Genomic DNA, 57,671 nt, shown 5'->3' on the forward strand with positions numbered 1-57,671 from the left:
GCGGGATATTCATGGTGATCGCGCTCTCTTCACCCTTCTTGTACTTGACCAGAGGGGTTCTCAGGGTGACGTTAGCGGGTACGCACTCCGAAGAGGAGTAACCCGGGATGAGCAGATATTCATTAAAAGTATGGGCAGGTTCATTGATAAAAGTTGCCATCTTTAATACTTCCTTTCAGCTTTGGTTTCGCAGTAGATACAGCGGTAGATCTTATTCTCTTTATCCGTCAGGCGGAATACATGATCGAGCTCCTGTTCCGTCGTGGTGATACAACGCGGATTCATACAGCGGATGACGTTGGTCAGCTCGAGCGGCATCTCGATACAGCGCTTGCGTACCAGCTCGCCGTCACGAATGATGTTGACGGTCGCCTGCGGATCGACGAAGCCGATCACGTCCATGTTGATATGGGCTCTGGAATCGATCTTGATGATATCCTTCTTCGCCATCTTCTTTGAGGTGACGTTTTTGATGATCGCGACGGAGCAGTCCAGATCATCGAGGTGCAGCAGCTCATACAGCCGCATACCGCGTCCGGCGGTGATGTGGTCGATGACGACGCCGTCACGGATGGAATCGATATTCATATCGTGCCCGCCTCCTTGAGTAGTTTCAAAATCAGCGCCATGCGCATGTACTTGCCGTTCAAAACCTGCTTGAAGTAGCAGGCGCGGGGATCGTCGTCGATGGCGACGCTGATCTCATTGACACGGGGCAACGGGTGCATGATCGCCAGATCCTTTTTCGCGGTCATCAGCTTTTGCGGTGTGAGGATGTAGCTGTCCTTGAGCCGTAAATAATCCTCTTCATTGAAGAAACGCTCACGCTGAACGCGCGTCATATACAGGATATCGAGCTGCGGCATAACATCCTCAAGATTTGTAGTCTGTAAATACGGGATCCGCTTGCGCTGGAGAACGTCCTTTTTGACGTAGCTCGGTACTTTTAATTCTTCAGGAGAAATAAGCACAAACCGTGAGCCTTCGTAACGCGACATCGCGTTGATCAGAGAATGGACGGTCCTGCCGAATTTCAAGTCGCCGCACAGACCGATGGTCAGATTCTCCATCTTTCCCTTTTCACGATAGATAGTCAAGAGATCGGCGAGCGTCTGGGTCGGATGATTATGACCGCCGTCACCGGCGTTGATGACCGGGATGGACGCGGCTGCGGCGGCTACCATCGCCGCGCCCTCCTTCGGATGGCGCATCGCGATGATGTCCGCGTAGCAGGACACGGTCTTGGCGGTATCGGCGACGGATTCACCCTTAGCCGCGGAGCTGTTGTTGGCGGAAGATACCGAGATCACGTTGCCGCCCAGCTCGTACATCGCCGCCTCAAAGCTCAGTCGGGTACGGGTGGAGGGTTCAAAGAACAGGGTCGCGAGCTTCTTGTGCCGGCAGACCTCCTGATACTTTTCGGGATTGTCGATGATGTCGCAGGCTGTCTGCATGAGCTCCTGCAGCTCGTCGACAGACAGATCGACGATATCGAGAACAGATCTCATGCTTGTCCTCCGATCCAGCTCTCGTCGGAGGGATTGTTGCGGAATTTGATGAGTCTTTCAACGTCCTCGGGCTTGATGTAACCGTCCTCGGCGGCGACCTTCGCGATCACATCGAAGTTGGTCAGCGAGATGTTCCTGACGTCAGCGGCAGCCAGACGGTCAAGACCCTTCTGCATACCGTAGGTAAAGATGGACACGATGCCCAGCACCTCGGCGCCCGCCTCACGGAGCACGTCGACGACCTCGAGTACGGAACCGCCGGTGGAGATCAGATCCTCGACGACGACGACCTTCTGACCCTTTTCGAGTCTGCCCTCGATCTGGTTCTGTCTGCCGTGATCCTTGTGACCGGAGCGGACATAGCCCATCGGCAGTCCCATCAGGTGAGCAGTAATCGCCGCGTGAGCGATACCGGCGGTGGAGGTACCCATCAGCACCTCGACCTCGGGATAATTCTCTTTGATCAGGGTCGCGAGCCCGGTCTCAACGTCGGTACGAACCTCCGTATCCGACAGGGTCAGGCGGTTGTCGCAGTAGACAGGGCTTTTGATGCCGCTCGCCCATGTGAACGGCTCTTCGGGGCGGAAAAATACCGCCTTTATCTTTAATAGAGCCTTAGCGATTTTGATATTCAGTTCCATAAAATTCTCCTTTCAAAGCCTCCCTTTCCTAAGGGAGGTGGGCTCGCCGCAAGGCGAGGTCGGAGGGTTGAGTCCGATCATTTTATCAATCCAAGTCATTGAACTGCCACGTTTTTTCAACCCTCAGTCACTGACACAAGTGTCTGTGACAGCTCCCTTAGGAAAGGGAGCCCTTCACATTCATCAGCGTCAGCCGATGAATTCTTCCACACATCTTCTGTACGCCGCGACGGGATCCTTTGCCGCGGTGATCGGTCTGCCGACAACGATATAATCGGAGCCGATCTCTTTAGCCGCCTTGGGGGTCATCACGCGCTTTTGGTCGCCGATATCGCCGTCCGCGAAACGCACGCCCGGTGTGATGGTCAAAAAGCTGTGGCCGCAGGTCTCATGCACCTTGCCCGCTTCGAGCGGGGAGCATACCACGCCGTCAAGACCGCTTTCCATCGCGTTCTTCGCGTAGTGCATGACCACCTGATCGATCGGTTCTTTGATCAGCAGGTCATTTTCCATCGCCTGCTGATCGGTGGAGGTCAGCTGGGTCACCGCGATCAGCAGAGGACGACTGCCGTCGGGACGGGTCAGTCCCTCCAAAGCCGCCTGCATCATTGCCTTGGTACCGGCGGCGTGCAGATTGGTGATATCCACATCGAGCCCGCTCAATACCCGCATCGCTTTCATGACGGTGTTAGGGATGTCGTGGAGCTTTAAATCGAGGAAGATCTTGTGTCCTCTGCGCTTGATCTCACGCACGATGGACGGGCCCTCCGCGTAAAACAGCTCCATGCCGATCTTGACGAACGGCTTACGCACCTCGTTCTCGAACTTGTCGAGAAAGTTGAAGGTAGCTTCCGCGCTTGAAAAATCGCAGGCTACGATTACGTCCTTACCCATTCTTAACGCCTCCTATGATTTCATTTAAACTATTGATATGATATTGATCCATCACGGCGGGGAGATCCTCGATGATCTCCTTACACGCCGTGGGGTTGACTAAATTCTGTGCGCCGACCTCGACAGCCGTCGCGCCCGCTAACATCATTTCGATGACGTCCTCCGCAGTGCTTACGCCGCCCATACCGACGACGGGAATCTTTACCGCGTGAGCGACCTGATACACCATCCTCAGCGCCACGGGGAAGATCGCGGGACCCGAAAAGCCGCCCATCGTATTCTTGATGATCGGTTTCTTTGTCCGCAGGTCGATCCGCATACCGAGCAGAGTATTGATCAGGCTGATACCGTCCGCACCGGCATTCTCACACGCCTTGGCGATGCTGACGATATCGGTGACGTTCGGGCTGAGTTTGATGATGACGGGCTTTTGCGTCACCTTTTTGACCGCCCTTGTCACCTCGGCAGCCGCCTCGGGGGATGTGCCGAAGCTCATGCCGCCGCCGTGGACGTTCGGACAGCTGACGTTGACCTCCAGCCAGCCGACCTGCTCCTCTTTGTCGAGGCGCTCGCAGGTGTAGGCGTAGTCCTCGACCGAAAAGCCGCTGACATTCGCCATCACGGGTTTATGAAAACACGCTTTCAGCTTGGGCAGTTCCTCCGCGATGACCTTGTCCACGCCGGGATTTTGCAGTCCGACGGCGTTGATCATGCCCGCAGTGCACTCCGCGATACGCGGGGTGGGATTGCCGAAGCGGGGATCCTTTGTCGTTCCCTTGAACGAGAACGTTCCCAAGCAGTTGATATCGTAGATCTCGGCAAACTCATAGCCGTATCCGAAGGTGCCCGAGGCGGGGATCACGGGATTATCGAGCTTGATCCCGCACAGGTTGACGCTCAGTCTGTCCATATGATCTCCTCCTTTTTCAGCACCGGGCCATCCTTACAGATGCGCTTGTTGCCGGTGAGAGTCTTGCAGGAACAGCCCATGCAGGCGCCGAAGCCGCACCCCATGCGCTCCTCAAAGCTGAACTGACCCGAGGTTTTGACCGCCTTGTTCAAAGCCCTGAACATCGGCATCGGGCCGCAGGTGTAGAAGTAGGTATACCGCTCGGGCAGCGCGTCGGTGACAAAGCCCTTCACACCGTGTGAGCCGTCGACGGTCGTGACCTGTACGTCACAGCCGAGTGCCTTGAACTCATCCTCATAAAAGACCTCGTCCGCGGTGTTGAAGCCCAGCACGATGCGCACATCTTTTCCTTGTGCTAACAAACGTTTAGCAAGAAGGAACATCGGCGGTACGCCGACGCCGCCGCCGACCAGCAGCGGATGATCACCCGCGGGCGTCAGATCATAACCGTTGCCGAGCCCCGTCAGAATCCGCAGCACGGTACCCTCGGGCATTTCGCTCATCGCCAGAGTACCCTTGCCGACGACCTTGTAGATCAGGGTGAGCACATCGCCATCCACATCACAGACGGAGATCGGACGGCGCAGATAGAAGCCGTCAAGCTGTATATTGACGAATTCCCCGGCGTTGATGATCGCCGAGGTATCGCCGCGCAGGAGCATTTTGTATACATCCTTCGCAATTTTGGTGTTTTCTATGATGGTAAAATTCGAATCTTGCATTGGTTCACCTTCCTAAAACAGGAGCAGTGCGTTTATTTGGCTCCCTCTGACGAGGGAGCTGTCACCATTAAGGTGACTGAGGGAGAGATAACGCGGCGTAATAATGGATCGATAACATCTGACTCAATACCATGTGCAATGGTGATTTTGCGCAATATTGAGTCAATCAAAAATCTCTGCTGTTACGCTTCGTTATCTCTCCCCCAACCCCCTCGTCAGAGGGGGCGGAGGATAAGCCGGATTTACTCTGACGTGCGCGTCAGGCGTCGATCGTCGAGATCGTCAGCGTGGTCTCCTCGAGTACATCGAGCAGAACACGAACGGTATCTAATGATGTAAAGATGGTCACGCCGTTCTCGACCGCCGTCTGACGGATGGCGGTACCGTCCTCATAGTGGACGCCGGACATGATGGCACGGGTGTTGATGACGTAGCTGACATAGCCCGCGCGGATCGCGTCGAGGATCTCGGTGCTGCCCTCGCTGATCTTGCCCAGCTTACGGGTCTTGATACCGTTCTCACGCATGACCTTTGCGGTCAGGTCGGTCGCCTCGATGTTGAAGCCGAGGTTGTAGAAGCGGCGTACCAGCGGAACAGCTTCTTCCTTATCCTCATCGGCAAGGGTCACGATGACGGTGCCGTAGTTCTGCACCTTGGTGCCTGCCGCAACGAGTGCCTTATACATGGCTCTCGACAGCTTTTTATCATAACCGATGGCTTCACCGGTCGACTTCATCTCGGGAGAGAGATAAGCGTCCAGACCCTTGATCTTCTGGAAGGAGAATACCGGAACCTTGACGTAGTATCGCTTCTTCTCTTCGGGATAGAGCTGGAAGATACCCTGCTCTTTCAGGCTCTTGCCGAGGATGACCTCGGTCGCGATATCCGCGAGGCTGTAGCCGGTGGACTTAGACAGGAATGGAACGGTTCTCGAAGAACGCGGGTTGACCTCGATGATGTAGACGTCATCGTTTTCATCAACGATGAACTGGATATTGTACAGACCGATGATGCCGATGGCTTTACCTAATTTCTTAGCATACTGTAAAATGATACCCTTGACCTTGTCGCTGATGGAGAAAGAGGGGTAAACGGAGATGGAGTCGCCGGAGTGAACGCCGGTACGCTCGACCAGCTCCATGATACCGGGTACGAATACATCGATACCGTCGCAGATCGCGTCGACCTCGACCTCCTTACCCATGATGTATTTATCGACCAAAACAGGTTTATCCTCGTCGATCTCAACCGCGGTTTTCAGATAATGTCTGAGGTCTTCCTCTTTGCTGACGATCTGCATCGCGCGGCCGCCGAGCACGAAGGACGGACGGACGAGCACGGGATAACCGATCTCGGCGGCGGCTTTGACGCCCTCCTCGATCGAGGTGACCGCCTGACCCGCGGGCTGCGGGATGCCGAGCTCCTTGATGATCGCGTTGAAGGAATCACGATTCTCCGCTCTTTCAATGGCGGCGCAGTCGGTACCGATGATCTTCACACCGCGATCCATGAGCGGCTGTGCGAGGTTGATGGCGGTCTGACCGCCCAGAGAAGCGATAACGCCCTCGGGCTGTTCAAAGTCGATGATCGCCATGACGTCCTCGGGAGTGAGGGGCTCAAAGTAGAGCTTATCGGCGGTGGTGTAGTCGGTGGAAACGGTCTCGGGGTTGTTGTTGATGATGATCGCCTCATAACCCGCGCGACGGATGGTCTGTACCGCGTGAACGGTACTGTAGTCGAACTCTACGCCCTGACCGATACGGATGGGACCCGCGCCGAGCACGATGATCTTCTTTTTGTCGCTCAGTCTGGATGCGTTCTCACCCGTGTAGGACGAGTAGAGATACGCGATATATTTGCCGGTGTGCAGGGTATCGACCATCTTGAAGATCGGGGTGATACCGTTTGCTTTTCTGGTATTGTAGATCTCAACCTCGGGAGTGTCCCAAAGCGAGGAAATGTATTCATCGGAAAAGCCCATGATCTTGGCGGCCTTGAGGGTCTCGATATCGCCCTTGTTTGCCTTTAAGGTGCCCTCCATATCGACGATCTTCTTGAAGCTCTCAAGGAACAGTTCGGTGATCATGGTGATCTCGTGGAGCTTCTCGATCGAAGTACCGCGGCGGAGCAGCTCGAACACGGCGTAAACGTTGTCGTCCTTGAACTCCTTGATATAGTCAAACAGCTCGTCGTCGGAGAAAGAGTCGAACTTCGCGAGGTGGAAGTGGCACACGCCTGTCTCCAGCGAACGAACGGATTTCAGACAGCACTCCTCGAGTGTGGAGCCGATGCCCATGACCTCACCGGTCGCCTTCATCTGGGTGCCGAGGGTATTGGGCGCGTCGGCGAATTTATCAAACGGAAAACGCGGGAACTTCGCGACGATGTAATCGAGGCTCGGCTCGATCGCCGCCGTACCGCCCGCTACGGGGATCTCCTCGAGCGCCATACCCATGGCGATCTTCGCGGTCACGCGGGCGATCGGATAACCCGACGCCTTGGAAGCGAGCGCGGAGGAACGTGAAACTCTGGGGTTGACCTCGATCAGGTAATATTCGCTGGAATTCGGATTCAGCGCGAACTGGACGTTACAGCCGCCCTCGATCTTCAGTTCACGGATAATCTTGATCGCGGAATCGTTCAGCATTTTGAGGTCTTTATCATTGAGTGAAAGGATCGGCGCGACAACGATGCTGTCACCGGTGTGGACGCCGACGGGGTCGACGTTCTCCATGCCGCAAATGGTGATCGCGGTGTCGTTGGAGTCACGCATGACCTCGAACTCGATCTCTTTATAGCCCTTGACGGACTTCTCAATCAGCACCTGATGGACGGGACTGAGGGCAAAAGCCTGTTTTCCGATCTCCAAGAGTTCAGCTTCATTGTCCGCAAAGCCGCCGCCGGTACCGCCGAGGGTGAACGCGGGACGCAAGACGACAGGATAACCTACGGCCTTGGCTGCTTCCTTTGCTTCATCAAGATTGTAGGTGATCTGCGACGGGATGACCGGCTCGCCGATCGATTCGCACATCTCCTTGAACAGCTCTCTGTCCTCAGCGCGCTCGATACTCTCGGAGGATGTGCCGAGCAGCTGTACGCCGCATTCCTTGAGGATACCCTTGCGCTCGAGCTGCATCGCGAGGTTCAGACCCGTCTGTCCGCCGATACCGGGGACGATCGCGTCGGGACGCTCGAATCTCAGGATCTTCGCGATATACTCGAGGGTGAGCGGCTCCATATAGACCTTGTCCGCGATCTGGGTATCCGTCATGATGGTCGCGGGGTTTGAGTTACACAGGATGACCTCGTAGCCCTCTTCTTTCAGCGCCAAACACGCTTGAGTGCCGGCGTAGTCGAACTCGGCAGCCTGACCGATGACGATAGGTCCCGAGCCGATGATGAGTACCTTTTTCACATCTGTTCTTTTTGCCATTTTTCATACCTCCAAATTTTCATCTATATCAATCTATCAGACAAATTTGTAGGACGAGCATTGCTCGTCCGCGGACGGTCAATGACCGTCCCTACGATTTATATGCTGTACACTTTCACGCCGTCCTTGACGGTCATCAGGCATACGCCGTTGAGCTTCCAGCCCTCAAAGGGCGTCGCCCTGCCCATCGACCGGAAGACGGCGGGATCTACGGTGAATTCTTTATCCAGATCCCATATCGTATAATCATTTTTCTTTAACGGAATATTGAAACGCTCGCGCGCGTTGAACACCAACAGCTCCATCAGCCTGTCCATCGTGATGAACCCGGTCTTGACGAGCTTCGTATACAGCACCGGGAACGCGGTCTCGATACCGACGATACCAAAGGCGGATTTCTCCAGCCCTCTCGCCTTTTCCTCCGCGCTGTGCGGTGCGTGATCGGTGGAGATCATGTCGATCGTGCCGTCCTTGATCCCTTGCAGCAGCGCCTCGCGGTCGGCTTTATCTCTCAGCGGCGGATTCATCTTGAAGCGTCCGTCCTCTTTTAGATCGCTGTCGTCCATCACGAGGTAATGCGGCGCGGTCTCACAGGTGATATCCACGCCCTCAGCTTTCGCCTGACGGATCAGCTCCACGCTCTCTTTGGTCGAGATATGGCACACATGATAGCCGCAGCCGGTCTCACGGCACAGCTCGATATCACGCTTGATCGGACCCCACTCGCTCTGTGAGCAGATCCCGCGGTGACCGTGCGCCTTGGCGTAGTCGCCGTCATGGATATAGCCGCCGTGCAACAGGCTGTTGTCCTCGCAGTGCGCGACGATCAATTTGCCGAGCGCCTTTGCTCTTGTCATCGCCTCGCGCATCATCGCTGCATCCTGCACGCCTCTGCCGTCATCGGAGAAGGCGACAACATCCTTTGCCATCCCTTCGAGGTCGGCGAGCTGTTCTCCCCTCTCTCCCACGGTGATCGCGCCGTAGGGCAGGACTTCGATCACCGCGTCACGCTCGATGATCTCGAGCTGACGGCGCAGATTATCGACGCTGTCGGGCACAGGGTTCAGGTTCGGCATCGTGCAGACGGCAGTGTATCCGCCGCGTGCCGCGGCAGCCGATCCGGTAGCGATTTTTTCTTTATAAGAAAATCCCGGCTCGCGAAAATGCACATGCACATCACAAAAGCCGGGAAAGACAACAATATTATCGGAGCACTGCGAAAAGTCCTCAGGGCAGAAAAGCGCACTGTCGACCGAGGGCAAAACGTCAGTTTTTTCGATTCTCTTACAAGCATATACCTTCATACCGCTCATATCGGAACGCTCCTTTCGTTATATCAAAATATCGGTTGAGATTGCCGTGTCATCGGTACGGTTGCCGACTCCTCGCAATGACAATCGTTTACGGGAAAGTCATCCCGAATACTAATCAAAAAGCCCCACCCAAGGCGAGGCAACACACGCAAAATCCCGGGTCCTTCGACCCGTATCAAAATTATCAGATCTTGTCGATATCACAGTATCGCCTTAAAGATTTGTTGTCTGTATTTTACCATACGAGGGTAGGTCTGTCAAATAGGTTTATTCTTCTAATAGCGCATAAATTCTGGTGAATATGACCAAAATCTTTCGTCATTATTCTCTTGTGAAAAAATCCGGGAATCCGCACCGTCAGAACCGCCCCCAAAAAGCCGTTTTCGGGCTTACAACGAAAAAAAGCGGAAAGATCCCTCTCCGCTTTCACTCAAATACTATCCTTTTCTCAATTCAACGATCTCGTCCGCGATCTTCAAAAACCGCTCCTGTACCTTTTCACCGGTACAGATGATCTCCAGACTGTCGGGCGCGTTGGACAAAAACTCATCCACCTCAGAGATACTGAGCTGCTGCTTTTCCACGCTGTCAAAAACGCCGTCCAGAATCAGCACACTGTAGCGAAACGTCATCGCGATACGCGCCGCGTGATCAAAGTATTCGCGCACACCGGCATTCGCGGGCAGCATCAGCCGCGTGATATGCGGCGCGATCTCAAACAGCCCGCTGTAGTCGTCATAATCCTCGCCGAAGCTCACCATCAAAACGTTCTTCTTTTTCAGCGCCGCTCTGATCGCCGTACCGGTACACAGTCTGGTTTTTCCGTTTGCTTCACCGTAATAGATCTCTACCATACCGAACGCCTCTTTCTCCAAAAGCTCTCGCATCATCCGTGATCGTTCTACTGTTTTTATTATACACCACGCGGAGCACGAATACAATACGGTTGACAAAGATTTCTGCTCAGTGTAAAGTATTATTGAAAAGTATTTTTGAGGTGATAGCATGAAAGTGATCGTTGACAGGATCGAAGAAAACATCGTGATCGTAGAAGCGGATGACGAGAATACATACAAGCTGTCATCAGCGCTTTGCCCCGACGCCCGCGAGGGCGATACCCTCGAGATCAACGTGATCGGAAAACAGCTCTCAAAAGAAGAGCCCCACACGATTTTCGAGCGCCTGCGCAAAAACAGCAATCGCAAAAAGGACATGAAAAAGGCAGTGAAAAGCGGCTCCTCTCCCGAGGATGACACTGTAGAAAAGAACGCTGAAACGCCCGATTAATACGCCGTTTTTCCGTCAATGACAATGCCAAATTTCGTGTTGACAAACGAGGGATAACTTGCTATAATGATTGGGCTGTAAAGCGATCATTACGGCGCCTGACATGACGCCGCTGCACAAGGGCCATTAGCTCAGTTGGTTAGAGCAACCGGCTCATAACCGGTCGGTCCGGGGTTCGAGTCCCTGATGGCCCACCATCCCAATATAAATCAAACCCATATTATTATGTCGGCGGGTTCGCCGTCACGGTTTGGTTTTAACGAAGAATAGCAGTTAGTTTTACGCTTAATCGAGCGTGAAGCTAACTGCTATTTTTTATTTAATAATTGGTAATCGCCTAAAATCAATAGTATTATTGTTTATGGCATTTTGCATTAAATCCTCAAAACTGATTTCTGGATTAAACCCATTGATCCTTTTTGTGTATTCATTTACTGCTTCATTTATCGATTCTGGTCTGTAACTATTTGCTTTATAGAAATCCATAAAATCATCAAATGTTTTCTCTACGAACTGATAGTTATATGTATCAGGTTTCCGCATTAAAGAAATTCCCATTTTTTTAATTCTTTTGTCTAAATGATCTATCTCGATTCTTATTCTTTTAATTGGAAACGAGAGCTGTAAAGTGCTATTCTCTTCAACAGAGTTACATACAAAATCGGTAAAAGATTCTTTATTATCATAAGGATAAACAGACATTTTTATTCTTTGAACTTTTTTATTGACTATTTCAACAGCTAAATACACAAAATCTTCAAAATCTACATTTTTATCATTTCTTGCGTAACGGTACTTTCTTTTTTCTTGGTCAGTGGGTTTACGCTTTCCGCTTATCTCGACAAGCCCTTTTAGTTTTCTAGTATTGAAATCATCGCAAACCATTGCAGACTTCAGTTTTTTATTTACTGACTTTGCTGCTCTTAATCCTATATCTATTAATTCTTTTATTTCTTCCGCAGTAGCTTTACTATTTATATTTGTTAAGTACCATGCCGCCCTAAACCATTTTGTCAACGGCAAATGTGTGTGATGAAATAGAGTTCCCGCCGTAACTGTGCACTGATATTCACAGTTACGGCATTTATTTTTATATGGACTGATTTCCCAAGAGTCGTTGCAACCACAACGCGGACAGCAAAAACCATTAGACCACCTTAATGCATACAAGTAATCTAAACAATGCTTTTCGTCGAAAAACAAATCATAAAAGTCATCAAAGCTATATAAGTCTGTCAATATAAGAACACTCCTTTTGGTTCGTAAAGGGAACTTTTTAACCCAACTAGCTATTAAGACTAACATCAACAGCAAACCATACTGATTTTTGCGAGCAGGGGGTCTTCAACTATGGATCGCGTCGCGCTTCAAATCATTTTGAGCAAGGAACAAACTAAAGAAATCGCGCGGTCTATCTATGGAGATATTGCCGATTACATTCAAGCACATCAGCAGGAATATGAGGATTTCTTAAATATCGAATATCCTTGTTTACAAAAGAAATATCAAACCAAAAAATAACTCTGATATTTAATCAGCTATGCTGTATTAGATATAAAAAAACAAAAAAAAGGAGATGGTGCCTATGATTGATTGATAATCATTTCAGGCAAAATATAAGCTTTTTATACTTGTGTGCGCGAGTGCTCTTTATGCTTGAGTATCTGAGTGTAAAATGCTTCAGGAAAGTGAGATGATAATTCTGCAAAAAGCACACAATGCGCCCGGGCAGAACTTTCTAAACAAGGGTAGCGAACAGAACGGGAGACCGTACGCCTCTTGTGACGCGGAGCAACGCTGGCTTGGATTTGATTTCAAGTCAGCGGAGCGCCTCGTTCGAAAGCTGCAAGGACGCATTGACAAGGCTCTGCTCACAGGAGAATTTGATAAGGTTTCGTATTTGCAAAACCTAATAGTCCATTCTTATTCTGCTAAAATGTTAGCTGTAAAAATAGTTACAACTAATAATGGTAAATATACCTCTGGTATAGATAATGTATTATGGTTGTCCCATGAGGACAAGTATAATGCTACTTTATCTTTGAACCGGCGGGGATATGTTCCTCGACCGTTAAGGAGAATCTATATCCCGAAGCGGAATGGGAAGGTTAGACCTTTGAGTATTCCAACGATGAAAGACAGGGCTATGCAGACTCTTTATAAGTTTGCATTGGAACCTATATCTGAATTGTTGGCGGACGAGCATTCCTATGGATTTCGTCCGAAGCGGTCTACTCGTGATGCTTTGATTAGATGTCATAATATCCTGTATAATCAAGAAGATTGTAGATGGGTATTGAAAGCAGATGTCCAATCATGCTTCGACAATCTCAGTCATGAGTGGATCATGGAGAATATCCCAATTGATAAGGAGATCCTTTGGAAATTCTTAAAATGCGGGGTCGTCCACCATGGTAGAAAGTATACCACAAAGTGCGGTGTTCCGCAAGGTGGGGCTATATCTCCGATGATTTGCAACATGGCGCTTGACGGGTTAGAACAGAGATTGACAGATTCCTTGCAAGACACCGAGTTTATTCGCTACGCTGATGACATTCTTGTTCTCAGTCCGTATGCAGGTAAGTTAGGCAAAGCAATCGGAATCATCAACGAATTTCTGTCAGTCAGAGGTCTAAGTCTATCCAAGGAAAAGACTATCATAACCGAAGCAAACAAAGGGTTCAGCTTCTTAGGCTGGTCGATAAAGACGGGGGAAGAACTCCCGCTGATAGTCGCTGATAGAAGTAATATTGAATCCCTGTTTGAAAAGGCTAGAGATATAATCTTTGGGTATGACGAATTATCAGATGTACTCAATAAACTAGAGCCTATAACAAAAGGATGGGCAGGATACCATAAGGGTGTTGTCCCTGAGGAGTTCTTAAAGGATGTTGCCAGAGCACTTCAAGATATTATCGGAAGTGTTAATGATGGCATTTATCCAAACCTATCTCAATTTTTTTAACTCGTCCCTGTAATCGTCCTCTACGCGCACGGAGGGCGAGCACATACGAGCCCGACACAAATTGAAAAATATTATTTAACAGGAGGATTTTATGTTAGAAAAATATGATTTGAATTATTTTGAAGAAAAAACTGAAATGTTAGCTGATGAAACAACAGAGCTTCTCGTGAAAGGTATTCCTATGTTTGATAGTATTATTTCTGTATTAGATATTACAGGAAGACTGCTACCAAATGATTCAAAAGAACAGTTGTTCTCTGTTTATAAACTTAATATTCAATTATATAAATATGCCAATGAACTTTTGCAAGATAATCGTAAGTCCAAATACTTTTATCACCAGGGGATTGTTCGATTCAGGAAAGAGGTGCTTTCATGCTTACAAACTCTCAGAAAAGTAATAGAATTCATAAAAATATCTGGAAACATACTTTCTGAGAATTATGTTGTAGAAATAGCTCAGTGTAAAAACCAATGGCAAAACATACTCGATTTTGATTTTTTCGAAACTTATGACAAAGAGCAAAACAATATTGAAGAAGTCGAGCAATCAACAGATGACGATGACGATTGGTCATATACAAAATACTATGGGGAGATTGAATTCGAAGATGAATTCACTCAGCCTATAGTTTGAGAAGTCGTAGATAGCGGTGGACGGACAAATAGTACTTCAAAATAAAGTATTCAGATTAATAAGCATTTAATGAATTATGTGTAAGCGTAATTAAAACACCATACACTGTTTTCAAAACACAGATACCCTGTGGATTCTTCGGGATTTTTTTAAACTACATATCAATCAGCCTTTCTGGTCACATCATAAACAAAAACCATTGGGACAAATCAACGTCTCAATGGTTCTTGCTCGTTATTAATCACTTAGTAGGTATAAACTATAATTAAATCAAGCCTGTGTCAATTCGATAGACATTGTCGCCAACCAAGAATTCCCACAGACCGTCACCGCAGTTTACGGCTTGGACTAACATATCTTTCAGTTCGTCTACAGCGGTCATCAAAGATATAATGTCATCCGCAGTAAAATAATCCAGCGAATCCGTCGAGGCAGTGATCGGCTGCTTTTCTTCTTTCTTGCTCAATCGGGGTTTATGCACCTTTTTGCCTTGCTCAGTACCTGAACCTTCTCGGTAAACCCTTATCATACTCAAATATATCCTTTCATGCATGAAGTACAGAGGTTTTTCTCTGTTCATAGATATATAAGGTATTTTTTTATTTGAGGCAATTGCGGATTATATCGATTCGATACCGAGCAGTATATCGACTGCTTTCTGTAAGTCTGTTTTCTCTCGGTATGAAATAATGATTTTTCGTTCTTTATCGTTCAATTCATCGGAAGCAAGACGGACGTTGAGCAATTCACTCGGAGATACATTTAAAGCAATGCAGATGTCAGCCAGAATATCGGCGTCGGGACGATTGACCCCTTGTTCCCAGTTAGATACTCGGCTGTTGCTGACGCCGATCATTTCACCGAATTCACGTTGACTATAGCCCCTGTCCTCACGGTATTTCTTAATTCTTGCACCGATTTCATACTTAGAATTGCTCACGATAACTCACCTCAATAAGTATTATACTTATTTGGTGAAAAAATGCAATGAAAAATCAAGGATTTCTGTAATAATATATTGACTTTACAGAATAACGGTTTTATAATGATAATAAATACAGATAATCTGTAAAAGGAGTGATGAAAAGTGAGAGTTTATGAAAAGGTTCGAGCTTATATTGACGAACAGGGCTTGAAGCAAAAGACCGTCGCAGAGAAAGCAGGGATTTCAAATGTGACTTTCAATGCGATTATGAACGGAAAGAGAACACTGTATGCGGACGATCTCAAGGCGATCTGCATAGCCTTGCAGGTCAGTCCAGAGTTATTCATTGAGGTGAATTCCATAAGTTAGTACTGCTAACATCTGACATATCGAAAGGATGGTTTTGATGAAGAAACTGATATGTATATTATTGACAGCGGCATTGTTGACATCTGTAATGATGTCGGTGATGGTATTCTCGGCTTCGGCTGATATTTTACAAACAGGATATTATGATGATCCATATGTGGGAACTGAACCGCCTATTCCTTCTCCCGAATGGTGTTTTAGACAGCTATCCGACAACACGGTAGAAACATATCTGTATATTCCGTCTGATTCATATGGATATTTTCCTAATTATTATAGTTTCTCATCATCATACTACAGTGATATTCCGTCATCATACTACGGTAAACCCATTACCCGAATCGGTAATATATTATATGACGGTTATCGTTACCATGACTGCATAATAACTGTGGATTCAATAAAAATCCCTGAGAGTATAACCCATATTGAAGCGGGAGCATTCTCAGCATTTCAAAATGTGAAGACGATTAATTTCAATGCCGTGGATTGTAAACAAATTGGCTCATTCGTTAATGAAAACAATAATAATACTATAAAAACCGCGTTTGACGGGTTTACGTCACTTGAAAAGATAGTGTTCGGTGAAAATGTGAAAACAATACCTGATTTTGCTTTCTATGGATTAAACTATCTTAATGATATAACAATCCCTGATAGCATAACATCTATCGGACAGTATTCCTTTAATGGATTAACTCAGTTTGAAAGTATTACTATCCCAAATACTGTTCAGTCTATCGGAAATTGTGCATTTGCCGATTGTACAAGTTTAGAGACGATCACCTTGTCTGAAAGATTGACCACTATCGGCTCTGGTGCTTTTTCAAACTGTGAAAAGCTGAAAGAAATAACTATTCCTAAAAATGTGTCCTATATAGGTGACTGCGCATTTGCAAATTGTTTATGTCTTAAAAAAATAAATTATAAGGCAACAGATTGTGATCACATGGGGTATCTGGTATATTACGGCGAAGATTATGATGATGAACTTAAATCACACGTATTCCAAAACTGTCCATCTGTTGATAGCATTACTATTGGAGATAATGTTACAAAAATACCAAACGCAGCATTTAGGGGGATTAAACATTTGGATTCTTTTACTGTACCTGAAAACATCATCTCAATGGGAAATTACGTTTTTGACGAAGATGCTTCAATTAACACACTGTATTTCAATGCTTCAAATTGTGATTATCAATCATATTCATATCATGATGATGGTTCAGAATCATATATTATTGAATCCTCTTTTCCGCATACAATGTACATTGATTCTATTTGTATTGGAGATTCTGTCAATTCTATTCCCGATGGACTGTTTTGCAATATGCAGCATATATCATTCATTGAAATCAAGTGTAAAATAACCGAATTAGGAAATATTCAAAATTGTTACAACCTAAAAGAAATCGTGTTACCTGATAGTATTACTGTATTCAATTCTCAGGCATTCAAAGGTTGCACTCAACTTGAACAATTCAATATCCCCGAAAGTCTTGAAAGAGTTAGTCGGGGTGCCCTTGATGATACTGCTTGGTATGCGAATCAACCTGACGGTGTTGTTTATGTAGGCACAGTATTATATTCATATAAAAACACAGAACATCCCGAAACTGTTACTATAAAGGACGGAACAAAAGCCATAACTTCATATGCTTTTGAAAGAAGTAATATTGAAAGCATTTCCGTTCCGGACAGTGTTACAGTAATCGGAGAGGGAGCATTCAAAAATTGCTCGGAATTAAAACAAGTGCACCTCGGCAATGGATTAACCGAGATAAAGGGAAGTACATTTTATAACTGCAATAACCTTGAAACGATCAACATACCTATGGGAGTAACAAGTATTAACAGTACTCGTACCAGTTATCTTTGGGGTCCAACCGTTTATGATGGAGCTTTTGAAAACTGTTCAAGTCTGCAACATGTTTATATTCCTGACAGCGTAGAGACAATAGGTATTGAAGCATTTGAAAACTGTTCAAGTCTGCAACATGTTTATATTTCTGATAGCGTAGAAAACATAGGAATAGCATCATTTCAAAACTGTACAAGTCTTTGTTCTGTCAGGATGAGTCGTAACATTTCTAAAATAGGTGAATATGCATTTAAAGATACAGCATTAAAGGATATAACTATCAGAAACTCTGAAGTTACAATATCAGATGAAGCGTTTGGTTATGTTACAGGAGAGTATAACTATAATACAGGGAAATATGACTTAGAACGAACTGATGATTTTAAAATGTATGGGTACAAGAGAAGCACTACCGAAGTTTATGCTTTCCTAAACAGATTTATTTTTGAAGAAATAAGCGACAAAGAATATCTCGGTGATATTGACGGCGATGGTGAGGTCAGCATTATAGACGCAACCCTTATCCAGCGGCACCTTGCGGAGATACCTGTCTATGAGTATATTGAACAAGCAGCAGACACAGACGGCGACGGCTCCGTAACAATCATCGACGCAACTTGTATTCAGCGGTACTTGGTAAACCTTACTTGTCCCGCAGGTATCGGCGACCTGATTCCATAGCTTAAAACACAATCAAATACGTCTTGCCACGCAGGAGCGACCGATCTCTTGCGTGGTTTTTTCTATATAAAAACAAACATCTCATTTCCTTTATAGTTTTTGAGGTCAAGAATCTAATAAAAAACTTTTAAAAAACCGTAAATAATATAAAAGAAACACTTTATTTCTTTTCGTTTATATACTATAATATCATTATCATATTTCTCGAAAGGAATTATAATTATGATTTACGGATATGCAAGATGTTCTACAAATGATCAGTTACAAGACGTTCACAGGCAAGTTAGAGAGCTAAAACATAAAGGAGCTAAAGACGAAACGATCTATTATGAATATGAAAGCGGTATGAAATCTGATCGTCCCGAATTAAACAAATTGCTAAAGGCTGTTAATTTAGGCGATACGATTATTGCAACGGAACCAAGTAGAATGACCCGTAGCACCAAACAACTATGTGAGATCATAGAATTCGCTAAAGAGAAGCATATAAGACTGGTATTAGGTACATTTGTTGTTGATTGTACCAAAGAGCTTGACCCGATGACCGAAGGAATGTTAAAAATGATGGGCGTGTTCAGCGAGCTTGAACGGAATATGATTAGTCAAAGGGTCAAGAGCGGAATGAATAATGCTCGAGCAAAGGGGAAGTCAATCGGACGACCGAAAACAACAGCCGACGACATCCCGAACATTTTCTACAGACATTACCCGAAATACAAAAACGGAGAAATCAACAAAAAGGAGTTTTCCCGACTTTGTGATCTTTCGTACCCGACGATTTATAAATACTTGAAAATGGTTGAGGGTTGATTTTAGTTTCACTTTTCTATATACTTTAAGCAAAGCAGATTAAGGGAGCAGAATTCATATGAAAGCTGTTATTTATGCAAGATATAGTTCATCAGCACAAAGAGAGGCAAGCATAGAGCAACAGGTTGAAGTGTGCGAAAACTACGCACGCAATAATGATTATCAAGTTGTTAAGGTCTATTCTGATAAAGCAAAGACAGGGCGAACAGATGATAGACCGGGGTTAAAGAAACTACTCTCAGACTGCTCAAAAAATATATTTGATGTAGTATTGATCTATGCTATGGATAGATTCAGCAGAGATACAAGACTTGCTCTTGAAAACTTATACAAAATAGAATTTGAAAACAATAAAAAAGTCATTTCGGTGACACAGCCCCTTGATGATTCTCCTTGGGGACGTTTTTATCGAGTTGTGCAAATGGCAGACGCACAAAAGTATAGCGAGGAGTTGGCGGAGAAAGTTAAACGAGGCATGAAATATAATGCTGATAAGTGCTTATATAACGGCGGTAGCGTACCACTGGGATTTAAAATTGTGGATAAAAGATACGAAATAAATCCCGATACTGCCCCGATTGTAAAAATGATATTTGAATGGTACGCCGACGGTGTAACCGTTGCCGATATAGCTAAAAAGCTAAATGCACAAGGAGCGAAAACCTCTTTCGGGCGACCTTTCAACAAGAATTCCCTGCATACCCTATTGAAAAACAAAAAGTATTTAGGGTACTATACATTTGATGGATTGGAAATTCCTGACGCAATACCGCAGATTATATCAGATGAACTGTTTGATAAAGTTGCAAAAAGAATGGCTACAAACAAGCAAGCCCCTGCGAGAGCAAAGGCTAAGGTCGAATACATACTTACAACTAAACTTTTTTGCGGACACTGCAAGGGTATGATGACAGGCTTTTCCGCTACAGGACACTTAAAGAAAACCTATAGATACTATGTCTGTAACAAGACTAAAGAAGTTCCAAAAAACTGCAATAAAAAAGCGGTTCATAAAGAGTATATTGAAGATTTGGTTATAGAACGGTGCCGTAAACTGTTGACGACCAAAAACATACAACGGATAACTAAAGAATTAGTTGCTACCGCCGAGAGAGAAAAGGACACTACAAATCTAAAGGCTTTACGAAAAGCACTAAAGGATAACGAAAGAAAGCACGAAAACACCATAAACGCAATCATGGAAAGTGATATTGAAAGTGTACGCAAGGCGTTGGGTACTAAGATACCTGTCTTAGAAGCTGAACACGAGGAAATCGAAAAACAGATTGAAGCAGAGGAGCGGTTATTTGCTTCTATCTCCGAATCAAGTATACTATTCTTCTTAACGAGTTTGAAGAAAGGCAATATCAATGATATTAAGTACCGCAAATTGCTGGTGAATGTGTTTGTCAATAAAATCTATTTATACGATGATAAAGTAACAATAACATTTAATTCAGGCGACGAGCCTGTAACTATATCAGACACACTCCTTTCAGAATTAGATGAACACAGTAAGCCCTCCAAGGGTTTGAGTTCAAAAAAAGATGGACCACCACAGCAGAGCAAATCCGAAATCGTCATCGTCGGTGACTGTTTCGGATTTCTCATTTTCCGTGGTTTTGTCTGAATGTGAGCTATATCCGTATAATCGAATCAGGCAGGGAGTTTTGACGCTCCCTGCCTGTTTTTTACTCTCGCAGCGATATTTACATCTGTTCGATCACCGGCCCACATTCGCTCTGTTCTTCGTCCTGTTGCTTCAAAAGCTCTTGCGCCTGTCTCCATTCTTCAAACTCTTTTTGTCCTTCCTCGGTCTCAAAGAAGGCAATGATGTCGGGGAGAACCATTCGTGCAATGGATTCCAATACATGTTCCGGGATTCCGCACTCGGTGTTAGGATCGGGCGGTAATCCCATTAAGTCGGCTTCAGTGATTGTCTTGCGTGTTGTTGCCATAAGACAACGCTTCTATCTTTGTTGGTCATTCCTCCTTCTTATATCAGATTGATTGTGCCCATCGGGCGGTGGATTTGTAATTCATTTTTCCTCCGACATTTGTTTTTGCTATTTGGAAAGAGTAACTGAAAATGAAATAGCCTCATGTGTCAAGCAGGTTGACACACAAGACTATGAATCGGCTGTATTCAGTTATCTTTCTGTTTGTTATTATATCAAATTCGAACATATTTGTCAAGACTTTGGTTTCGAACTATCATTAGTAGAGCCTTTACATATGCCGAACTGTTCTTCAGAGCCGTTCGGCGTTTTCTTTGTATTGCGCCACAATATTTGACAACGGATTTGTATCACACCGGACAAATATTTACTGAAAACTTTTACTTGTAAAACCTCCCGATCTAAGCTAAAATACACCAAACCGTGAAGGAGGTTTCTGTTATGAAAATCAAATCTGTATTATCTTTATCACTCTGTATTGCTATGATGATGACCGTTTCCGTTCATGCTCAGAGCCGAATATTAGGCGATGTCGACGGTGACGGTGAGATCGGTATCACCGATGCTACCGTCATTCAGCGATATACGGTCGGTATCAAGACGCCTGTCGCCGTTACTTCTTCTGTTGCGGATATCGACGGCGACCATGCTGTGACCGTGATGGATGCTTCACATATCCAACGCTGGATGGTGAATGTATCAGATAGCTATCCGATCTCGAAGCCTGTCTATGAACCGTCACCGACCGATCGGTATGTTACGGTCGAGGGCGTCACCTTCGATTTGAAGAAGGTTCCGTCGGAGATCATGCTTACCGATAAAAGCATTACCTTGATGCTCTTGCCAAAGAGCGAAATCGATCCGCACGATATCACGACGATAGTCAACAACGGTCACTACCGAAACGAGATCGACTACACCGACAGCCGTTTCAAGGAGAGTTACCTGATTGAAAAGGAGAACGGAATTCTCTACGGCTACGACTGTGAAGTGACCGACAGAGTGGATAATCCTCTCGCTTACGTCTATGCTCATTACAAAAGCGGACTGTACTTTCCTTTCCAGACAACGGTCAGCTGTATCGGAAAAGCGCACGGAAGCTTCCCGATCGAGCTGTATTACAAGGGCGAACTGATCCGCCGAGTGAACGTCAAGGTCGACGTCAACCGTGCTCCCGATGATATTGAAAAGACGTTGAATGTTGTTCGCTCGGCAGAGAAAGTGTGCTGGACTTCGTCCATGAACGACAGAGAAAAGATGAAAGCCTTCGCCGAATACATACGGGATCACTACACATATGATCAGATCATGTGCGTTGAAGGAGCGGTTCTGACCGCCTTTGCTGCGCGCGATCTGGGACTTGAATCCATGCTTCTATACCCCGGTGGTGAAGCAACCCAGCACTGTGATCGCCATATCGTTACATATAATCTGTACGCCAATACAGCCGTTCCGGGCGGTCACTGCGCATGCCTGGTCGAGTACGATGATTGCATCCTACGCTATGATGTGCAGGGTGAGCTGTGTATTATCAAGGAATATACATGCTGATAACTCAACAAGAATCGCCGTCCTTCGGGACGGCTTTTTCTTTATTACACCCAGTAAAACCGGACAACTTTTTCTTTGTCTAAGCGGAGAAATAATTTCTCTTTTGTGCACTTTTTTGCCCGAAATCTAGTGCAACCCACTTTAAGCACTGATTTTTGGCTTGATTTCGTAATCAGAAAATCTCAGCAACCCACAAAATCAAAAATGTTTCAGTAGCAACCCACCTAAAAACCAGCCCAATAAAGGTCTCAAAAATGGCTTAACGGTCGGCGTTGCCGTCCGTTGTGATGCCCGATAACTTGAAACAGCAACCCACTTCCTTTTCACCTGCTTCAAAATCGAACTTACACCGTATTCGTCATAATGAACAATTCACTTCATAGAATAAGCCTTCAGCGTTAATTCATTTTGGGGACGGTATTATGCAGGGACGACAACGCATTGTACTAAAATGGCGCTTATCTAAGCGCTTTTCGATGTTTTGGTGGTGTGTAGAAAAAATATCGTCCCCACCGTCCCCGAGTAATAAACGAGGATATAAGAAGGTCAATCACCTTATAATTCTTCTCCAAGAACACATCTCAAAACCAGATGTTTAAGAACCATAATTTTACGATTCAAATAGCGAAAATCATTCCAAATTTGCTCATCAGAAACGAGAACAGCGGTGAGATTATCTGTCTCACCGCTGCTATGATTCTGTATAAATCTCTGTTGCGATCTTCACGCCGAGCTTGAAGCCTTCGATATAAGCATCCTTCTCAGACAGAGCGATCAGCGAAAGCTGACAGCTTTCTATCTGTTCCAGCTTTTCTTTTTGCTGCTCCGAAGTGATTATTGATCGAAACTCATCGAGTAATTTCGCCATCTCTGAGAGCTTTTTCTTGGTGTCCCTGCCCTGATTATACTCGCTTGGATTCACATTTCCGAAGTAGAAATCTTCTAACGTGGTCATGGTATCACGCTCCTTACAAGCACAATACAATACCACAGAAAACGAAAAAGTCAAGCAGAATTAATCACTTTCTAAATTGATAATCAAGCGACTTCTCCTATCCAGCCATAGCCCTGTACCGCCATATCGACAAAGTGATTCATTAGCAAGTTGATTTTGGAATCGAATGAGACCTTGTCATAGCTATCGGGCAAATCTTCGTTGAGCGATACCGCTACAGCTGATCTCACCGTTTCTCTAGTCTGGTCATCTTTGTACCAATCCACTACCAGCAATTCGTTACGACTTTCTGTCAGTTTCTTGAATAGATTCTTAGCGGACAGTTTAACCTTTTGCTCTTCCTTTTGAGAGAGCTTTTTTCCGGCTGCTAATAGATCATAGATTTCCAGTTCTTCTTCGGTAAGTCCTTCAGTATTAGCTCGCTCATTCTCCTGCTGTAATTCCTCGATGAGTTTAATCAATTGCTCATAGTAATCCTCGTTCTCAGAACCGCCTGCATTATACCGATCAATGATATTTTTATAACGCTGAGAGAACTTACTACGGGTACAGTTTTTGTTAAGCATCTGCTGCAGTGCTTTCTTTATATAATCCTTGAGATCATCGATCTCAATTGCCTTATACTGGGCAACCTTGATTTCTTTTCTCAGTTCGTCTACATCGATTTTTGATAGATCAATTACCTTTGTACGGTGGATCACATACTCTGCATCGTCCTCAAGAGATGAATTAGCAGATACGCTGCCATCCAGCACTTTTGCCATTCTGACTCTGGCGCGGGCGACTTTTTCATCGTCTATCGTATGCCGGAACAAACCGTGCAGATAAACCAGCGCGGCGAATTTGTCATTCTCCCAGTTCTTTTCAAATACTTCGGGCTTTGATGCGTCATAAAGATTAACCAGTGTATTCAAAATGACCTTAAACTTTTCTTTGTCATCATCGTTAGCTATAATGGTATCATAAGCAGAGCGCAACATATCCAAACGGTCAAGCACGTTGTTATTCTCAACGATTGTGCTGATATCAATCCCGAGTGACAGCAAAAACTCATCCGCTTCTGCAATTGTTGCGTCAATATATCCGATCAGCTTGTCGATATCTTTTGCAGGAAACTCTGTGCCATCATTACCGGTGGCATACTGAGATAAAGCCTTCTGCATATACTTAAAGACGTTCACATAGTCTACGATGATACCGCACGCCTTGCCGGGATAGACGCGGTTAGTACGAGCGATCGCCTGCATCAGCGTATGCCCTTTCATCGGCTTGTCCAGATAAAGGGTAGACAGATTCTTGACGTCAAATCCTGTCAACCACATCGCGCAGACAAAGACAAGCTGCAGCGGATCATAATCCAGTTTGAACCGATCTTCAATATCCAGACCTTCCGGTGAGATTTCGTTCATCTTGCGGCGATGCTCAGTAATATCCAAGCCCTGCTTGCTGAACTTCTCGCCCTCGTCCTGCTCCTCAGAAATGATAACCGCCATCTCTACACTATCCATATAGTTCAGGATGTTCTTTAAGCGGTCGCGCTCTTCTTTTGTTTTTGCGGCGTTTCGCTCCTGTACGATCTTCTGTCGTTCAATCTTCCAATAGTGTTGAACCTTGTCATACATCTTAACGGCGGTATACTTATCAACCGATACCACCATGCCTTTGCCGAGGAATCCCCGACGTGGGAAGTGATGCGCGATATCCTGAGCGATCTTATCCAGTCTGTCCTCGCGCTTGATAACCTCTAAAATACGGGATGACGAATTCTCCAGTAAACGTGTTTCATCCTCGTTCAAATTCTCATCCTCAATAATATCGACGATATCGTCATCAAGGAAGTCGTTTTCCAATCCGACCTCAGGAACTCTGCGCGAGTAGTACAGCGGTACTGTCGAGCCGTCCTCTACCGATTGAGCAAAGTTATATTCCGATACATAGTTGCCGAACCACTGATTCGTCAGGCGCTTTGAGCCGAGCAGAGGTGTACCGGTAAACGCAATATAGTTCGCGTTCGGCAGAGCGATGCGCATATTCTCCGCCAAATCTTTATACTGTGTTCTGTGCGCTTCATCCACCAACACGATGATATCGTCACGTTCAGACAACACAGGGTACTTTTTACCCTTGTCGTAGCGGAACTTATGTATCAGGGTGAAGATGAATGACTTGTTTGTTTTAAGGAATTCTCTGAGCTGACGGCTGTTGCGAGGCTGGCACTCTTCTTTCGTCCCGATGACCTCGGTGCGGACAAAGTTCTTGTGTATCTGGGTGTCCAGATCCTCTCTGTCCGTAATGATCAAAAAGCTGAAATTGCCCTCGATCTTACGGCGCACCTTACGGGCGAACATGACCATCGAATAGGATTTACCGGAGCCTTGCGTATGCCAGAAAACACCGAGCTTTCCGTTCAACTCTTTACGATTCTTCACGGATTTCATCAGATTATTAACGCCGAGATACTGGTGATTCTTAGCGATGATCTTGACGCTCTGATTCTCAAAGAGGATAAAATTCTCGATATAATCGATCAGTCGAGCTTTATCCAGCAGACCGTCAACAAAGTATCTGACGGAACTATCCTCAACACTATCAGGATCAGCCAGAAGCTCTCTGTCGAGTGATTCTTTTTCGTCCTTGACTTTCAGCCACTCGAAGAAGTAGTCAAAGGTAGCGTTGAATGCGCCGAGCTTCGTCTGAATGCCGTTGGAGAGAGCGCAGATCTGGTTGAACGCAAAGAGGTTGGGGATATCTCTGCGATAATCCAGCAGATTCTTATTATACGCTTCCTCTACCTTGATAACGCTGTTTTTTAACTCGATGAACACCAGCGGCAGACCGTTGACAAAGATCAGAATATCGGGGCGGCGATAATACACCCTGCCCTGAATCCACATCTGCGATACTGCGGTGAAGGAGTTGTTCCCGGGACGGTCAAAGTCGATCAGCTTAACAAAATCAAAGTCCTCTTTTCCGTTTCTGCGAACTGTAATCTTGATGCCGTTGCGTAACTGCTGATATAGCTTATAGTTGGTAGCGGTCATATCCGTTCCGGTGAAATCACGGCGCAAATCCTTGACGATCTGCTCCAGATATTGATCCTCTACCGTCGGATTAATCTGCTTTAAGGAGCTGAGGAGGATATCCGGCAATACGCACTCCCTCTTAGAAGCGCGACCGGTACCGTCCGGCAGAGCTTCACGCTTTGACGGATCAGCATCACAGACAATGACGTCATACTCAAAAGGCTTCGCCCTGAGCTTGTCCAATATCGCCTGTTCTATATCGTTTTCAGAAATGAAGTTACGCATAGCTTTCCTCTTTTTTTATTGAAAGGGCTGAACGATAGAATATTTGATCCTTTATTATCGTTTTAACCGGTGTTGGAACCTTCTTGCAATTATCAATTGCGCTTGAAAGAATGTCTTTCACACTGATTCTGGACAACCTCACTCGTTTCATTACGTCTTTTGCAGTTACCTCTGATTTTGCGCTTCGAATTAAAGATTCCATGAAGTTTTGAAACGAATCAAGATACCCTTCCCGTATGCCTTTTCTTACATCGATTGCTACATAGTTTTGGAAATTTAAAACATTTCGTTTTCCGGGATTGTTTTGTAAAACCAAAATCTCTGTTTCTCCGGAATATCTCCAATTAATTCTATCTTCCAATTTGTTTTTGAAGTCGACAAATGCTTTATTACTGAAATACCAATCTCCCGACATAGCTTCATTTACTCTTTTGTAGGTTGGATCTTTTGATTTTGTAAAATCATCTGTATAACCTATTGCATATATCGAACAATACTTTGCTGAATTATAATGGATGTATTCAAATTCTTTCAAAATCTCTGTTTCTGTAGAACGAGCAAAAAGAAAAACTACAATCTCTAAACTCTCTATCTGTCGTTCTCTTCTTTCGATTTCTTCATAACTACTTGCAGCAAACATAATGACCTCCTACATACTTCTACAATTCAGCAAGTAAAGCATTTATTTCCTGTGTTTTTTTAGCTTCTTCTACTTCTTTTGCTCTAGCTTCTATTTCTTCTCTTCTTTTTTTCTCCGCCGTTTTCTTAAGAAAGTTTCTATAATTTATATTCGTTTGATTAATCCACTCGTTAACCGTTTCGATTATTTGTTTTAACAATTGTTTATCTACATTTCCTTTAATGGGCATTACTAATGATTGTTCATTATCAGCACCGTGAATCCTTTTTGGCTCATATCCCATAACATATGTATACGAATCTAGATGAACAAGCAATGAAAACCATTCCACTGGGAAAGCTTTATCTAATTCAAACACAATTCCATTGTCACGATAATAATAACGAACCACATTCAGATTGAAATCCATATCTCCGTTATCGGGAATTATAGCTTTCTCTAATTCCGCTTTTTTCTTTTCAATCTCACTATTCTCAATCAGCGCATACAATTCGTTTAATATTTTATCAGCAGGAAACAAACGATCATCAGGGTTTTGCTGATACAGTTTATTAAACAACTTGTCTAAAAAAGCATACTCAGGTTCAACCTCTGCTATCGTCTTATAACCTCCTGCTTGTGGAATATCACCTGTGAACATCTCATTAAGAATCAAGCCGGCTGCATAAACGTCTGCTCTTGCTGTAACAGATGTAGCTCCTCCCTTAACTTTCTGCTCCGGTGCCGCATACTGAAAGTTTGCCAGTTTCTCTCCAGCCTTGGTTTCAACGGCGGTCAGTAATTCGTCTTCAGAGAAGTGAGCAATACCAAAATCACAGATTACCGGATCATCACTATCGCCAGCAAACAGAATATTCTCAGGTTTAATATCTCTATGAATTATTCCTTTGTCATGTGCGAATTTTAATCCCTGAATAATCCCAATAAAGATCAATATAGCCACATCAGGTTCTATACCTGATTTGATCTTTTTTTCCAGAGTAACGGGAAATAGCGGCATAACATAGAAGACATAGTCTTTTCCTCTAAAGCGGGCAATACCATGATCGATGATCTGAATTATATTTTTGTGCATGTTTTTCTCACAAAAGTTGATTTCATTTTTCAGACGCTTGTATTTTCTTTTGGATATATCCCTTTCAACAAACTTAATAGCGACATCATTTCCATCAGAATCCTTTGCAGAAAAAACCCGTCCGTTTCCGCCTTGACCTATTTGTTTTATCAATTGGTATTCTTCAAAGGCTGTTTGAATATCCGTTCCTTTTGAAAGTGATGTTTCTGTAGAAACATGGGTTGTTACTTCAATAGGAAGAAACTCATCCGGATTATCTATGATCAACTGGATTTTAGAACGTATCCTTGCATAATCTCTTTCATCTTTCCAACCATTCAGTCCGTCGATTATTTGAATTATTTCCTCGATAAGTGGATTCGGCTGCAAGCGGTTTAAAATGTACTTTGCTTTTTCGCTCCATTCAATAAACTCTGGTTGATTGAAAATGGTTTTTGTTGACTTAAATACACCGTCACTTCCAGTTCGTGGTGAAATACTATTAATTTTTCCAAGTTCTTCTAATCTTTTGTCCATATAAAATCTCCCTCATACAATTTAACAACGATTGAGAAATAAATAAACGTATTATATATGATTTCATGAATACTTCGTTCTATACTTGTCCAGTAGCACCTGTTCTATGTGGTTTTCAGAAATGAAGTCACACATAGTAACGATTTCTTATTTATTTGCCATTTTGACTGATTGCGGTTCATCATCAGCTAATGCAATTCTAATATACTTCCTTGAAGAGCTTGTTTGTTTTAGCCTATAGTAATATTGATTTCCAAATATATCATGGAAGTAGAGTCTTATTTCATTGTCAAGGGAAGCTCCGCCTAATCCTTGTAACGTAATACTGAATTCCGTATTCTTATCGACAACTGCAAAATTCTTTGGAATAAAACGTTTTGATCCTATATCAACATAATCCAAAAACAACAACCCGTTATCTGTGTTTTTGAAACTACCAGTAATATCATTAGTATCTTCACTGTCGGAACGGAAGATATATGTCGTTAATGGATTTGTGGTAACGCTTTCATTTAGATAGTTAATTATAATTGGCTTTGCGTTTGCAATCCTGTCCTTTTTTCGCCGATATGATGTTATGATTTCTGTTATAATAACACCAAGTAATGCTACTGCCGCACCAATTAAAGCACCTACTAATGCGGAGTTGCTTTCCTGTATTATTGGTGTCAATTCATCAATAGTGCTGATCACTTTATACCTCCGATTGTTCTTTTGCTTCTAAGTAGCAAGCAGTTCTTACCAACAGTTTGATCTCATCGTATTCCATATGTTCCGCATCAATTGTTACCCACTTTTTTGCAAACTGATTGGAAAAAGCTCTTGCTTGTTTTAATCCCCAACGTTCATTAGAAAACTCATCAACAACTTCGCTGCGCGAATCTAAATATGTAAATATTTTTTCCAATTGATAGTTGCACATTTGATGAACGGAATCCGGGACGACAGTCAGCAAGGAGAACGCCTCTTCCATACCTTCGTAATCCAGATTATCAATACAGTCACATACTTTCGGGATCTCATCTACGATTGCATCTCTAAAAACTGTTACGTTCTCTTGATTGCTTTCAACAGACAGAGGGCATGTCAGATAAGCAATGGCCGTTTCTATGGTATCAGCATCTTGAAAACGCTCATCTAATACTGATTTGATTTCCATTAATACATCAACCGGATTCTGGTTTCTGTTAATCTGATGTGAAGCCCATTTTTCTTCTTGTTCGCTCTTTTGATTTTTCACCCATTGAGTCAATTCGTTAATATAGTTGTATCTATAGCGAATGTATTCTTTTAATGCAGAAAAAGGAAAGGTAATATCAGTGATGCTTTCTTCATCAATATTTGAATATATACGAATACCGACTTTGTCACTATCAAAATCATAAGTATTAACGATAACCCACGGACAGTAGTGTGTTTCGCTTTTTTTCATAAAGGGACGCTCTCTTCTATGTGAAGTTTCATAAGGATGTGCAAAAGCCAAAGCTCTTATGTACTCAAAAAACACATCATCAGTGGGGCAGGTTTCCTCCGTAAAGTAAGGCTTATCATAAAACATGGCAGATTTGAAATACTGCTTATCGTCTCTATAGGGAGGCTTTCTGCTAAAAATACTTTCATACAACTTTTCAACCCCATCTTTAATCATACTGGCAAAAACGAGAAAACAAATCAAGCCTTCTTCTGTTTGTGGTTTATCAATATGAGCATTCAAATAATCGATCGCACTATCTATTCTGTCCATAAACACGCAAATTAAATTGTATCTATGCTTATGGGCCTCTTGTTTTGAATAGATCGGAGAAGCATTTATCGCTTGTCGAAAATCCGAAATAATAGCTTTATCATAATAGTATTCTTGGGCAGGAATTGTAACCGTTTTTTACACCTCCAGTTTGCTGCTCATCAGGCGCGGGAGTAATAGGTCGCGCTGTTTGATGAGGTTTTCATTCTGTTTTGAGAGAGCCGAAATAGAATTGTAAATCGGAATAATAATCTGATCAAACTTTTCCATAAGTTTCTTTGGCGGTAACAGTATTTCGCCTTTTCTAACAAAATACTCAAACTGAAAGTTTATGATACCTGTTGACTGTAGCTGGAAACGATCAATTATTCTGGTATCATATAGAAACTGCATCCAATAATAATAAAAATACGGCGAAACCATATCTTTATTCAGATGTATTTGTTTACAGAAGCTTGCGCAAATCACTTGTCCGCCCAAGCGATCAATGGTGTCCTGTGTAACAAGTAGAGTTCGACCTACAGGCTGTTCAGCTGTGCCTCCGGAGACTTCCAAAATGATATCCAGATCATGTAATTCTCGTGACTTGTAATTACTATCTTTATGATAACGAAGCGGGCAAGAAGATACATTTCCTCTTTTAACATTCGGAAAGTCTGTTCCACGAATAACATAGGCTTTTACTGCATAATCTTTGTCCTCTTCATCGTTTCCCCATCCGCCACCAATGTAATCAGAAATAACATCCTGCATCTTTCTAACACAGAAGCCAGAAGGAATTCTTCCCATCTTTGAGTCTTCGAACTCGGCGGTTTCGTGACCGGGAAAGCGGAAACGGACAAACCATTCTTTATACAGATTTTCCGCCATCTGCTCTAACGCCTTGATGCGCTTGTTGTTGGTTTCAATTAGGGAATCATAAGCCGAAAGGATAGAAACCATATGGTTTTGCAGTCTCAATTCCACAAGGGGAACCTTTACCCTTATCAATTCATTACCACGGATTCCAGCCTGTGCACATTGATTGATGATTGCTTTAATGGGATTGTTTTGAAGCTTGAACAAATAATAATAGAACCACGGATTACATTTTGATTTATCCAAACGTACACGGATTAAGTGAGATTCGTATGTAGTAGGTTCGATTAATTGCTTAACAATAGAACACTTTCCAGCCCCCGCCGCAACCAAAGACTGTCGAGCAAACAGTAAATCGCCTTCCTCTACAAAGAAGTTTTTCTTCTCTTTTTCGGACATTTTTACCCGATCCATTTCCATATCTGTAATAATGTCATTGGCAAACAGCTCACCCATACCAATCATTCGATATCCTTCGCCACGAACAGCGGTTGGTCGAGATAATCCATTACCCGAAGGAATAGCATATAGCTCTCCAAATCTAACAATTCCCATATTCATTCACCAAAATCCATCAATTTGTATCATTTGAGTCGAGTTGCTCAATCAATAGTAACCCATATATCAGGTTAATCATTTTTACGCAGTCTAGTTTAGTTTTCTTTCGTGTGGAACGCCCGTGTGCAATCCAATGTCTGTTGAGCCCCTTTGGCTCCTTCTGAGAAAAATTTGAGTATGCCGAAAAAGTATCCAATGTCTTTTCAAACGTCAGCGCTAGTGTTAACGTTGCATATTCATCTTGATCGAGAAGTTCATCTTTTTCGAGTTTCTCTTTGATCGTTTTAATACGAGGAGTAAGGTTAGAAGATGTATTCTTTGAGATATCAGATAGCAAACCATCAAAAACAGAAGTGAATCCCGTAACAGCCAAGTCGCTGTCACCTTGTCGAAAAGCCTTTACAGACTGTGAATAAAGGCGCATATGTTTACACAATTCAGGAGAAGCAATTGTTTTATCGATCGTATTGTTTACTGTATTAAACTTATCTTTATACATGAGTTCTCGGAGTATTTTATTTGTGTTATTCGCGTCTAAGATTGTATTCACATATCCAGAGGTCATATAATCCCAATAAACGAACTGCGCATTTCCCATTTTTTCTATTGCAACTAACGGGCGTAAAGCATTTGCTAAATCGGTTCCAAAGTTGTTAAATTGCTGTTTATACTGCTCAATCGTCTCAAGAAGAGGCGATATTTTAGTTTGAACTTCGCTCATAGCATCTGCTAATGAACGTATTGCCTCTGAAATGCGAGAAATAGCATCATTTGGCCATGAAAAATCAATATCTGGCCAAGGAGTAAAATTGTTATTCATTTTCAAACAAGTCTCTGATATTCTTTGTTATTTCTAATTCAAGATTTTGTGCTTCCTTATTCAGCAATTTAAACTCTTCATTAAGATTGAGCATAGTCGCCTTGAACTCTTCTTCGGTCATGCCATCGTCTTCGATCACAACGCCGACATAGCGTCCCGCGTTGAGGGAATAGTCCTGATCGGCGATGCTGTCCTCTTCGATGACTTCGATCTGCTTTCCCTTTTTGTCGATCTCATAAGATATGCCGACCTTCGCCGCCTTGCACAGTCCGGTGACGTCCTGATACTTTCCCTCGGGGAAACGCTCAATCAGCCAGTCGATCTGCTCCTGCCAGTAGGCTTTGGTCTTGGTATCCTTATCCTCAGCGGTCTCGGGCGCTTCCGCAAGCGCCGTTTTATACTCTTTGATCAGCGCGTTGAACGCTTCGGTGTCACCTTCATACAATCGGGTGATAATACCGAGGTTCTTGATCTGCTCATCGCTGAACTTACGGTGAGCGCGGTCAACCTGAGTGAATATATTACGCGCGTCGATAAAGAGGATCTCATCCTTCTTATCCGTCTGCGGCTTGTGCTTGTCAAAGAACCACAACGTCGCGGGCAGGGTGACGGAGGTGAACATATTGGACGGCAGGGTGACCATCTGGCTGATAACGCCTTCTTCGATCAGCTTTCTGCGAATCTCATACTCACTCTTTCCTGCATCGGACGCGGAGTTCGCCATGACCAGCGCCGCCTTACCGTTTTTGTTGAGCGCGGAAGCAAACAGACCGATCCACAAGTAGTTGGCGTTCGGGACGGTTTCTTTCTTATCGCTGTCCTTCTTGCCGCCCTTCTTTGTTTTGTTGCGCGGCACGCCGTAGGTGCTGTAGCGTTCATCCTCAATAACGCGGCTGTATACGACCTCATCGACGTTAAAGGGAGGATTCGCCATGACATAGTCAAAATTCCCGACCGTATTGTAGGGATCGGAATAGAATGTATTCGCCTCAGTGATCTCGCCGCGCACATTGTTGAGCAAAAGATTCATCTTGGCGAGCTTGACGGTGTCGGGTTCCTTTTCGATACCATAGCAGCGGAACTTCATCTGATCCGCTTCGGTTGCGTTATGACGATGCATATATCGCGCCGCCTGTACGAACATACCGCCCGATCCGCACGCGGGATCAAGAATCTTTTTGTCGCCGGGCTCGGGATTGAGCACCTCTACCATATAGCGGACAACGGTTGCCGGCGTGTAGAATGTTCCGCCGTCTTTACCCTCTGACAGCGCAAAATTGCCGAGGAAGTATTCATAGATCTCACCGAAGATGTCAATGGTGCTGTTCTCGGGGATGTCTTTGAAAATACGGATGATGTTGGAGAGCAACTCAGGCTCTTCATCAGGAACAAGCTGAGCGTAGACCTCTTTAGGCAGAACGCCTGCCATCTTGGGGTTCTCATCCTCGATCGCCTGCATTGCAGACTTCACGAGCTTTGCTTTCCCGGCGTTATCGGGAGCGTTGTTGATGAAATCATAGTAGGCACATTCAGGCAGAAAGAAGCCGCACTTTTCAACAGCGATGGATTTGATATCCTTTTCCATACGGGTGCCTTTGTACTTCTCGTACTCCGCCATGATCTCATCGTGGTGTTGCTTAAACAGAATATCCGCATAACGCAGGAAGATCAGGCCGAGAATCGGCTGACCGTATTTGTTGGCGGCAATATGCGCGCCGGCACGAAGCATATCCGCCGCATGCCATAAATCGTCTTTTAGCTTCTTCAGTTCCTTATCTGTCATGATATACTCCCAAATGTTTTATCCAAGGATAAATATCCTTATACTTTTCCATATTGAATTATAACACATCCTTTCATTCGACACAATACATTGAAATGTGCTTTTCCGGAAGGATTTATACTTTATTGTTTCGCACGCTTGACATTGTCCTACTTTAGTAGTATAGTATATACAGAGGTGAAATTATGAGCAAGTTAGTATTATATCACGGCAGTGATCACATCGTAGGTCAGCCTATTTTCGGAAAAGGCAAACCTGACAACGACTACGGAATGGGCTTTTACTGCACCGAATCTATTGAGCTTGCGAAAGAATGGGCTTGCGGTGAGCGCGGGCAGGACGGCTATGCCAACGCTTATACCATCGACACCGACGGGCTGAACATACTGAACCTGTCCGACGAAAAGTATAATATCCTGAACTGGCTGGCAATACTGATTAAAAACAGACGCTTCAGCACGACGGTTCCGATCGCTCAGGTCGCCAAGCAGTATATCATCGAGAATTTTTCCGTCGATATTTCTCCCTATGATATCATCATCGGCTACCGTGCGGATGACTCCTACTTTTCCTTCGCGAAGGACTTCATCAGCAACACGATCTCCCTTGAGCAGTTATCCCGCGCGATGCGCCTGGGCAAGCTCGGCGAGCAGGTGGTGCTGAAATCAAAGAAGGCATTTGATGCTGTTCAGTTTGAAAGAGACAAATGCGAATACGCTGACAGCAGTATCTATTTCCCGTTGAGAGAGAAGAGAGACAGCGAAGCGAGAACACAGTACCTGAGCGTTGAACGATACAACGACGTCGTGAATGGATTATTTATGCGGGACATCATGGGAAGGAACATGAAGAATGAAGACTTTAGCAGATAATTATTCTGATGAAAAGACGATCGATCTGGTCGCCGAGTGCTTTGATTATGCGGTCAACTTCTGTAAAACAGACGGAGACGATTTCTGGAACTACCTCGTTATCTCGGGCATTGCCAAGCAGCTGGAGGACGGCAATCCGAAGTTTGTATTGGGACACTCCGCTGTAGAGATCGTGAACATGGTATTTGATAAGGTGAATATCCCCTCCGATAACACCGACTATGTTGCTTTTGAACGCTCACCCGAATACTGGGCAGGCTGGGCTTTGGCTCAATACCAGATCAAGTCGGAGCAGTCTTACAAAAAACTCCATTCGCTCATTGGCTTTTCGGAATTGATAGGAATGTACCAAACGCTGCATGAGGCGCCGATCGAGAAGTTCTTTGATAAGATGGACAAGCGAACGGCGAATCAACAAATCGGCTTGAAACGGCAGAGAGAAAGAATGGGATTATCCCAATCAAGCCTTTCAAGAATATCCGGCGTCAGCCTGAAAACGATCCAAGCCTATGAGCAAGGGCAGAAGGATCTCAAGCGAGCAAAGCTCGAAACACTGAACTTGTTTGCTGATATCCTGGCATGCGAGATCGAGGATCTGTTTTAGTTGACAAATAGTTTCTGGCGCGCTAATATCTAACAAACTTTGAAGAAGAGGTGAGAACGAATGAATGGTGTAATTTATGCAAGATATTCTTCCGACAATCAAAGGGAAGAAAGTATCGAAGGACAGCTGAGAGAATGTATGGCGTTTGCCGAGAAGAACGATATTCAAATCGTTGAGACGTACATCGACAGAGCGCTCTCCGCAAAGACAGATAACCGTCCCGCGTTTCAGCGAATGATTCGGGACAGTGCCAAAGAACAATTCGAGGTCATCATCGTATGGAAGCTTGACCGCTTCGCCCGAAATCGTTACGATTCTGCACACTATAAGGCGATCCTGAGACGCAACAACGTGCGTGTGGTTTCCGCTACCGAGGCGATCTCGCAGGGTCCCGAAGGCATTATCCTTGAATCTCTCCTAGAAGGCATGGCGGAGTATTACTCAGCCGAGCTTGCCGAGAAGGTGCTCCGCGGAATGAACGAGAACGCTTACAAATGCAAATTTAACGGAGGTACGATCCCATACGGCTACTATGTAGATGACGAACAGCATCTGCAGATCGAACCCGCAACCGCGGCTATCGTCCGTGAAGTTTTCGAGCTTTACGACAGCGGGATGACAATGAAAGAAATCGTGACTACGCTCAACGATAAAGGACTCCGCAACAGAAGAGGAAATCCATTCAAGATATCCGTTGTCTCCAAAATGCTGACCAATCGGCGATATATCGGAGAATACAAATTCAGAGAGATCGTTATCGAAAACGGTATCCCTGCCATCATCCCGAAAGAGATGTTTGAATCCGTCAACAACAAACTAAGCGCGAACAGAAAAAAGCCCGCCCGAAAGAAATCAGGCGAGGAATATATTCTGACTACAAAGCTCTACTGCGGTAACTGTAAATCCTTCATGGTCGGCGAGAGCGGTACCAGCCGATGGGATAAAACCTACCGCTATTACAAGTGCGTGTCTGCAAAGCGGAAAAGCGGCTGCGATAAGAAAGCTGTTCAGAAGGATCTGATCGAGGATCTGGTGATCGATCAAATCCAAAAGATCATCCGAGACGATTCCGCTATCAATTTGATCGCAGACAAAATCATCAAGACACAAGGCGAAGAGGATAACGGAATTCAACTTCTCAGGCGCCAGCTTGCAGAGGCTGAAACGAGTATCGAAAACCTGATGAAAGCGATCGAGATGGGAATCATCACCGAGACCACCAAAAACCGATTGATCAAGCTCGAGGATCGGAAAAAGGAACTTGAGGTCAGGCTGGCTTCGGAGACGATCAAAAAGCCTATCCTGACAAGGGAACAGATCATTTTCTGGCTTCAGCGATTCAGAACCTTCGATCCAAAGAATCCGAAGCACAGAAAAAACATGATCGACAGCTTTGTCAACGCGATTGTGCTGTACGATGACAAGATCATCTTCTACTTCAACTATAAAGAGAACGCCGAAACCCTTTATCAGAAGGATTTGGAGGATTTTTCGGATTTATTCGTCTCTGCTCCACCATTAAGATTTAAGGCGTGTATACCTTTATGGTATACACGCCTTAAACTTTATCAGCAGTGCGCCATCAGGGACTCGAAGGCGAGCGTACCCTCAATATAAGCGTGAGCGCATATTGAGGGGCAAAATGATCCGGTGAATCATTTTGAGCGAGAGCGTAGATCAGACCCGGGGTTCCCGGCACGCCCCGCGTGGCGGGGAGAGGAGGAGCCACGGAGCGAACAAGCCGTATCGCACCTGATACGGAGACTACGCGAAGTGCGTAACGACGAGGTGTCGCTCCCAAGGCGAGGCAACCTTCTTCCTCCTAATATAACATACTGATGGCCCACCATATTAATGCAAATGGAGATACCATAACGGTATCTCCATTTGCTTTATCCATATTATTAGTGGAGCCATCAGGGACTCGAAGGCGAGCGTGCCCTCAATATAAGCGTAAGCGCATATTGAGGGGCAAAATGATCCGGTGAATCATTTTGAGCGAGAGCGCAGATCAGACCCGGGGTTCCCGGCACGCCCCGCGTGGCGGGGAGAGGAGGAGCCACGGAGCGAACAAGCCGTATCACGCCTGATACGGCGACTAAGCGAAGTGCGCGACGACGAGGTGTCGCTCCCAAGGCGAGGCAACCTTCTTCCTCCTAATATAACATACTGATGGCCCACCATTAAAATTATGAGGAGAAACCGTAAAGGTGCTTCCGTCATAATCTTTTACGGCAGTGAGCCATGTTTTTCTGCACTAATCCCTGTTAAAACGATCCATCACCGGTCTGCTTCGACAGCATCCTCCAAATAAATCCCTTATTATTCCTTTAACGCCTTGCACAGTTCGTCTGATTGTGATAGCATTAATGTAACACGGCAGAATGAGGGATCCTATGTACTGTTATCACTGTATGACAAAGCTGGAGGAAGGCGCTCGGCAATGCTCGCACTGCGGACAGAGCACCGAAGTGCAGGTGGTGCCGCATCACCTGCGTCAAGGCACCATCCTCAACAACAAATATCTGGTGGGCGACGCCATCGGCGAAGGCGGCTTCGGCATCACGTATGTCGGCTTCGATCTGAACCTTGAGCTGAAGATCGCCATCAAGGAGTTCTATCCCAACGGCTACGCCAACCGCAACAATACGCTGGGCAATAACGTCACGTTGAATTACCAGCACGAGGGCGAGTACTTCAAGAACGGCAAGGAACAGTTCCTCAGAGAGGCGCAGAATATCGCCAAATTCTCTAAGGAAGACGGCGTCGTCGATGTACGCGATTACTTTACCGAGAACAACACCGCCTACATCATCATGGAATATTTGGAGGGCGATACGCTGGCGGCATATCTCAAAAAACACGGCAGGATGGAGGCGCAAGCAGTCTTTCAGCTCATGCTGCCGGTCATGCACGCGCTTGACAAGATGCACAACACCGGCATCATCCACCGCGACATCTCCCCCGATAACATCATGTTTACCGAGGATCACTCCGTGCGGCTGATGGACTTCGGCTCCGCCAGATACTTCACCGAATCCGAAAAGAAAACCATGTCGGTCATGCTCAAGCCCGGTTACGCACCCTATGAGCAGTACAGCTCCAAGGGCGATCAGGGGCCGTGGACGGACGTTTACGGACTGTGCGCCACGATGTATAAGTGTATCACCGGCAACACGCCCGTCGACTCTCTTTTGCGCTGTAAATCCGATACGCTGAAAAAGCCCTCTCAAATGGGCGTCGGTATTTCTCCGGCGCTGGAAGCTGTTTTGATGTACGGCTTGGCGGTATTTCCCGAACAGCGGTGCCGCAGCATGAAGGAGCTCATCGGCTACACCGAAAGAGCGTTCAGCTCCGGAAACGACATTCCGCCGCGGATGGCGGACGATACCATCTATCGCACCGCGGCGGCGGATGACATCCCCACGACGTCCCGTCCGCGACGCGCCTATGATTATGCTCCGCCGCGCCGTGATTATCCCTACAGTGCTCCCAAAAACACCTATCGCGAACCGCCGCGGGAACAACCCCGCAAGAGCTACAGCGGACTCATCGCGTTATTTGTCACGCTCACTTTGATCGTGATCGGCGCGGTAGTCGTCTTTCTGCTGTTCGGACAGCAGTGGTTCGCATCGGGTGACTCGACCTCCGTTTCACAGTCGGGCGACACCGTTGTCGTATCCGACGTCAGCGGCAAGCTGCTCTCCGACGCGACCTCCGAGCTGGAAGGAAAGGGGCTGGTCGTCGCGACAAGAAAGGAACTCAGCGACGACGTTGCCGAGGGCTATGTGATCCGCCAGAGCGTCAACGCCGGCAGAGAGCTCAACAAGGGCGATACCGTCCTGCTGTATGTCGCGTCAGCACCGTCCGGTAACGATACAGACAGCGCAAGCAACGAGGACAACTCCAATGACGCGGGCAACGACACGAGCGATCCGCCTCCGGCATACGCTTCACAGGGCGTCCTGTATAACACGCTTTGCAAAGAATATGTCACCCTGCGCTCATCCGCTTCGATGAAAGCGTCCGAGATCACCCGGATCCCCAAATACGCCGCTGTCGATCTCATCGCGTATGTACAGGATTCCGACTTCATGAAGGTCGGCTACAACGGAAAGATCGGCTATGTGATGGAGGCGTTCTTCACCGCGGAAAGTACCGCGAACGGCAGATATGTCAAATACTGTATCGCCCGCCAGCAAGCCAACCTGCGCTCAAAGCCGGGCAGTGACAATAACAACAACATCGCCTCTATCTACACCGACTCACCGGTCTGCTGCACCGGCAGATCCGAGGATGTGAACGATCAGCGCTATCTCGAGGTGATCTATCGCGGTCAGACCGGATGGGTGCTCGATGCGGTCTTCTCCGACACGATGGACGGTCACACCTATAAGGGCGATTGATCGGCACACTGACCTTCCTGATGATCCGACCTACCCGAAAAGCAATTGTGTAAATGCTGTCGGGCGACAGCCTCCGCTGTTTTGACAGAGTAAATATTTTTCGGCGGGAGCAAGTCCCCGCCCTACAAAAAGATAACCCCGCTGCCATTCACTCGAATGACAACGGGGTTTTATCGTTTTTATTACAGCTTTGAATATCCGTAGCTGTTGACCAGCGCCTCCAGCCTCTCGCCGTTCTGACACATCGGACAGCGGTGGGGCTTATAGCTCTGATAATCCTGTAGATCGTTCGGGTTGAAGATCGAGGTGACGGGGATCTCATCACACTCGCCGACAGTCGCGAAGATCGACGATACGCCGACGATATGACCGCCGTAGTACTTGATCGCGTCGATCGCGGCAAGCGCCGTCTTGCCGGTGGTGACGGACGCGGCGAGGATCAGCACGTGCTTGTTTTCGATCATCGGACTGGTGTTATCGCGGAACACCATCTGACCGTTGCCCATGAACTCGGGCGAGAGGATGTAGATGGTGTGGTGAGCGTTCAGGTTCATGAAGCTCGCGTCGGACAGTTCCTGCGCGACAAAAGCACCCAGCACCTCGGTACCGTCCAGACAGATGATGGTGTCGATGATGGTATTGGTGCGGTAGAAGGACACGATCTCATGAGCGACCGCCTTTGCCTCCGACATACGATATTTCTGTGTCGTAACGTCGATATAGTAATTGGTGTGGCTGTGCATCGTCGCGAAATGTCCCTTCTGCACACGCAGGAACAATTCGGGATTTCTGGTTCTGATCTTGAATTCTTTCGACATAAATACCCTCCAAAGGTTTGAGATCGCCGCAGCTCTGTGCTATGACAATACTATTCTTTGATAACAACAAAATAAGTTTACACCAAATCGGCGCATAAATCAATAGTTACTCGTTAACACTCGTACATTTTTACAATCCCTCAGTCACCTTTGGTGACAGCTCCCTTTACCAAAGGGAGCCTATGGCTATTCTGTCGGGAATTTTACATGCCCAATTAGATAGTTTCCACAAAGCCTCACCTCGACGGAAAGAAAAAAAGACGAAGGTGACAAGCGTCATCTTCGCCTTTAACATATTACTTGATAAATTCTTTTATCCGATCCAGCTCACGCAGGGCAACTTTTCTGCCCTCGTCATATGCCGCCTGCAGTCGATCGGGATCATGCTCCGTGCGCGAGATATCGAGCGGCATATCGGGACAGAGCACCAACGTGTTGCCCATGCGCTCACACGCGAAAACATATTCGCGCTGGAAGGCATACATCTTGTGGCGGTCAGCCATCACGCGCGCCATCTCGGGATGCTTGCGGAGTATCGCGCGCATCAACGCCTTATTATTCGCCTGCTTGCGATATTTGCGCGGACGGGTCAGGACGACCACGTTCTTCTCATATCCCTTTCGCTGCATAAAGCGCAGGGGGATCGAATCGCTCATGCCGCCGTCGAGCAGGGTATAGCCATCCACCTCGACGGGTCTTGACACCATCGGCATCGAAGCGGACGCGCGCATCCACAGATAACCGTTTTCATCCGCGCGATCCACACGCTTGTAAACAGGCTCGCCCGTGAACACATCGGTGCAGACCACATAGAATTCCATCGGGTTTTCTTCAAATGTCTGCTTATCGAAGATATCCAGCTCCTCGGGGATGGTACGATAACAGAACTCCGCTCCGTACAGATCACCGGTCATAAGCAATGATTGGATTGAACAGAAGCGGCTGTCACGGCAGAAGCGCTTGTTGTAGCGGATCACGCGGCCGGGCTGACGGCTCTTGAAATTACAGCCGAACGCCGCGCCCGCCGACACGCCGACCATCGCGGGGAAGTCGACGCCGTTCTCCATGAACACATCGATCACACCCGCGGTGAACATGCCGCGCATCGCGCCGCCCTCTAAGACCAGACCTGTCCCCATGCTCATTCCGTCTTACCTAATTCGATATTGCGCTGATAAGCGGCGGCGACAGCGTCGCGGACAGCCTCTTCCATTTTCGCCTCGTCGAGCTTCTTGACGCCCTCGATGGTACTGCCGCCGGGTGAGCAGACGTTCTCGATCATCTTGTCGAGGGGCGCGTCATTGCTCTCCAGCATTTTTGCCGCGCCGCGTACCGTCTGGATCGCCAGCGCCAAAGCGGTCTCTTCATCCAAGCCCGCATCGACGCCGCCCTGCGCCATACCGCGGACGAATTTATAGACAAAAGCAGGGCCGCAGCCGGATACGGAGCAACCCGCGTCCATCTCTTCCTCTTCCATACCGGTCAGATGACCCGCATGCTTCATCAGGTTCAGGAATTTGCCGATCTCGTTCTTGCTGACGTTCTCTGAGGTGGTATAGAGGATCTCGCCCTTGCCGACCTCGACCGCTAAGTTAGGCATGATGCGGATGACCTTATAGTCGCCGCCCGCCATCTTGCGGATCGTTTTGATGGACAGACCCGCCGCCATGGTGACAAGGATCACATCCTTGTGCTTTTCGAGCTCCTTTTTGATCTCGCCGAGCATCTCAGCCATCATCTGGGGCTTGACGCCGAGGAAAACATATTCGCTTTCCGCTACGACCGTGCGGCTGTCGGCGAATTCACAGCCGATACGCTGAGCCAGCGCGGAGGCTTTTGCCGCGTCATGGTCACAGACGATGATCTGTTTGGTAGAGCGTGACGCCGCCCTTGCCAGAGCGCCGCCCATATTGCCGACGCCGATAAAACCAAAGCGATAATTGATCGCGCGGATATTCGGCACATGCGCGCCGAAGTTCGCGATCCCGCTGAATCCGAATTTGTGACTCATCTGATATTGCCCCTTCCCGTAATAATGTATTTATAGGTGTTCAGCTCCTCAAGACCCATCGGGCCGCGCGCGTGGAGCTTTTGTGTTGAGATCCCCATCTCGCATCCGAGTCCGAACTCACCGCCGTCGGTGAAGCGGGTGGACGCGTTGACATAGACCGACGAGCTGTCAATACCGCGCGTGAAGACCGCGGCGGCGTTCTCATCAGCTGTGACAATCGCCTCGCTGTGACCGGTGGAATGAGCGTTGATGTGAGCGACCGCCTCACGCACATCCTTCACGATCTTGACCGCTAAGATGTAATCGAGGAACTCGGTGTCGAAGTCATCCTCACCCGCGGGGGTACCGTCGATGATCGCGGCTGCCTTTTCATCGAGGCGCAGCTCGACGGGATTGACCTCTCTGTTATCGACCAAAAGCGCTTTGAGCTTCGGTAAAAATTCCTCCGCGATATCCTCGGCGACTACCAGCACCTCCTCGGCGTTACAGACAGAGGGTCGCGAGCATTTGGCGTTTTCTACGATCTTCAGCGCCATGTCGATATCGGCGGCGCTGTCGATATAAATATGACAGATACCGGTACCCGTCTGGATGCAGGGCACGGTGGCGTTTTTCACGATAGCGGAGATCAGACCTTTGCCGCCGCGCGGGATCAGCAGATCCACATAGCCGTCGGCGGTCATCAGCTCATTGGCGCTCGCGCGGGTGGTGTCCTCGATGAGCAGTACCATATCTTCATTCAGTCCCGCCTCTTTGAGACCCGCTCTGAGCGCTTTGACGATCGCCGCGGCGCTTTTATGCGCTTCTTTGCCGCAGCGCAGCACACAGACGTTGCCGCTCTTCAAGGCGAGTGCGGCGGCGTCGGAGGTAACGTTCGGACGGCTCTCATAGATGATCGCCACCACGCCCAGCGCGACGGATACACGTTCGATGACCAGTCCGCCGGGACGCTCATGGTGCTTTAACACTCTGCCGAGCGGCGAAGGTAACGCCGCTACCTCGCGGATGCCCTGCGCCATGCCCTTGATGCGTTCATCACTGAGCATCAGGCGGTCGATCATCACGTCGCTGATCTTACCGCGTGCCGCTTCGATATCGAGGGCGTTCGCGCTGAGGATCGCCTCGGTGTTTTCTTCGAGCTTATCCGCCATCAATAACAATGCGCGGTCGATATCCTGAGGCTCCACAGCGCCGAGCAGCGCCTTCGCCTCTTTCGCTTTTACCAAGAGTTCATGTGTCGTCATAGTAGATCCCTTCTTTTCATTAGGAATTAGGAGTTAGGAATTAGGAATTAAGGAAAAGCCTTCGGCTTTTGATTCCTATTGGATGAATCGAAATCGTTTCATTTCACTTTATCGATCAGGTGCGGACAGCGTCCGCCCGCAATTCCTAATTCCTCATTATATTTTTACTTCTTCGCTACAAATTTAGTACAAACAGCGTTGCCGTCCATGATATCATACAGGATATCCGGATCTCTGCCGTTGGCGATCACGACCTCGATGCCGTTTTCCGTCGCCAGCTTAGCCGCTTTGAGCTTCGTCACCATGCCGCCTGTACCGAGCTTGGAGCCTGCCGATCCGGCGAGCGCCTCGATCTCGGGGGTGATCTCCTCGATGACCTCCAGACGCTTCGCGTCGGGGTCGACGGCGGGGTTCGCGGTATACAGTCCGTCGATATCGGAGAGGATGATCAACAGCTCCGCGTCAACGCGGTCGGCGATGATCGCGCCGAGTGTATCGTTGTCGCCGATGACGATCTCATCGGTCGTGACGGTATCGTTTTCGTTGACGATCGGGATCACGCCCAGCTCCAAAAGGCGGTGCAGGGTGTTGTCGAGATTCTTGCCGTAGTCGTCGATCGCGACGAACGCGCCGGTCATCAAGATCTGCGCGACCGCGTGATTGTACTTGCCGAAGAGCTTATCATAGACATACATCAGCTCGCACTGCCCGATCGCCGCGCCTGCCTGCAGGGTCGAGATGTCATCGGGTCGACGATGGATGCCGACCTTGCTCAGACCCATGCCGATCGCGCCGGACGACACCATCACGATCTCATTGCCGGCGTTCTTTAAGTCGGAGATGACCTTGCACATCTTCTCGACACGTTTGATATTCAAAAGTCCCGTCGAATGGGTGAGCGTCGAGGTGCCCACCTTAATCACGATTCTCATATTTTCCCTCCAAATACTTATCCAATCGTATTATACCACACCGTATACTTTAAGTCAATAAAGCGGAAAAGAATTGCAGTGAGGAGTGAATGGCGGACTCCGTCCACACCTGATTCCCGCAAGGAGTCGGAGGCAGCGAAAGCAGCGGATGATCCCAACAAAAAACGCTTGCAACCTGTATAGCGGTATGCAAGCGTTTCATCATTATATGATAGAATTGTATGAGCGAAGCGAGTAACCAAAACTCCTCACTCCTAACTCCTAATTCCTAATTAAGACAGTCTTCCCATGATCTCGGCATAAGCATCCTCTACGCCGCCGAGGTCGCGGCGGAAGCGGTCTTTGTCGAGCTTTTCCTTGGTCTCAGCGTCCCAGAAGCGGCAGGTGTCGGGGCTGATCTCGTCAGCCAGCACGATGGTACCGTCGGAGAGTCTGCCGAACTCGAGCTTGAAATCGACAAGGATAACGCCGCGCTCTTTCCAATAAGCCTTCATGTAATCGTTGACGGCAAAGGCGTATTTCTTGATGGTCTCGATCTCTTCCTCAGTAGCGAGCTTGAGCGCCAGCGCGTGATAATCATTGATCAGCGGATCGCCGAGATCGTCGTTCTTGTAAGAAAACTCGATGGTGGGCTGCTCAAAGACAACGCCCTCTTCCACGCCGTAGTTCTTGGAGAAAGAGCCCGCGGCGATGTTGCGGATGATGACCTCGAGAGGTACGATGGAAACCTTTTTGACCACGGTCTCACGGTCGCTGAGCTCCTCGACAAAGTGAGTCGGGATGTTCGCTTCCTTTTCGAGCTTCTGCATCAGCAGGTTGCTCATCTTGTTGTTGATGACGCCCTTGCCGACGATGGTGCCCTTCTTCAGACCGTTGAACGCGGTCGCGTCGTCCTTATAGGACACGATATAGCATTCGGGGTCGTCGGTCAAAAATACTTTCTTTGCCTTACCTTCATAGAGCTGTTCACGTTTTTCCATAATTACCTCCCGGATTTCTCTGCAAACGTTTCATGTACGGGAGGAGCAAGCCCCTCCCCTACATTAGGTTTTATACACCAGATAAGGCGGTGTGTCAATAATCCCGACGAGATTTCGGATATTTGTACAGACGGCGTGCTTTTTCGAGCAAAGTTTTTGAGAAAATAATAAACACGGCGGTTGACATCATCACAGAAAAGTAGGATAATGAACAACGTGAAAGCTATACTAATACTAATCACATACATAAAGGAATGATATGATGAACCGATCTGAACTCGGCGCTTCTCTCAAGCGCTCCCACAACTGCTGTCAGGCGGTGCTGCTCGCCTTTGAGGACAAACTCCCCTATGACAAAGAATCTCTCCTGATGCTCGGCTCGACCTTCGGTTCGGGCATGGGCGGCATGATGGGCACCTGCGGCGCGCTGATCGGCGCGGAGATGGTGCTCGGCATCCTCAGTAAGCAGACCCGCGGCATGAACCCTGTCAGCCGCAAGCTGTTTCAGGCGTTTGAAGAGAAATGCGGCGCGTCACGCTGTATCGACCTCAAGGGCGTGGTGACGGGACATATGCTCTGCTCCTGCGAGGACTGCGTAAAGAACGCGATCGAAGCGGTCGATGAATTACTTTGATCAAAAAAACTACTGGTTTGGTTAACGGTTAACGGATATCGGATAACGGTAAAGGGAAACGCTTCGCGTTTTGGATCGATAATAGAATTGTCCGAGCGCAGCGAGTAACCGACACCGTTAACCGTTCACTGTTAACCGTTCTCCGGAAAGGATTTTCCCATGAAATACAACATTGGTGATACCATCCACGGCTTTGTGGTGGAACAGCGCCGTCATGTCAAGGAGATCGGCGGCGACCTGTATATCCTGCGCCACACTCACAGCGGCGCGCTCTTATGCTACGTCGATAACGACGACCGCAACATGACCTACTCGATCACCTTCGCGACTCCGTCGCATGATTCGACCGGCGTGTTCCATATCCTCGAACACAGCGTGCTTTGCGGTTCACGGAGATATCCCGTTGACGATCCCTTTGTCGAGCTGATGAAAAGCTCGCTGTACACCTTCCTCAACGCGATGACCTTCCCCGACAAGACGATGTACCCTGTGTCGAGCATGAACGACAAGGATCTGATGAACCTGATGTCGGTCTACACCGACGCGGTGTTCTGTCCGCTGATCTATGATAATGAGAATGCCTTCCGTCAGGAGGGCTGGCATATCGAGCGCGACGAGAACGGAAAGCCCTATTATCAGGGCGTCGTCTACAATGAGATGAAGGGCGCTTTGGGCGACCCCGATGAAAACCTCTATCAGGCGGTGTTCGGCGAGAGCTATGAGCCCTGCCAGTACACCACCGTGTCCGGCGGTCATCCCGACCATATCGTCAAGCTCACCTATGAGGATTTCATCGCCAACCACAAGAAATATTATCATCCGTCCAATGCCAGATTTTACCTCTACGGCAAGATGGAAATAGAAGAGAAACTTCGTTTCCTCGATGAGGAGTATCTGAGCAAGGTCGAGCCGCGGGAGGCGGTCAAGGAGCCGAAGATCACGGTCAAAAAGCAGGATAAGCCCTTCTACTGCACCTACACTGCGGACGGCGAAAAGACGAACGAGGATTATATCGCGTTCACCTATCCCATCTGCGAAATGCCCTCCTTCACCACCTACCTCGGACTGAGCGTCCTGACCGACATCCTTGCCGATACCAACTACGATCCGCTCAAAAAGCGCATCCTCGACAAGGGCTTAGCAGTCGAATGTGAGTGCGAGATGATCGAGGATATCGCCTATCCCCTCTTTACGATCAAGCTCCGCCATTGTGACGCGAGCCGCCTCGACGAGATCGAACGCGAGGTCACCGCGTGCCTTACGGAATGTGCCGAGGGGCTGGACAAAGAGGCGGTGAGCGCCAAGCTGAGCACCACCGAATTCAATCTGCGTGAGGGCAGTGCCGCGGGACTGACCAAGGGACTGTACTACAACATCCAGATCGCCGACACATGGCTGTACGGCTATGAGCCGTGGCGCTACCTTGAGTACGAGGAGTCGCTCGAAACCATCAAATCCATTATCGACAAAGGCTATTTTGAGGATCTGATACGGGTATTCTTATTGTGGAACAAAGAGCGGAATATCGTCGTGATGACGCCCACGGCGACCGAAAAGAAATATGCCGAGCCCGACGCGGACGCCGCTGTCACCGCGAACGACAGCTCCCCCGATCAAAAAGCCGAAAAAGACGCGCGCATCCCGCATTTGAACATCAGTGACATTGATAAAAAAGCTGTCCCCTTCCTGACAGAAGTAAAAGGGAAAGAAGCTTCATATCTGTATCATCCGCTGAAAACGGACGGCATCGTCTATGCCGATCTGTTCTTCGATATCGGACAGGCGAACGATGACGAGCTCTTCGATATCAGCATCCTGTCCTCTCTGCTCGGCAACATTGCCACCGCGGACACCGACGGCAAGACCCTGCAAACCAGGCTCGGGCTCTATACAGGCTCGCTGAGTATGTCAGGCTCCGTTTCGAGCTATAACAACAGAGTGATCTCCTCCGCTGTCCTGCGCTTCAAGGCGCTCGCCGACAACTACAGTCAGGCGGCAAAGCTCGCCGAAGAGATCCTCACCAAAACCGTCTTTGACGACAAAAAAGCGATCTGTGATCTGATCGACCAGATGGTGACCGAGCTGCAGCTGGGCTTCATCAACAACTCCAGTCAGATCGCCGCGATCCGTGCCGCCGCGACCCACAACACACGTGACGCGATTCTCGACAAGACCGGCGGACTGAGCTTCTATCAGCGACTCAAAGCGCTCAAAGAGTCGTTGGATTCCGATCCTGAGAGCTTTTCAGCGCTCAAAGCCCGCCTTGAAAACGTGTACGATCGCTTCATCAAAAACGGCAGTGCGGTATACTCCCTCGCGTGCGATGAAGAAAGCTGCGACAAGATCAAGGATGCTCCCCTGCCGATGCAGGGCAGCCTGACCGACGCGCTCAGTCAGGCACAAAGCTCCCTGCTGTCAGGCAATGTCGCGCTGTGCGCGCCCTGTGACATCGTATTCAACGGCTACAGCTTTAACGCGGACAACGAGCTCAGCGGCGGCGGCTTACTGCTCGCCAAAAAGATCCTCTCCCTCGAATACCTGTGGCAGAAGATCCGCGTTGAAAACGGCGCCTACGGCTGCGGCACGATCCCGAACTCTGCCAAGCGCCTCGATATGTGGAGCTACCGTGACCCGCAGATCGCGATCACACTCAACACCTTCCAAAACGCGGCAAAGTTCCTCAGCTCCTTACAGCTCAGCGACCGTGCTCTGGAGGATTATATCATCAGCGTCGTGCGCTCGCTCGACAACCCGCAGCTACCGCGCGCGACCGCGTATCTGAGCTCTGTCTATCATCTGCTCGGCAGAGATAACGCCGCGATCCAAAAGGAGCGCGACGAGCTGCTGTCCACGACCGTCGATGATCTGAACGCAATCGGCGATAAATTGAATAAATATGCAAACAATGCTTCTTTTTGCACCGTCGGCAGCGCCGAAAACATCGAATCAAACAAAGAGCTGTATGATGAGATCACGAAACTGTGAGCCTCGGTTCCCGATCGTCAAACTTCCGAATAATCCGTTAAATGTTTAACATTCTCCCTCTTTTTTGCACCGTTCACAAAAATATATAAAAATATTGCAAATACCTGTTGACTAATTTCCGATTTTATATTATAATTTCGCCATAATCATACACAAATTGCATTATCTTTCGATTCATCCCGATGTTTTCGACTACAAGAAAGAGGTATGTTATGATGACAAAAAGCGAGAAGCAAATCATGGATCTGCTGTGGGGCGTAGACGAGCCGCTTTCCTGCACCGAGATCATCCAAATGTCCGGCGACAAAACATGGAAAGACAGCTATGTACACTCCCTGATCAAATCCCTGATGAAGAAGGACCTGGTCGAGGTCGTTTCGTTCGAGCTTGTCTCCCGCAGCTACGCGCGTAAATTCGTGCCCAAGCTGAGCAAAGAGAGCTACTGTATCAGAGAGTATCTGAACGAGAACCCCGACAACAGCTTCATCAAGTTGTTCACCGCCTATCTGGATCAGTGTGACAGCGCGGATGAAGTGAAGGCGTTCGAGGACGCGATCGGTCAGTGGAAGACCAACCATTCGTAAAACAAACATCCATACAAAAAGGAGAGAAGCAAACGCTTCTCTCCTTACTTTTTATTTTGATCAACATCCCTTTCAGCAAGGGGTGTGGGGTCGCATCCGGACAACCTCGGAGGAATCGTATCGATCTCCGTTTAAAACGGGGCGCATACAAATCGTCATTACGAGGAGGAACATTTTTCCGACGTGGTAATCTCAACCGATAACTATCATTCCAACCAGCCAAGGTTGGTATCGGTCGCCAGATTATCGATGGAATATACCACCAGCACACGGTCGATCTCCTCGGTCTCCACCAGTCTGCTTACCGGCTGGGAATAATAGCGCAGGTCGACCATGATGATCTCGCTGTAATGATCGGCGAGATACGGCACCATCGAATGGGCAAAGCTGTCCTTGATGACCAGCAGCTTTTCATTCGAGCTCGCGGCGGAATTCTTGATCACCGTATAGGGATGGTTGCCGTCGAGATAGATGGGATACTTATCGTCATCCTCCAGATGGCTCAGATAGAACATATCCTTTTGCTCGGTCACATTTCCGTTATCGGTGATGGCGGTCACGATCGTAGTATCATTCGCGGGGTTGTCCCACACCTCCACGGTATCGGGATCGGTCAGCCAGAAGCCCGAGGATGAATAGGTCGTGCCGTAGAAGCCGGGATACGAGGTCACGGTATAATCCTCTTTGGCGTGAGGAGTATAGCCGAGCACACTGCCGAGCTCGCGGTAAGCGGTATACGCGCCGTAAGCCGTCCAGTGATGGTCGGTCTTGTAGTAGATCTGATTGCCGTCGGCGTATTCCTTTTTGAACGCCTCGCGCACATCGACGAACCTCGCGGACGGAAGCGCCGCAATCATTTCTTCAAAGCGATCGTCATCGCGGTACTGCTTATGGACGTCGGGCAGGATATCGGCGCAGACATAGCCCGTAGAGGGCGCGACCAGCACGGTGGTGTCGACGGGACATTTCTCGGCGAACTCATTGATATAGCCGATGTTTCGGCTCAGATCATCCATCTTCTCGGGATCATTGACGAGATAACCGTTCTTGCCCAGATAGATGCCGTTGGAGCCGTTGTTGCCGATGGCGTAGTTGTAATAGGCGGATAAGCCCACCCAGAAATTACGCCCCGCGGTCTGGTCGGACAGGAACTTTTCAAAATCCTCGCCGAACTTACCCGACAGCAGACTGTCAACGGTGAACTTCGGCGCCTGCTCCAGATAGCGCTTTTCGGAGGAGCTGTATTCTTTTTTCGGCAGTACAAAGAACAGTACCATCATCCCGATAATGAAGATCAAAAAGATCGCCGCGGGCAGGAATTTATATGCCTTTTTCATCATGCTCCTCCTTTCACGCTTTTTGTAGGGGAGGGTCTCGACCCTCCCGACTGAAAATCAAAGTTGATTTTCAGAGGATACTTTCAGAGATTTCATTCTATATCGCCTTTGGCGAACGGGAGGGTCAAGACCCTCCCCTACATATGTTTCATCAGAAACGGAAATACAAAAACGGATTATAGCTCTGGGATACCAGCAGCGCGGTCGCGATACCCAGCACCACACAGCAGAACAATGCCTGTAATACCGAAGCCGCCTTGGTGTTCTCTACCTTTTTGTAGAGCTTTGCCAACAGCGGTGTGGAAGCCAGTCCCGCCACCAGAAGCATCGGCAGGTACGAGAGCGTCAGCGCGCCCGCGTCGGGGGTGATCGCCGCGCCGCCGAAGCTGAACATCGACGTAAAGAACGAGCCCATCTCGCCCAGATCGCTGAAGTAGAACATCACCCATCCGAGGATGATGAAGAACAGCGCGTAGATATGCTGTATCACGGCGGGAGCTTTGTCGAGCCACTTCTTGAGCACGAATTTCTCGAGCACGAGCAGCAGACCGAAGTACAAGCCCCAGAAGATGAAGTTGAAATCGGCGCCGTGCCAGAAGCCGGTCAAAAACCAGACGATCAGCAGGTTGAGCATCTGACGCGGCACGCCCTTGCGGTTACCGCCCAGCGGGATATAGACATACTCTCTGAACCATGTGCCCAGCGAGATATGCCATCTGCGCCAGAACTCGGTGATGCTCTTGCTGATATAAGGATAGTTAAAGTTCTTGAGGAACTCAAAGCCGAACATATTGCCCAGACCGCACGCCATATCCGAGTAGCCGGAAAAGTCGAAGTAGATCTGGAAGGTATAGGCGATGATGCCGACCCATGAGCCGAGCCATCCCATCTCGCCGATCTCACGCATACTGTCCCATAACGCGCCCATCTGGTTGGCGATCAGGACTTTTTTGCCTAATCCCACACAGAACAGGCACACGCCCTTGGTGAACTGATCGAGGGTCTCGCGACGATGGTCGAGCTGATAGGCGACGTCCTTATAGCGGACGATCGGGCCCGCGATCAGCTGCGGGAACAGCGATACATAGGTACCGAAGGTGATGATATTCTTCTGCACCGGCGCGTCGCCGCGATAGACGTCGATCGAATAGGACATCGTCTGGAAGGTGTAGAAGCTGATACCGATCGGCAGGGGGATCTTGAGCGCGGGGATATTCAGGAACGGCAGATAATTGAGCGTGTTCGTAAGGAAGCCCGCGTATTTGAAGAAGCCCAGCAAACTCAGGTTGATACAAACCGAGGCGATCAAAAATCCCTTGGCTCGTTTTTTGTTCGTCTCGCGGTATTTGTTGATGAAATAACCACAGGTGTAGTCCACGATTGTGGAGAAGATCATCAGGGTGACAAAGACCGGCTCACCCCATCCGTAGAAGACGAGGTTGACGATAAAGAGCAGGAGGTTGCGCCAGCGGCGCGGGCATACGTAATAGAGTATCAGCACGATCGGCAGATACATAAACAAAAATAACAGTGACGAAAATACCATATGCGAACCTCCTTTCTTTTTGGTGAATGGTGAATGATAAAAAATTGTAGGGACGAGCATTGCTCGTCCGCGGACGGTCAATGACCGTTCCTACAGTTCATTAAAACAGTATATTCTTTTTAAAGTCTTTTCCGCATTTCGGGCAATGGATCTGCTGTACGCCGGTGCGTTTTTTCAGCCTTAACTGCGCCTTGCAGTAGGGACAGGTCAGATATCGGTGGGTCTTGAAATCCCGGATCTTCATGTACTGGCGCTTGAAAAACTCAGCCACAACGTTATAAATGCTGAGAAAGCGGTTGTTCTCATACAGCCGCTTGGTGATATTGGTGGACAGCGCGCGGAAGATCGCCAACGCGCCCAACAGCAATACGACGATCATGATGATCGAGTTGCGGACAAACAGGTTGATCACATACAACACTGCCGTGACGATCCAAATGAAAGTATTCAATTTATCGTTTCCGTAACGACCCTGCATGAATTCAGCGATTTTTGTCAAAATATTACGCAAAACATCACCGTAGCCTTTTTATTTCAATAGTCATTGCGAGGCGTTGCACACTCACGTGCAACGAGCCGTGGCAATCTCAACTTAATTCTTTTACTCGCTAATCTTCATATTAACACACGCAAAATGGTTTTTCAAGAAAATAATTCCCCTTCGATATTGAATATTACTGAAAAATGAGGTATACTTTTAGGCAGATTGACGATTCAGATAGAAGTTAGGAGTGAGGAGTTAGGAGTGAGGAGTTTATGGCGGACGATACCGCGCCCTTTTGTATCGGAGTATGCCATACAACCGATTGAGCATGAGCGCAATGGCGCTAACACCCTCACTGAAAACGAAAAAATGGATCATTTCAAACAAACCGTGCGGCATGACGCCGTTCGTGTCAGACAATATATCATCTCATTCTTCAAATGGTCGCTGATCGCGGTGGTCACCGGCGGGATCGGCGGCGCGCTGGGCGCGGGATTTCGCTGGGCGATCACCTACGTCACCGATATCCGCACGGCGAATCCGTGGCTGTGCTATCTGCTGCCCGCGGGCGGCGTGATCATCGCCTTTTTGTACCGCGTCACCAAGCTCAGCGGTCACGCGGACACCAACCTGATCATCAACTCGGTGCGCTCCGAGGACAAGGTGCCCATCACTTTGGCGCCCGTGATCTTCCTGTCCACCGTCATCACCCACCTCTTCGGCGGATCGGCGGGTCGAGAGGGCGCGGCGCTGCAGCTCGGCGGCTGTATCGGCAGCTTCATCGGCAGGGTCGTCAGACTCAATGAAAAGGATATGCCCATCGCCCTGATGTGCGGCATGAGCGGACTGTTCTCCGCGCTGTTCGGCACACCCCTGACCGCTACCGTGTTCGCGATGGAGGTCATTTCGGTCGGCATCATCTACTACAGCGCCTTTCTGCCGTGCATCGTCGCGGCGCTGACAGCCTTCGGCGTCACCAACCTGTTCGGACTGTCTCCGACCAAATACGTACTCGAGGACATCCCGCAGCTGAACATCGTCAACATCCTCACGGTCGCCGTGATCGGGATCGCGGCGGCGGTGCTGAGCATCATATTCTGCTTCACTCTGGAGAAAACGCATCAATACGCTGTGCGATTCTTCCGCAACGAATACCTGCGCACTGCCGTGGGCGGTACGGCGATCGCCCTCTTGACCCTGCTGATCGGAACACGCTACAACGGTATCGGCGGCGAGGTCATCGCCGAGGCGATCACACAGGGCAAGGCGCTGCCCTATGACTTTATCCTCAAGATGGTGTTCACCGTGATCACCATCGGCTTCGGCTATAAAGGCGGCGAGATCATCCCCACCTTCTTCATCGGCGCCGCGATGGGCGCGACCATCGCACCCCTGCTGGGACTGTCCGGCTCCTTCGGCGCGGCGGTCGGACTGATCGCGCTGTTCTGCGCCGTGGTCAACTGCCCTATCGCCTCTGTCATCCTCTCGATCGAGCTGTTCGGGAGCAACGGGCTCATTTTCTTTGCTGTTGCCCTTTGCGTGAGCTATATGCTGTCGGGCTACTACAGCCTGTATTCCGGACAAAAGATCATGTACTCCAAGCGCCGGGCGAGATATATCAACAAACAGGCAAAATAATACTATTTTTCAATAAAAACCGATATAACAAGCGTCTTCAGGAGAACTGCCATGTCATACAACATTGTTCATAAAATCTCATCCGCAGTCTGTATCCTCGCGCTGCTGTTCTGCCTCACCGCCTGCGGAAACAACAAGAATACAGCGGGCGATACAGAAACCGCCACATCGGACACCGCGCCGATGCTCAAGGATCCGGATAATATGCCCGAAGTGACGCTGAGCGCCGACATCGACTGGCAGAGCCTGTACTATGAGCGTTTACGCTCGCTCGACAGCGAGGCATATCCACGATGCGCTCTGATCTATCTCAACAACGACGAGGTACCCGAGTTGGTTCTGGATACCGACGACGAGAATCATGACGATATGCTGACCTATATCACCGAAAACGGTCTGTTCACTATCTCGGAAGACCTCATGGCAGCGGAGCAGACCGACTTCTCCTATCTCGAAAAAACAGGCAGGTTCCTGCTCAGCAACAAGGACAGCCAAATCATCAATAATGTCGCGGACAAGACCACCGGGAAAGCCACTACGCAAAGGAGCCGCTACGCGTGGATCTGCTACTTCAACGGAGAGCTGCAGGATATCACCTATTATCTGACGGAAGATCGTCTCGGCGACGGCGATCCGTACACCAAGATCTCGGATCTGACCCAAAACCCTTCCGTTTCGGTAAAAGCGGATCTTCCCTCGGCGATCAAGGATTACTATGACGTCGATCAGGCAAAAACACCCGAGTTCATGTCGGTCGACGGTATGATCGACAGCTTGAAGGGCGATCGGAAGGCTCCGGATCGTAAGGCGGGCGACTACAGCGGCGACGTCCATTCTCTCGTGAGTACCTACAAGGACGTATCCGGCAAGGTGGTCATCTCCAATAAAGAGAAAACCCTGCATTATCGCATCCCTCAGATCGATCTGGAGGGTGAAGAGATCGAAGCCATCAACAAAGAGATCCTCGAATTATTCAATGAAGGGGTCGCTATGATCGAGAACCCCGACCGCAAGGCGACCGATCACCCGGGTTATCAGACCGCCGATTATTCGGTATACGGTCAGAACGGCGTACTGTCCCTGGTCATCAGCACGATCGGCTTCGGCGGTTCGGATTCACCCGATCAGCATTTCATCTATAACATCGATATTACCGCCAAAAAGAAGATCGACAACCTCTGTCTGCTCAACAGCTACGGCGTAGATCCTCAGCTCATCGAGACCGCCTTTACAGAGCAGGTCGGGCAGTTCTTCACCAAAGATCAATTTCCCGCGGGAACATCCGAGGACGTCATCGACGATCTGTACCGGGAAACGGTAGAGATGTTCTCCCCTGTCGACGTTTTCAACCTTATATATTTTGACGACGCCGGCAATCCGACGGTACTCTACCGTCAAAAACAGCTCGCCGGCGAGCCCTATGTAGAGAAAGCCCTGACCCTCTATCCGTGATTAACGATCGTTCAACTAAAAAGCTCCCTCTGTCACCGACAGAGGGAGCTTCATTATAGGTTATGGAAGGCTCCCTTTGGTAAAGGGAGCTGTCGCCGGACACTCGTGTCCGGTGACTGAGGGATTGTATCAAACGTCCAAGCGTCAGCGAGATACAGTTTCCTTAACTTAATGAAATTGTGCAAAAATCAGAGGGAGCTTTATTGATTCTATTGTTCAACGCAGACGGGGATCAGACCTTTTCGCCGATGGTAAGCTCCTGATCCAAACCGAGGAGCCAGCGCTGGAGCAGGGTCGCGTCGACTACATCAAGATCGCCGTTTTGATCGACGTCGCCGAGCTTTTTGATGGAAGCGGTCGGGTTCTTTGAGCCGGCGAGCACGCGCTGGATTTGGGTCACATCGAGGATCGTGATCTTG

51 protein-coding genes and 1 tRNA gene (2 of these 52 only partly in view) are annotated in these 57,671 nt (G+C 47.7%); 19 read left to right on the forward strand and 33 right to left on the reverse strand.

The features are described 5' to 3' along the window. The 10 genes from JKK62_RS06310 to JKK62_RS06355 all read right to left on the reverse strand — a co-directional run. Nucleotides 1-160, reverse strand: the 5' end (the start) of a protein-coding gene (locus JKK62_RS06310) for an IMP dehydrogenase (protein WP_201427165.1). It extends 1,346 nt beyond the left edge of the window; only the first 160 of its 1,506 coding nucleotides appear in the window; it begins with the start codon at nucleotides 158-160; the stop codon falls past the left edge of the window. Between the two features lie 2 nt (nucleotides 161-162). Next, on the reverse strand, nucleotides 163-588 hold the full coding sequence (locus JKK62_RS06315) for an aspartate carbamoyltransferase regulatory subunit (protein WP_201427166.1): 426 nt from the start codon (nucleotides 586-588) through the stop codon (nucleotides 163-165). Continuing rightward, complete coding sequence (gene pyrB / locus JKK62_RS06320; protein ID WP_201427167.1) at nucleotides 585-1,508, reverse strand: aspartate carbamoyltransferase; 924 nt, start codon at nucleotides 1,506-1,508, stop codon at nucleotides 585-587. Before pyrB ends, JKK62_RS06315 begins: the two co-directional genes overlap by 4 nt. Next, complete coding sequence (gene pyrE, locus JKK62_RS06325; protein WP_279380604.1) at nucleotides 1,505-2,149, reverse strand: orotate phosphoribosyltransferase; 645 nt, start codon at nucleotides 2,147-2,149, stop codon at nucleotides 1,505-1,507. Before pyrE ends, pyrB begins: the two co-directional genes overlap by 4 nt. 189 nt (nucleotides 2,150-2,338) lie before the next feature. After that, complete coding sequence (gene pyrF, locus JKK62_RS06330) at nucleotides 2,339-3,043, reverse strand: orotidine-5'-phosphate decarboxylase (protein WP_201427168.1); 705 nt, start codon at nucleotides 3,041-3,043, stop codon at nucleotides 2,339-2,341. Next, entirely contained in the window at nucleotides 3,036-3,953 is a 918-nt protein-coding gene (locus tag JKK62_RS06335) for a dihydroorotate dehydrogenase (RefSeq protein WP_201427169.1), read from the reverse strand. The genes pyrF and JKK62_RS06335 overlap by 8 nt, the downstream gene beginning before the upstream one ends. Beyond that, nucleotides 3,941-4,675 (reverse strand): dihydroorotate dehydrogenase electron transfer subunit, encoded by a 735-nt coding sequence (locus JKK62_RS06340; protein ID WP_201427170.1) that lies wholly within the window; start codon nucleotides 4,673-4,675, stop codon nucleotides 3,941-3,943. The genes JKK62_RS06335 and JKK62_RS06340 overlap by 13 nt, the downstream gene beginning before the upstream one ends. A 259-nt stretch (nucleotides 4,676-4,934) precedes the next feature. Beyond that, nucleotides 4,935-8,108: a carbamoyl-phosphate synthase large subunit gene (carB, locus tag JKK62_RS06345; RefSeq protein WP_201427171.1), complete on the reverse strand. Its 3,174-nt coding sequence runs from the start codon at nucleotides 8,106-8,108 to the stop codon at nucleotides 4,935-4,937. A gap of 98 nt (nucleotides 8,109-8,206) precedes the next feature. Beyond that, the gene (locus JKK62_RS06350; RefSeq protein WP_201427172.1) at nucleotides 8,207-9,421 is read right to left on the reverse strand and encodes a dihydroorotase; all 1,215 of its coding nucleotides are present in this window, start codon (nucleotides 9,419-9,421) and stop codon (nucleotides 8,207-8,209) included. 437 nt (nucleotides 9,422-9,858) lie between these two features. Further along, the gene (locus tag JKK62_RS06355; RefSeq protein WP_201427173.1) at nucleotides 9,859-10,311 is read right to left on the reverse strand and encodes a cob(I)yrinic acid a,c-diamide adenosyltransferase; all 453 of its coding nucleotides are present in this window, start codon (nucleotides 10,309-10,311) and stop codon (nucleotides 9,859-9,861) included. Nucleotides 10,312-10,426: 115 nt separating this feature from the next. Here JKK62_RS06355 and JKK62_RS06360 point away from each other — a divergent pair, with 115 nt between their 5' ends. Together JKK62_RS06360 and JKK62_RS06365 are read left to right on the forward strand one after the other, a co-directional pair. Further along, nucleotides 10,427-10,708: a DUF3006 domain-containing protein gene (locus tag JKK62_RS06360; RefSeq protein WP_201427174.1), complete on the forward strand. Its 282-nt coding sequence runs from the start codon at nucleotides 10,427-10,429 to the stop codon at nucleotides 10,706-10,708. 120 nt (nucleotides 10,709-10,828) lie between these two features. Further along, nucleotides 10,829-10,905 (forward strand) — tRNA-Ile (locus JKK62_RS06365). Between the two features lie 118 nt (nucleotides 10,906-11,023). Here the strand turns inward: JKK62_RS06365 and JKK62_RS06370 are convergent. Next, entirely contained in the window at nucleotides 11,024-11,947 is a 924-nt protein-coding gene (locus JKK62_RS06370; protein WP_201427175.1) for a transposase, read from the reverse strand. 111 nt (nucleotides 11,948-12,058) lie between these two features. On the opposite strand from JKK62_RS06370, the gene JKK62_RS06375 reads away from it, so the two are divergent. From JKK62_RS06375 to JKK62_RS06385, 3 genes are all read left to right on the forward strand, one after another. Continuing rightward, nucleotides 12,059-12,229, forward strand: coding sequence for a hypothetical protein (locus tag JKK62_RS06375; RefSeq protein WP_201427176.1), 171 nt, complete (start codon nucleotides 12,059-12,061; stop codon nucleotides 12,227-12,229). 154 nt (nucleotides 12,230-12,383) lie between these two features. Next, the gene (locus JKK62_RS06380) at nucleotides 12,384-13,673 is read left to right on the forward strand and encodes a reverse transcriptase domain-containing protein (protein ID WP_207752142.1); all 1,290 of its coding nucleotides are present in this window, start codon (nucleotides 12,384-12,386) and stop codon (nucleotides 13,671-13,673) included. Nucleotides 13,674-13,764: 91 nt separating this feature from the next. Then, nucleotides 13,765-14,310 (forward strand): hypothetical protein, encoded by a 546-nt coding sequence (locus JKK62_RS06385; RefSeq protein WP_201427178.1) that lies wholly within the window; start codon nucleotides 13,765-13,767, stop codon nucleotides 14,308-14,310. A gap of 265 nt (nucleotides 14,311-14,575) precedes the next feature. On the opposite strand, the gene JKK62_RS06390 is transcribed toward JKK62_RS06385, so the two are convergent. Both JKK62_RS06390 and JKK62_RS06395 read right to left on the reverse strand, forming a co-directional pair. Further along, nucleotides 14,576-14,890: a hypothetical protein gene (locus JKK62_RS06390; protein WP_201427179.1), complete on the reverse strand. Its 315-nt coding sequence runs from the start codon at nucleotides 14,888-14,890 to the stop codon at nucleotides 14,576-14,578. Nucleotides 14,891-14,929: 39 nt separating this feature from the next. Continuing rightward, entirely contained in the window at nucleotides 14,930-15,250 is a 321-nt protein-coding gene (locus JKK62_RS06395) for a helix-turn-helix domain-containing protein (protein ID WP_201427180.1), read from the reverse strand. 147 nt (nucleotides 15,251-15,397) lie between these two features. On the opposite strand from JKK62_RS06395, the gene JKK62_RS06400 reads away from it, so the two are divergent. The 4 genes from JKK62_RS06400 to JKK62_RS06415 all read left to right on the forward strand — a co-directional run bounded on the left by JKK62_RS06400 (nucleotide 15,398) and on the right by JKK62_RS06415 (nucleotide 20,589). Then, nucleotides 15,398-15,604, forward strand: a complete 207-nt coding sequence (locus JKK62_RS06400) for a helix-turn-helix domain-containing protein (RefSeq protein ID WP_201427181.1) — start codon at nucleotides 15,398-15,400, stop codon at nucleotides 15,602-15,604. A gap of 37 nt (nucleotides 15,605-15,641) precedes the next feature. Next, entirely contained in the window at nucleotides 15,642-18,149 is a 2,508-nt protein-coding gene (locus JKK62_RS06405) for a leucine-rich repeat protein (RefSeq protein ID WP_201427182.1), read from the forward strand. 222 nt (nucleotides 18,150-18,371) lie between these two features. Beyond that, nucleotides 18,372-18,959 (forward strand): recombinase family protein, encoded by a 588-nt coding sequence (locus JKK62_RS06410; RefSeq protein ID WP_201427183.1) that lies wholly within the window; start codon nucleotides 18,372-18,374, stop codon nucleotides 18,957-18,959. 58 nt (nucleotides 18,960-19,017) lie between these two features. Next, complete coding sequence (locus JKK62_RS06415) at nucleotides 19,018-20,589, forward strand: recombinase family protein (protein WP_201427184.1); 1,572 nt, start codon at nucleotides 19,018-19,020, stop codon at nucleotides 20,587-20,589. Nucleotides 20,590-20,668: 79 nt separating this feature from the next. On the opposite strand, the gene JKK62_RS06420 is transcribed toward JKK62_RS06415, so the two are convergent. After that, on the reverse strand, nucleotides 20,669-20,917 hold the full coding sequence (locus JKK62_RS06420; RefSeq protein WP_243411769.1) for a hypothetical protein: 249 nt from the start codon (nucleotides 20,915-20,917) through the stop codon (nucleotides 20,669-20,671). 441 nt (nucleotides 20,918-21,358) lie between these two features. Between JKK62_RS06420 and JKK62_RS06425 the strand changes: the two genes are divergently transcribed. Further along, on the forward strand, nucleotides 21,359-22,468 hold the full coding sequence (locus tag JKK62_RS06425; protein ID WP_201427185.1) for a dockerin type I repeat-containing protein: 1,110 nt from the start codon (nucleotides 21,359-21,361) through the stop codon (nucleotides 22,466-22,468). A gap of 691 nt (nucleotides 22,469-23,159) precedes the next feature. On the opposite strand, the gene JKK62_RS06430 is transcribed toward JKK62_RS06425, so the two are convergent. The 9 genes from JKK62_RS06430 to JKK62_RS06470 all read right to left on the reverse strand — a co-directional run bounded on the left by JKK62_RS06430 (nucleotide 23,160) and on the right by JKK62_RS06470 (nucleotide 34,725). Further along, a complete protein-coding gene (locus JKK62_RS06430; protein WP_201427186.1) occupies nucleotides 23,160-23,423 on the reverse strand; it encodes a DUF6809 family protein in 264 nt (87 codons plus the stop codon). An 83-nt stretch (nucleotides 23,424-23,506) separates the two neighbouring features. Further along, entirely contained in the window at nucleotides 23,507-26,731 is a 3,225-nt protein-coding gene (locus JKK62_RS06435; protein ID WP_201427187.1) for a type I restriction endonuclease subunit R, read from the reverse strand. Beyond that, nucleotides 26,724-27,371, reverse strand: a complete 648-nt coding sequence (locus tag JKK62_RS06440) for a hypothetical protein (protein ID WP_201427188.1) — start codon at nucleotides 27,369-27,371, stop codon at nucleotides 26,724-26,726. Before JKK62_RS06440 ends, JKK62_RS06435 begins: the two co-directional genes overlap by 8 nt. A 19-nt stretch (nucleotides 27,372-27,390) precedes the next feature. After that, nucleotides 27,391-28,962: a serine/threonine-protein kinase gene (locus JKK62_RS06445; RefSeq protein ID WP_201427189.1), complete on the reverse strand. Its 1,572-nt coding sequence runs from the start codon at nucleotides 28,960-28,962 to the stop codon at nucleotides 27,391-27,393. Nucleotides 28,963-29,109: 147 nt separating this feature from the next. After that, nucleotides 29,110-29,655: a hypothetical protein gene (locus JKK62_RS06450; RefSeq protein WP_201427190.1), complete on the reverse strand. Its 546-nt coding sequence runs from the start codon at nucleotides 29,653-29,655 to the stop codon at nucleotides 29,110-29,112. A 1-nt stretch (nucleotide 29,656) separates the two neighbouring features. Next, entirely contained in the window at nucleotides 29,657-30,706 is a 1,050-nt protein-coding gene (locus tag JKK62_RS06455; protein ID WP_201427191.1) for a hypothetical protein, read from the reverse strand. A 138-nt stretch (nucleotides 30,707-30,844) separates the two neighbouring features. Further along, nucleotides 30,845-32,119 carry a restriction endonuclease subunit S gene (locus JKK62_RS06460; protein WP_201427192.1) on the reverse strand — a complete coding sequence of 425 codons (1,275 nt, stop codon included), beginning with the start codon at nucleotides 32,117-32,119 and terminating at the stop codon, nucleotides 30,845-30,847. A 19-nt stretch (nucleotides 32,120-32,138) separates the two neighbouring features. Continuing rightward, a complete protein-coding gene (locus JKK62_RS06465; RefSeq protein WP_201427193.1) occupies nucleotides 32,139-32,948 on the reverse strand; it encodes a hypothetical protein in 810 nt (269 codons plus the stop codon). Further along, the gene (locus JKK62_RS06470) at nucleotides 32,935-34,725 is read right to left on the reverse strand and encodes a type I restriction-modification system subunit M (RefSeq protein ID WP_201427194.1); all 1,791 of its coding nucleotides are present in this window, start codon (nucleotides 34,723-34,725) and stop codon (nucleotides 32,935-32,937) included. Before JKK62_RS06470 ends, JKK62_RS06465 begins: the two co-directional genes overlap by 14 nt. Nucleotides 34,726-34,910: 185 nt before the next feature. Here JKK62_RS06470 and JKK62_RS06475 point away from each other — a divergent pair, with 185 nt between their 5' ends. The 4 genes from JKK62_RS06475 to JKK62_RS06490 all read left to right on the forward strand — a co-directional run bounded on the left by JKK62_RS06475 (nucleotide 34,911) and on the right by JKK62_RS06490 (nucleotide 40,607). After that, on the forward strand, nucleotides 34,911-35,597 hold the full coding sequence (locus JKK62_RS06475; RefSeq protein WP_201427195.1) for a DUF3990 domain-containing protein: 687 nt from the start codon (nucleotides 34,911-34,913) through the stop codon (nucleotides 35,595-35,597). Beyond that, complete coding sequence (locus JKK62_RS06480) at nucleotides 35,578-36,201, forward strand: helix-turn-helix domain-containing protein (RefSeq protein WP_201427196.1); 624 nt, start codon at nucleotides 35,578-35,580, stop codon at nucleotides 36,199-36,201. Before JKK62_RS06475 ends, JKK62_RS06480 begins: the two co-directional genes overlap by 20 nt. 60 nt (nucleotides 36,202-36,261) lie before the next feature. Next, nucleotides 36,262-37,818: a recombinase family protein gene (locus JKK62_RS06485; RefSeq protein WP_201427197.1), complete on the forward strand. Its 1,557-nt coding sequence runs from the start codon at nucleotides 36,262-36,264 to the stop codon at nucleotides 37,816-37,818. 779 nt (nucleotides 37,819-38,597) lie between these two features. Further along, on the forward strand, nucleotides 38,598-40,607 hold the full coding sequence (locus JKK62_RS06490) for a protein kinase domain-containing protein (RefSeq protein ID WP_201427198.1): 2,010 nt from the start codon (nucleotides 38,598-38,600) through the stop codon (nucleotides 40,605-40,607). Nucleotides 40,608-40,789: 182 nt separating this feature from the next. On the opposite strand, the gene JKK62_RS06495 is transcribed toward JKK62_RS06490, so the two are convergent. The 6 genes from JKK62_RS06495 to purC all read right to left on the reverse strand — a co-directional run bounded on the left by JKK62_RS06495 (nucleotide 40,790) and on the right by purC (nucleotide 46,592). Next, nucleotides 40,790-41,425 (reverse strand): type I phosphoribosyltransferase, encoded by a 636-nt coding sequence (locus tag JKK62_RS06495; protein WP_201427199.1) that lies wholly within the window; start codon nucleotides 41,423-41,425, stop codon nucleotides 40,790-40,792. 296 nt (nucleotides 41,426-41,721) lie between these two features. Next, nucleotides 41,722-42,570: a patatin-like phospholipase family protein gene (locus JKK62_RS06500; protein WP_243411770.1), complete on the reverse strand. Its 849-nt coding sequence runs from the start codon at nucleotides 42,568-42,570 to the stop codon at nucleotides 41,722-41,724. After that, on the reverse strand, nucleotides 42,567-43,436 hold the full coding sequence (gene proC / locus JKK62_RS06505) for a pyrroline-5-carboxylate reductase (protein ID WP_201427200.1): 870 nt from the start codon (nucleotides 43,434-43,436) through the stop codon (nucleotides 42,567-42,569). Before proC ends, JKK62_RS06500 begins: the two co-directional genes overlap by 4 nt. Continuing rightward, entirely contained in the window at nucleotides 43,433-44,680 is a 1,248-nt protein-coding gene (locus tag JKK62_RS06510; protein WP_201427201.1) for a glutamate-5-semialdehyde dehydrogenase, read from the reverse strand. Before JKK62_RS06510 ends, proC begins: the two co-directional genes overlap by 4 nt. 164 nt (nucleotides 44,681-44,844) lie before the next feature. Beyond that, the gene (proB, locus tag JKK62_RS06515; protein ID WP_201427202.1) at nucleotides 44,845-45,612 is read right to left on the reverse strand and encodes a glutamate 5-kinase; all 768 of its coding nucleotides are present in this window, start codon (nucleotides 45,610-45,612) and stop codon (nucleotides 44,845-44,847) included. Between the two features lie 272 nt (nucleotides 45,613-45,884). After that, complete coding sequence (gene purC, locus JKK62_RS06520) at nucleotides 45,885-46,592, reverse strand: phosphoribosylaminoimidazolesuccinocarboxamide synthase (RefSeq protein ID WP_201427203.1); 708 nt, start codon at nucleotides 46,590-46,592, stop codon at nucleotides 45,885-45,887. Between the two features lie 259 nt (nucleotides 46,593-46,851). Here purC and JKK62_RS06525 point away from each other — a divergent pair, with 259 nt between their 5' ends. The 3 genes from JKK62_RS06525 to JKK62_RS06535 all read left to right on the forward strand — a co-directional run bounded on the left by JKK62_RS06525 (nucleotide 46,852) and on the right by JKK62_RS06535 (nucleotide 50,795). Beyond that, nucleotides 46,852-47,226: a C-GCAxxG-C-C family protein gene (locus tag JKK62_RS06525; protein ID WP_201427204.1), complete on the forward strand. Its 375-nt coding sequence runs from the start codon at nucleotides 46,852-46,854 to the stop codon at nucleotides 47,224-47,226. A gap of 159 nt (nucleotides 47,227-47,385) precedes the next feature. Then, complete coding sequence (locus tag JKK62_RS06530) at nucleotides 47,386-50,211, forward strand: insulinase family protein (protein ID WP_201427205.1); 2,826 nt, start codon at nucleotides 47,386-47,388, stop codon at nucleotides 50,209-50,211. Between the two features lie 212 nt (nucleotides 50,212-50,423). Then, the gene (locus tag JKK62_RS06535) at nucleotides 50,424-50,795 is read left to right on the forward strand and encodes a BlaI/MecI/CopY family transcriptional regulator (RefSeq protein WP_201427206.1); all 372 of its coding nucleotides are present in this window, start codon (nucleotides 50,424-50,426) and stop codon (nucleotides 50,793-50,795) included. Between the two features lie 206 nt (nucleotides 50,796-51,001). Here the strand turns inward: JKK62_RS06535 and JKK62_RS06540 are convergent, their stop codons facing one another. From JKK62_RS06540 to JKK62_RS06550, 3 genes are all read right to left on the reverse strand, one after another. Next, entirely contained in the window at nucleotides 51,002-52,135 is a 1,134-nt protein-coding gene (locus tag JKK62_RS06540) for a DHHW family protein (RefSeq protein WP_207752143.1), read from the reverse strand. Between the two features lie 148 nt (nucleotides 52,136-52,283). Beyond that, a complete protein-coding gene (locus tag JKK62_RS06545) occupies nucleotides 52,284-53,678 on the reverse strand; it encodes an MBOAT family O-acyltransferase (RefSeq protein ID WP_201427208.1) in 1,395 nt (464 codons plus the stop codon). Between the two features lie 100 nt (nucleotides 53,679-53,778). Further along, nucleotides 53,779-54,177 carry a TFIIB-type zinc ribbon-containing protein gene (locus tag JKK62_RS06550; protein WP_201427209.1) on the reverse strand — a complete coding sequence of 133 codons (399 nt, stop codon included), beginning with the start codon at nucleotides 54,175-54,177 and terminating at the stop codon, nucleotides 53,779-53,781. Between the two features lie 354 nt (nucleotides 54,178-54,531). Here JKK62_RS06550 and JKK62_RS06555 point away from each other — a divergent pair, with 354 nt between their 5' ends. Both JKK62_RS06555 and JKK62_RS06560 read left to right on the forward strand, forming a co-directional pair. Continuing rightward, nucleotides 54,532-55,800 carry a chloride channel protein gene (locus JKK62_RS06555; protein WP_201427210.1) on the forward strand — a complete coding sequence of 423 codons (1,269 nt, stop codon included), beginning with the start codon at nucleotides 54,532-54,534 and terminating at the stop codon, nucleotides 55,798-55,800. A gap of 51 nt (nucleotides 55,801-55,851) precedes the next feature. After that, entirely contained in the window at nucleotides 55,852-57,252 is a 1,401-nt protein-coding gene (locus tag JKK62_RS06560) for a hypothetical protein (protein ID WP_201427211.1), read from the forward strand. Between the two features lie 232 nt (nucleotides 57,253-57,484). Here JKK62_RS06560 and JKK62_RS06565 read toward each other — a convergent pair whose 3' ends face one another. Beyond that, on the reverse strand, nucleotides 57,485-57,671 hold the 3' end of the coding sequence (locus tag JKK62_RS06565) for a dockerin type I repeat-containing protein (protein WP_201427212.1). The gene runs 1,667 nt beyond the window's last position; 187 of the gene's 1,854 nt are visible here — the last part of the coding sequence; the start codon falls outside the window, past its right edge — the gene reads right to left on this strand; it ends in the stop codon at nucleotides 57,485-57,487.

It is taken from the genome of Ruminococcus difficilis (assembly GCF_016680995.1).

What these genes read in the sequence shown, in the direction of transcription:
- JKK62_RS06315 (WP_201427166.1), bottom strand. Translation starts at nt 588, where the DNA reads ATGAATATCGATTCCATCCGTGACGGCGTCGTCATCGACCACATCACC.
- pyrB (WP_201427167.1), bottom strand. Translation starts at nt 1,508, where the DNA reads ATGAGATCTGTTCTCGATATCGTCGATCTGTCTGTCGACGAGCTGCAG.
- pyrE (WP_279380604.1), bottom strand. Translation starts at nt 2,149, where the DNA reads ATGGAACTGAATATCAAAATCGCTAAGGCTCTATTAAAGATAAAGGCG.
- pyrF (WP_201427168.1), bottom strand. Translation starts at nt 3,043, where the DNA reads ATGGGTAAGGACGTAATCGTAGCCTGCGATTTTTCAAGCGCGGAAGCT.
- JKK62_RS06335 (WP_201427169.1), bottom strand. Translation starts at nt 3,953, where the DNA reads ATGGACAGACTGAGCGTCAACCTGTGCGGGATCAAGCTCGATAATCCC.
- JKK62_RS06340 (WP_201427170.1), bottom strand. Translation starts at nt 4,675, where the DNA reads ATGCAAGATTCGAATTTTACCATCATAGAAAACACCAAAATTGCGAAG.
- carB (WP_201427171.1), bottom strand. Translation starts at nt 8,108, where the DNA reads ATGGCAAAAAGAACAGATGTGAAAAAGGTACTCATCATCGGCTCGGGA.
- JKK62_RS06350 (WP_201427172.1), bottom strand. Translation starts at nt 9,421, where the DNA reads ATGAGCGGTATGAAGGTATATGCTTGTAAGAGAATCGAAAAAACTGAC.
- JKK62_RS06355 (WP_201427173.1), bottom strand. Translation starts at nt 10,311, where the DNA reads ATGATGCGAGAGCTTTTGGAGAAAGAGGCGTTCGGTATGGTAGAGATC.
- JKK62_RS06360 (WP_201427174.1), top strand. Translation starts at nt 10,427, where the DNA reads ATGAAAGTGATCGTTGACAGGATCGAAGAAAACATCGTGATCGTAGAA.
- JKK62_RS06375 (WP_201427176.1), top strand. Translation starts at nt 12,059, where the DNA reads ATGGATCGCGTCGCGCTTCAAATCATTTTGAGCAAGGAACAAACTAAA.
- JKK62_RS06380 (WP_207752142.1), top strand. Translation starts at nt 12,384, where the DNA reads ATGCTTCAGGAAAGTGAGATGATAATTCTGCAAAAAGCACACAATGCG.
- JKK62_RS06385 (WP_201427178.1), top strand. Translation starts at nt 13,765, where the DNA reads ATGTTAGAAAAATATGATTTGAATTATTTTGAAGAAAAAACTGAAATG.
- JKK62_RS06390 (WP_201427179.1), bottom strand. Translation starts at nt 14,890, where the DNA reads ATGAACAGAGAAAAACCTCTGTACTTCATGCATGAAAGGATATATTTG.
- JKK62_RS06405 (WP_201427182.1), top strand. Translation starts at nt 15,642, where the DNA reads ATGAAGAAACTGATATGTATATTATTGACAGCGGCATTGTTGACATCT.
- JKK62_RS06410 (WP_201427183.1), top strand. Translation starts at nt 18,372, where the DNA reads ATGATTTACGGATATGCAAGATGTTCTACAAATGATCAGTTACAAGAC.
- JKK62_RS06415 (WP_201427184.1), top strand. Translation starts at nt 19,018, where the DNA reads ATGAAAGCTGTTATTTATGCAAGATATAGTTCATCAGCACAAAGAGAG.
- JKK62_RS06420 (WP_243411769.1), bottom strand. Translation starts at nt 20,917, where the DNA reads ATGGCAACAACACGCAAGACAATCACTGAAGCCGACTTAATGGGATTA.
- JKK62_RS06425 (WP_201427185.1), top strand. Translation starts at nt 21,359, where the DNA reads ATGAAAATCAAATCTGTATTATCTTTATCACTCTGTATTGCTATGATG.
- JKK62_RS06430 (WP_201427186.1), bottom strand. Translation starts at nt 23,423, where the DNA reads ATGACCACGTTAGAAGATTTCTACTTCGGAAATGTGAATCCAAGCGAG.
- JKK62_RS06435 (WP_201427187.1), bottom strand. Translation starts at nt 26,731, where the DNA reads ATGCGTAACTTCATTTCTGAAAACGATATAGAACAGGCGATATTGGAC.
- JKK62_RS06440 (WP_201427188.1), bottom strand. Translation starts at nt 27,371, where the DNA reads ATGTTTGCTGCAAGTAGTTATGAAGAAATCGAAAGAAGAGAACGACAG.
- JKK62_RS06445 (WP_201427189.1), bottom strand. Translation starts at nt 28,962, where the DNA reads ATGGACAAAAGATTAGAAGAACTTGGAAAAATTAATAGTATTTCACCA.
- JKK62_RS06455 (WP_201427191.1), bottom strand. Translation starts at nt 30,706, where the DNA reads ATGGACAGAATAGATAGTGCGATCGATTATTTGAATGCTCATATTGAT.
- JKK62_RS06460 (WP_201427192.1), bottom strand. Translation starts at nt 32,119, where the DNA reads ATGGGAATTGTTAGATTTGGAGAGCTATATGCTATTCCTTCGGGTAAT.
- JKK62_RS06470 (WP_201427194.1), bottom strand. Translation starts at nt 34,725, where the DNA reads ATGACAGATAAGGAACTGAAGAAGCTAAAAGACGATTTATGGCATGCG.
- JKK62_RS06475 (WP_201427195.1), top strand. Translation starts at nt 34,911, where the DNA reads ATGAGCAAGTTAGTATTATATCACGGCAGTGATCACATCGTAGGTCAG.
- JKK62_RS06480 (WP_201427196.1), top strand. Translation starts at nt 35,578, where the DNA reads ATGAAGACTTTAGCAGATAATTATTCTGATGAAAAGACGATCGATCTG.
- JKK62_RS06485 (WP_201427197.1), top strand. Translation starts at nt 36,262, where the DNA reads ATGAATGGTGTAATTTATGCAAGATATTCTTCCGACAATCAAAGGGAA.
- JKK62_RS06490 (WP_201427198.1), top strand. Translation starts at nt 38,598, where the DNA reads ATGTACTGTTATCACTGTATGACAAAGCTGGAGGAAGGCGCTCGGCAA.
- JKK62_RS06495 (WP_201427199.1), bottom strand. Translation starts at nt 41,425, where the DNA reads ATGTCGAAAGAATTCAAGATCAGAACCAGAAATCCCGAATTGTTCCTG.
- JKK62_RS06500 (WP_243411770.1), bottom strand. Translation starts at nt 42,570, where the DNA reads ATGAGCATGGGGACAGGTCTGGTCTTAGAGGGCGGCGCGATGCGCGGC.
- proC (WP_201427200.1), bottom strand. Translation starts at nt 43,436, where the DNA reads ATGAGTCACAAATTCGGATTCAGCGGGATCGCGAACTTCGGCGCGCAT.
- JKK62_RS06510 (WP_201427201.1), bottom strand. Translation starts at nt 44,680, where the DNA reads ATGACGACACATGAACTCTTGGTAAAAGCGAAAGAGGCGAAGGCGCTG.
- proB (WP_201427202.1), bottom strand. Translation starts at nt 45,612, where the DNA reads ATGAGAATCGTGATTAAGGTGGGCACCTCGACGCTCACCCATTCGACG.
- purC (WP_201427203.1), bottom strand. Translation starts at nt 46,592, where the DNA reads ATGGAAAAACGTGAACAGCTCTATGAAGGTAAGGCAAAGAAAGTATTT.
- JKK62_RS06525 (WP_201427204.1), top strand. Translation starts at nt 46,852, where the DNA reads ATGATGAACCGATCTGAACTCGGCGCTTCTCTCAAGCGCTCCCACAAC.
- JKK62_RS06530 (WP_201427205.1), top strand. Translation starts at nt 47,386, where the DNA reads ATGAAATACAACATTGGTGATACCATCCACGGCTTTGTGGTGGAACAG.
- JKK62_RS06535 (WP_201427206.1), top strand. Translation starts at nt 50,424, where the DNA reads ATGATGACAAAAAGCGAGAAGCAAATCATGGATCTGCTGTGGGGCGTA.
- JKK62_RS06540 (WP_207752143.1), bottom strand. Translation starts at nt 52,135, where the DNA reads ATGATGAAAAAGGCATATAAATTCCTGCCCGCGGCGATCTTTTTGATC.
- JKK62_RS06545 (WP_201427208.1), bottom strand. Translation starts at nt 53,678, where the DNA reads ATGGTATTTTCGTCACTGTTATTTTTGTTTATGTATCTGCCGATCGTG.
- JKK62_RS06555 (WP_201427210.1), top strand. Translation starts at nt 54,532, where the DNA reads ATGGATCATTTCAAACAAACCGTGCGGCATGACGCCGTTCGTGTCAGA.
- JKK62_RS06560 (WP_201427211.1), top strand. Translation starts at nt 55,852, where the DNA reads ATGTCATACAACATTGTTCATAAAATCTCATCCGCAGTCTGTATCCTC.